This window comes from Streptomyces violens, assembly GCF_000717745.1.
Taxonomy (GTDB): Bacteria; Actinomycetota; Actinomycetes; order Streptomycetales; family Streptomycetaceae; genus Streptomyces; species Streptomyces violens.
Window position 1 is genome coordinate 1 of sequence record NZ_JOBH01000003.1, and the last position, 56,187, is coordinate 56,187.

50 protein-coding genes (1 of these 50 only partly in view) are annotated in these 56,187 nt (G+C 73.4%); 25 read left to right on the forward strand and 25 right to left on the reverse strand.

The window, feature by feature from the left end:
* Nucleotides 1–581: 581 nt before the first annotated feature.
* The 3 genes from IF04_RS38595 to IF04_RS39535 all read left to right on the forward strand — a co-directional run bounded on the left by IF04_RS38595 (nucleotide 582) and on the right by IF04_RS39535 (nucleotide 3,449).
* On the forward strand, nucleotides 582–2,000 hold the full coding sequence (locus IF04_RS38595) for a hypothetical protein (RefSeq protein ID WP_051830791.1): 1,419 nt from the start codon (nucleotides 582–584) through the stop codon (nucleotides 1,998–2,000).
* On the forward strand, nucleotides 1,997–2,974 hold the full coding sequence (locus IF04_RS39530) for a hypothetical protein (RefSeq protein WP_078599925.1): 978 nt from the start codon (nucleotides 1,997–1,999) through the stop codon (nucleotides 2,972–2,974). Before IF04_RS38595 ends, IF04_RS39530 begins: the two co-directional genes overlap by 4 nt.
* 301 nt (nucleotides 2,975–3,275) lie before the next feature.
* Nucleotides 3,276–3,449: a hypothetical protein gene (locus IF04_RS39535; RefSeq protein ID WP_245654306.1), complete on the forward strand. Its 174-nt coding sequence runs from the start codon at nucleotides 3,276–3,278 to the stop codon at nucleotides 3,447–3,449.
* Nucleotides 3,450–3,454: 5 nt separating this feature from the next.
* Here the strand turns inward: IF04_RS39535 and IF04_RS0106620 are convergent, their stop codons facing one another.
* The 3 genes from IF04_RS0106620 to IF04_RS0106630 all read right to left on the reverse strand — a co-directional run bounded on the left by IF04_RS0106620 (nucleotide 3,455) and on the right by IF04_RS0106630 (nucleotide 6,529).
* Entirely contained in the window at nucleotides 3,455–4,441 is a 987-nt protein-coding gene (locus IF04_RS0106620) for a PDR/VanB family oxidoreductase (RefSeq protein WP_030252328.1), read from the reverse strand.
* Nucleotides 4,438–5,535 (reverse strand): aromatic ring-hydroxylating dioxygenase subunit alpha, encoded by a 1,098-nt coding sequence (locus IF04_RS0106625; protein WP_030252331.1) that lies wholly within the window; start codon nucleotides 5,533–5,535, stop codon nucleotides 4,438–4,440. The genes IF04_RS0106620 and IF04_RS0106625 overlap by 4 nt, the downstream gene beginning before the upstream one ends.
* A 205-nt stretch (nucleotides 5,536–5,740) precedes the next feature.
* Entirely contained in the window at nucleotides 5,741–6,529 is a 789-nt protein-coding gene (locus IF04_RS0106630) for an IclR family transcriptional regulator (protein WP_030252333.1), read from the reverse strand.
* Between the two features lie 136 nt (nucleotides 6,530–6,665).
* On the opposite strand from IF04_RS0106630, the gene hemG reads away from it, so the two are divergent.
* On the forward strand, nucleotides 6,666–8,144 hold the full coding sequence (hemG, locus tag IF04_RS0106635; RefSeq protein WP_030252335.1) for a protoporphyrinogen oxidase: 1,479 nt from the start codon (nucleotides 6,666–6,668) through the stop codon (nucleotides 8,142–8,144).
* A gap of 2 nt (nucleotides 8,145–8,146) precedes the next feature.
* A complete protein-coding gene (gene hemQ, locus IF04_RS0106640) occupies nucleotides 8,147–8,887 on the forward strand; it encodes a hydrogen peroxide-dependent heme synthase (protein WP_030252339.1) in 741 nt (246 codons plus the stop codon).
* Between the two features lie 23 nt (nucleotides 8,888–8,910).
* On the opposite strand, the gene IF04_RS0106645 is transcribed toward hemQ, so the two are convergent.
* From IF04_RS0106645 to IF04_RS0106670, 6 genes are all read right to left on the reverse strand, one after another.
* Nucleotides 8,911–10,446, reverse strand: a complete 1,536-nt coding sequence (locus IF04_RS0106645; RefSeq protein WP_030252341.1) for an alpha/beta hydrolase — start codon at nucleotides 10,444–10,446, stop codon at nucleotides 8,911–8,913.
* Between the two features lie 184 nt (nucleotides 10,447–10,630).
* Nucleotides 10,631–11,419, reverse strand: coding sequence for a DUF4142 domain-containing protein (locus tag IF04_RS0106650; protein WP_051830792.1), 789 nt, complete (start codon nucleotides 11,417–11,419; stop codon nucleotides 10,631–10,633).
* 151 nt (nucleotides 11,420–11,570) lie between these two features.
* Entirely contained in the window at nucleotides 11,571–12,464 is an 894-nt protein-coding gene (locus tag IF04_RS0106655; protein ID WP_051830794.1) for a TIGR04222 domain-containing membrane protein, read from the reverse strand.
* 5 nt (nucleotides 12,465–12,469) lie between these two features.
* Nucleotides 12,470–13,957, reverse strand: a complete 1,488-nt coding sequence (locus tag IF04_RS0106660) for an MbnB/TglH/ChrH family RiPP precursor modification enzyme (protein ID WP_078599929.1) — start codon at nucleotides 13,955–13,957, stop codon at nucleotides 12,470–12,472.
* Between the two features lie 190 nt (nucleotides 13,958–14,147).
* Entirely contained in the window at nucleotides 14,148–14,801 is a 654-nt protein-coding gene (locus tag IF04_RS0106665; protein WP_030252351.1) for a LysE family translocator, read from the reverse strand.
* 65 nt (nucleotides 14,802–14,866) lie between these two features.
* The gene (locus IF04_RS0106670; RefSeq protein WP_030252353.1) at nucleotides 14,867–15,505 is read right to left on the reverse strand and encodes an NUDIX hydrolase; all 639 of its coding nucleotides are present in this window, start codon (nucleotides 15,503–15,505) and stop codon (nucleotides 14,867–14,869) included.
* Nucleotides 15,506–15,700: 195 nt separating this feature from the next.
* Here IF04_RS0106670 and IF04_RS0106675 point away from each other — a divergent pair, with 195 nt between their 5' ends.
* A complete protein-coding gene (locus tag IF04_RS0106675) occupies nucleotides 15,701–16,411 on the forward strand; it encodes a nuclease-related domain-containing protein (protein WP_157847609.1) in 711 nt (236 codons plus the stop codon).
* Between the two features lie 109 nt (nucleotides 16,412–16,520).
* Here IF04_RS0106675 and IF04_RS0106680 read toward each other — a convergent pair whose 3' ends face one another.
* Complete coding sequence (locus IF04_RS0106680) at nucleotides 16,521–17,288, reverse strand: aminoacyl-tRNA hydrolase (protein WP_037958587.1); 768 nt, start codon at nucleotides 17,286–17,288, stop codon at nucleotides 16,521–16,523.
* Between the two features lie 97 nt (nucleotides 17,289–17,385).
* Here IF04_RS0106680 and IF04_RS0106685 point away from each other — a divergent pair, with 97 nt between their 5' ends.
* The 4 genes from IF04_RS0106685 to IF04_RS39015 are packed head-to-tail and all read left to right on the forward strand — an operon-like array spanning nucleotide 17,386 to nucleotide 19,882.
* Nucleotides 17,386–18,063, forward strand: a complete 678-nt coding sequence (locus tag IF04_RS0106685) for an AIM24 family protein (RefSeq protein WP_030252359.1) — start codon at nucleotides 17,386–17,388, stop codon at nucleotides 18,061–18,063.
* Nucleotides 18,064–18,114: 51 nt separating this feature from the next.
* Complete coding sequence (locus tag IF04_RS0106690; protein WP_051830798.1) at nucleotides 18,115–19,011, forward strand: ABC transporter ATP-binding protein; 897 nt, start codon at nucleotides 18,115–18,117, stop codon at nucleotides 19,009–19,011.
* Nucleotides 19,008–19,676, forward strand: a complete 669-nt coding sequence (locus tag IF04_RS0106695) for a hypothetical protein (protein ID WP_030252363.1) — start codon at nucleotides 19,008–19,010, stop codon at nucleotides 19,674–19,676. Before IF04_RS0106690 ends, IF04_RS0106695 begins: the two co-directional genes overlap by 4 nt.
* A 47-nt stretch (nucleotides 19,677–19,723) precedes the next feature.
* Nucleotides 19,724–19,882 carry a hypothetical protein gene (locus tag IF04_RS39015; protein WP_169746114.1) on the forward strand — a complete coding sequence of 53 codons (159 nt, stop codon included), beginning with the start codon at nucleotides 19,724–19,726 and terminating at the stop codon, nucleotides 19,880–19,882.
* A 74-nt stretch (nucleotides 19,883–19,956) separates the two neighbouring features.
* Here the strand turns inward: IF04_RS39015 and IF04_RS0106705 are convergent, their stop codons facing one another.
* Nucleotides 19,957–21,318: an alkaline phosphatase PhoX gene (locus IF04_RS0106705; RefSeq protein WP_030252365.1), complete on the reverse strand. Its 1,362-nt coding sequence runs from the start codon at nucleotides 21,316–21,318 to the stop codon at nucleotides 19,957–19,959.
* Nucleotides 21,319–21,466: 148 nt separating this feature from the next.
* Nucleotides 21,467–22,591: a cell division protein ZapE gene (zapE, locus tag IF04_RS0106710; protein WP_030252367.1), complete on the reverse strand. Its 1,125-nt coding sequence runs from the start codon at nucleotides 22,589–22,591 to the stop codon at nucleotides 21,467–21,469.
* An 87-nt stretch (nucleotides 22,592–22,678) separates the two neighbouring features.
* Here zapE and IF04_RS0106715 point away from each other — a divergent pair, with 87 nt between their 5' ends.
* Nucleotides 22,679–23,545, forward strand: a complete 867-nt coding sequence (locus tag IF04_RS0106715; RefSeq protein WP_030252370.1) for a pyrimidine reductase family protein — start codon at nucleotides 22,679–22,681, stop codon at nucleotides 23,543–23,545.
* Between the two features lie 184 nt (nucleotides 23,546–23,729).
* Nucleotides 23,730–24,203: a hypothetical protein gene (locus IF04_RS0106720; RefSeq protein ID WP_030252373.1), complete on the forward strand. Its 474-nt coding sequence runs from the start codon at nucleotides 23,730–23,732 to the stop codon at nucleotides 24,201–24,203.
* Between the two features lie 18 nt (nucleotides 24,204–24,221).
* On the opposite strand, the gene IF04_RS0106725 is transcribed toward IF04_RS0106720, so the two are convergent.
* Both IF04_RS0106725 and IF04_RS0106730 read right to left on the reverse strand, forming a co-directional pair.
* The gene (locus tag IF04_RS0106725; protein ID WP_030252375.1) at nucleotides 24,222–24,908 is read right to left on the reverse strand and encodes an ABC transporter ATP-binding protein; all 687 of its coding nucleotides are present in this window, start codon (nucleotides 24,906–24,908) and stop codon (nucleotides 24,222–24,224) included.
* An 82-nt stretch (nucleotides 24,909–24,990) separates the two neighbouring features.
* Nucleotides 24,991–26,085: an ABC transporter permease gene (locus tag IF04_RS0106730; RefSeq protein WP_030252377.1), complete on the reverse strand. Its 1,095-nt coding sequence runs from the start codon at nucleotides 26,083–26,085 to the stop codon at nucleotides 24,991–24,993.
* 145 nt (nucleotides 26,086–26,230) lie between these two features.
* Between IF04_RS0106730 and IF04_RS0106735 the strand changes: the two genes are divergently transcribed.
* The 6 genes from IF04_RS0106735 to IF04_RS39540 all read left to right on the forward strand — a co-directional run bounded on the left by IF04_RS0106735 (nucleotide 26,231) and on the right by IF04_RS39540 (nucleotide 32,541).
* Nucleotides 26,231–27,541 (forward strand): sensor histidine kinase, encoded by a 1,311-nt coding sequence (locus IF04_RS0106735; RefSeq protein WP_051830801.1) that lies wholly within the window; start codon nucleotides 26,231–26,233, stop codon nucleotides 27,539–27,541.
* Between the two features lie 74 nt (nucleotides 27,542–27,615).
* Nucleotides 27,616–28,236: a response regulator gene (locus IF04_RS0106740; protein WP_030252381.1), complete on the forward strand. Its 621-nt coding sequence runs from the start codon at nucleotides 27,616–27,618 to the stop codon at nucleotides 28,234–28,236.
* A gap of 140 nt (nucleotides 28,237–28,376) precedes the next feature.
* Entirely contained in the window at nucleotides 28,377–29,774 is a 1,398-nt protein-coding gene (murC, locus tag IF04_RS0106745) for a UDP-N-acetylmuramate--L-alanine ligase (protein ID WP_030252384.1), read from the forward strand.
* A 30-nt stretch (nucleotides 29,775–29,804) separates the two neighbouring features.
* Nucleotides 29,805–30,215: a peptide-methionine (R)-S-oxide reductase MsrB gene (msrB, locus tag IF04_RS0106750; RefSeq protein WP_030252386.1), complete on the forward strand. Its 411-nt coding sequence runs from the start codon at nucleotides 29,805–29,807 to the stop codon at nucleotides 30,213–30,215.
* 134 nt (nucleotides 30,216–30,349) lie between these two features.
* Nucleotides 30,350–32,329: a tetratricopeptide repeat protein gene (locus tag IF04_RS35550; protein ID WP_245654307.1), complete on the forward strand. Its 1,980-nt coding sequence runs from the start codon at nucleotides 30,350–30,352 to the stop codon at nucleotides 32,327–32,329.
* Nucleotides 32,212–32,541 carry a tetratricopeptide repeat protein gene (locus IF04_RS39540; protein WP_245654333.1) on the forward strand — a complete coding sequence of 110 codons (330 nt, stop codon included), beginning with the start codon at nucleotides 32,212–32,214 and terminating at the stop codon, nucleotides 32,539–32,541. The genes IF04_RS35550 and IF04_RS39540 overlap by 118 nt, the downstream gene beginning before the upstream one ends.
* A gap of 78 nt (nucleotides 32,542–32,619) precedes the next feature.
* On the opposite strand, the gene IF04_RS0106760 is transcribed toward IF04_RS39540, so the two are convergent.
* Complete coding sequence (locus IF04_RS0106760) at nucleotides 32,620–34,464, reverse strand: hypothetical protein (protein WP_037958593.1); 1,845 nt, start codon at nucleotides 34,462–34,464, stop codon at nucleotides 32,620–32,622.
* A 61-nt stretch (nucleotides 34,465–34,525) separates the two neighbouring features.
* The gene (locus tag IF04_RS0106765) at nucleotides 34,526–35,599 is read right to left on the reverse strand and encodes an ATP-dependent DNA ligase (RefSeq protein ID WP_030252390.1); all 1,074 of its coding nucleotides are present in this window, start codon (nucleotides 35,597–35,599) and stop codon (nucleotides 34,526–34,528) included.
* 74 nt (nucleotides 35,600–35,673) lie between these two features.
* Between IF04_RS0106765 and ligD the strand changes: the two genes are divergently transcribed.
* The gene (ligD, locus tag IF04_RS0106770) at nucleotides 35,674–36,720 is read left to right on the forward strand and encodes a non-homologous end-joining DNA ligase (RefSeq protein ID WP_051830803.1); all 1,047 of its coding nucleotides are present in this window, start codon (nucleotides 35,674–35,676) and stop codon (nucleotides 36,718–36,720) included.
* 37 nt (nucleotides 36,721–36,757) lie between these two features.
* Here the strand turns inward: ligD and IF04_RS0106775 are convergent, their stop codons facing one another.
* Nucleotides 36,758–38,287, reverse strand: a complete 1,530-nt coding sequence (locus IF04_RS0106775) for a PucR family transcriptional regulator (RefSeq protein WP_245654308.1) — start codon at nucleotides 38,285–38,287, stop codon at nucleotides 36,758–36,760.
* Between the two features lie 161 nt (nucleotides 38,288–38,448).
* Between IF04_RS0106775 and IF04_RS0106780 the strand changes: the two genes are divergently transcribed.
* Nucleotides 38,449–39,897: a purine-cytosine permease family protein gene (locus IF04_RS0106780; RefSeq protein ID WP_030252398.1), complete on the forward strand. Its 1,449-nt coding sequence runs from the start codon at nucleotides 38,449–38,451 to the stop codon at nucleotides 39,895–39,897.
* Nucleotides 39,898–39,903: 6 nt separating this feature from the next.
* On the opposite strand, the gene treZ is transcribed toward IF04_RS0106780, so the two are convergent.
* Entirely contained in the window at nucleotides 39,904–41,673 is a 1,770-nt protein-coding gene (gene treZ / locus IF04_RS0106785; protein WP_030252401.1) for a malto-oligosyltrehalose trehalohydrolase, read from the reverse strand.
* A gap of 70 nt (nucleotides 41,674–41,743) precedes the next feature.
* Nucleotides 41,744–42,661 (reverse strand): GNAT family N-acetyltransferase, encoded by a 918-nt coding sequence (locus IF04_RS0106790; RefSeq protein WP_030252403.1) that lies wholly within the window; start codon nucleotides 42,659–42,661, stop codon nucleotides 41,744–41,746.
* A 254-nt stretch (nucleotides 42,662–42,915) separates the two neighbouring features.
* On the opposite strand from IF04_RS0106790, the gene IF04_RS0106795 reads away from it, so the two are divergent.
* Complete coding sequence (locus IF04_RS0106795; RefSeq protein WP_030252405.1) at nucleotides 42,916–43,461, forward strand: FHA domain-containing protein; 546 nt, start codon at nucleotides 42,916–42,918, stop codon at nucleotides 43,459–43,461.
* Here IF04_RS0106795 and treY read toward each other — a convergent pair.
* Nucleotides 43,448–45,997, reverse strand: a complete 2,550-nt coding sequence (gene treY / locus IF04_RS0106800) for a malto-oligosyltrehalose synthase (protein ID WP_030252407.1) — start codon at nucleotides 45,995–45,997, stop codon at nucleotides 43,448–43,450. The genes IF04_RS0106795 and treY overlap by 14 nt on opposite strands.
* A gap of 121 nt (nucleotides 45,998–46,118) precedes the next feature.
* Between treY and IF04_RS0106805 the strand changes: the two genes are divergently transcribed.
* Nucleotides 46,119–47,438, forward strand: coding sequence for an MFS transporter (locus tag IF04_RS0106805; protein WP_030252410.1), 1,320 nt, complete (start codon nucleotides 46,119–46,121; stop codon nucleotides 47,436–47,438).
* Here the strand turns inward: IF04_RS0106805 and glgX are convergent.
* Nucleotides 47,392–49,521, reverse strand: a complete 2,130-nt coding sequence (gene glgX / locus IF04_RS0106810; protein ID WP_030252412.1) for a glycogen debranching protein GlgX — start codon at nucleotides 49,519–49,521, stop codon at nucleotides 47,392–47,394. The genes IF04_RS0106805 and glgX overlap by 47 nt on opposite strands.
* Nucleotides 49,522–50,038: 517 nt before the next feature.
* On the opposite strand from glgX, the gene IF04_RS0106815 reads away from it, so the two are divergent.
* Nucleotides 50,039–51,277 carry an SAV2148 family HEPN domain-containing protein gene (locus tag IF04_RS0106815; protein WP_030252415.1) on the forward strand — a complete coding sequence of 413 codons (1,239 nt, stop codon included), beginning with the start codon at nucleotides 50,039–50,041 and terminating at the stop codon, nucleotides 51,275–51,277.
* 86 nt (nucleotides 51,278–51,363) lie between these two features.
* On the opposite strand, the gene IF04_RS0106820 is transcribed toward IF04_RS0106815, so the two are convergent.
* The gene (locus IF04_RS0106820) at nucleotides 51,364–52,128 is read right to left on the reverse strand and encodes an SDR family NAD(P)-dependent oxidoreductase (protein WP_030252417.1); all 765 of its coding nucleotides are present in this window, start codon (nucleotides 52,126–52,128) and stop codon (nucleotides 51,364–51,366) included.
* 162 nt (nucleotides 52,129–52,290) lie between these two features.
* On the opposite strand from IF04_RS0106820, the gene IF04_RS0106825 reads away from it, so the two are divergent.
* The gene (locus tag IF04_RS0106825) at nucleotides 52,291–53,001 is read left to right on the forward strand and encodes a 3'-5' exonuclease (protein ID WP_030252419.1); all 711 of its coding nucleotides are present in this window, start codon (nucleotides 52,291–52,293) and stop codon (nucleotides 52,999–53,001) included.
* Nucleotides 53,002–53,039: 38 nt separating this feature from the next.
* Here the strand turns inward: IF04_RS0106825 and IF04_RS0106830 are convergent, their stop codons facing one another.
* The 3 genes from IF04_RS0106830 to IF04_RS0106840 all read right to left on the reverse strand — a co-directional run bounded on the left by IF04_RS0106830 (nucleotide 53,040) and on the right by IF04_RS0106840 (nucleotide 55,273).
* Entirely contained in the window at nucleotides 53,040–53,387 is a 348-nt protein-coding gene (locus IF04_RS0106830; RefSeq protein WP_030252421.1) for a VOC family protein, read from the reverse strand.
* 46 nt (nucleotides 53,388–53,433) lie between these two features.
* Complete coding sequence (locus tag IF04_RS0106835; protein ID WP_078599931.1) at nucleotides 53,434–54,294, reverse strand: SAM-dependent methyltransferase; 861 nt, start codon at nucleotides 54,292–54,294, stop codon at nucleotides 53,434–53,436.
* A 70-nt stretch (nucleotides 54,295–54,364) separates the two neighbouring features.
* Nucleotides 54,365–55,273, reverse strand: a complete 909-nt coding sequence (locus tag IF04_RS0106840) for an aminoglycoside phosphotransferase family protein (RefSeq protein WP_051830805.1) — start codon at nucleotides 55,271–55,273, stop codon at nucleotides 54,365–54,367.
* Nucleotides 55,274–55,545: 272 nt separating this feature from the next.
* On the opposite strand from IF04_RS0106840, the gene IF04_RS0106845 reads away from it, so the two are divergent.
* A protein-coding gene (locus IF04_RS0106845) for a carbohydrate ABC transporter permease (protein ID WP_030252427.1) crosses the window boundary here: on the forward strand, nucleotides 55,546–56,187 show its 5' portion. 288 nt of this gene lie beyond the right edge of the window; only the first 642 of its 930 coding nucleotides appear in the window; the start codon lies at nucleotides 55,546–55,548; its stop codon lies off the right edge, out of view.

The following is a 56,187-nucleotide window of genomic DNA, read 5'->3' on the forward strand; positions in this document are numbered from 1 at the left end:
CAACGCCGAGGACATGAAGAACGCCAAGCTCCCCTGGGGCGACCCGGTGGAGGAGCAGCACCACTGGTACGAGGTCGGCCACTGGGTGAAGTCCTTCGTATGGGACGGCCTGATCGTCGACGGCGTCTGGGGCACCATCAAGGGCCTGGGGACGCTGGTGGGCTTCGGCGGCTGGGACGCGATGGGCCAGGCCTGGAAGGGCCTGGCACAGCTGGCCACCGGCCTGGCCATTTCCTCCATCCCCGGCGTCGGCGCGGCCTTCTGGACGCTGCCGGACGACAAGCTCCCCTCCTGGCTGCGGGATTCGCGCACCGCGATGAAGGAGACCGGCAAGGCCCTGGTGGCCTGGGACGAGTGGGGCAAGAACCCGGCCCGTGCGGCGGGTGCGGTGACGTTCAACGTCGTCACCACCGTCTTCACCGGCGGCGCGGGCGGTGCGGCGGCCGGTGCGGGCAAGGCCGGCGCGGTCGCCAAGGCGCTGTCCGTGGCCGGTAAGGCGGGCAAGGTCATCGACCCGATGACGTATGTCGCCAAGGGCGCGGGCGCCTCCGGAGGGCGCGACCAGGCTGCCGGACGGCAACGTGCGGCTCCCCGACGACGTGCCCGCGCTGCCGGAGAACGCCACCCGGCTGCCGACGAATCCGGGGGAGCCGGCCCGGTACTTCGACGGCGACGGCAACGTCCTCGACCAGCACGGCAACGTCCTGGACAGCATCGACAACGCGCCCAAGGAGGGCTCGCCGCACGTCGAGCCGCCCGCGGGCTCGGGCCTGCCCCGGGTGGATGCCGACAGTCCGGCCAAGGTCCCGGCCATGGCCGGTGCTGCCCACGCCGCCGACAACGCCGGCCACGTCCACCTGGGCAACAGCCTCGACACCCAACTCGGTGACACGGGCCGCCTCGCCGACGATGTCGGTACGCCGGGCGGTCATGTGGGCGACAACGCGCCGGGCCACCTCGGCGACACCCCGGGCAACGGCCTGCCGGGGCACCTCGGCGACACCCCCGGCGGCCTGCCCGGCCGCATCGGCGACACGCCCGGCGGCACGGCCGACCACCTCCCCGGCGGCCACGCCGACGACCTGGCACACGGCCCCTCGGCCAGCCACGAACCGCCCACGGGCGGCGGGCACACGGGCGGTCACGGCGACGGGCCGGGCACGGGCGGGCACGAGGGTCATCCCGGTTCGCACGGTGAAGGCCCGGTCGGCGGCCACGAGACGCCTGCGGGCGGACCCGGTGGCGAAGGCGGCCCCGGCGGCAGCGGACCGCACGGGCCCACGGGACCGCATGGGCCGGACGGTCCGGAAGGCTGGGAGCGCCACGCGGACGACTCCGGTCCGCTCGAGCGTGGCAGCGAGCTGGAACAGCAGGTCCGGGAACAGGTGCGGGGCACCGCGGTCAAGCACGGCGACGTGGAACGCATCCTGCAGAATCTGGCCGACGAGCCGGCGGGCCGGGAAATCGCCGACACCATCGCTTCGGGGCGTTTCAGGGACGCTCCCAATTTCTCGAGTGTGGTGTCCGCGCTGACCGGAAAGGGGGAAATCTCCGGCTGTCTCGAACAGATCCGGCTGGCCAACCGTCTGCACGAAAGCGGACTCACCGACATTTCGTTCGAGATCAAGCAGGGCGGGCACGAGATCAAGCCCGGTGTCTTCACCGAAGCGAAGACCGACCTCGACGTCATGGCGCGGGACGCGGATGGAAATGTCCATGGCTGGCAGTTCAAGGACATGACCGGAAAGGATTCGCCCGCCGATCCGGCGAAGGTCACCCGTAACATCTTCAAGAAGATCGGTCAGCTCACCGACTCGAAGGCGGACATGCAGACCTTCGTCGTCGAAACAAAGGCATCACGGGCCGAAATGGCCACTCAGATCGGACGATTCCAGAAGGGGTACGACTTCGATGGCGTGCAGTTCGTCATCCGCTCGCCGGACGGTATCCTCTTCGTCCCGCGTGACGGCGGGATGTTCATGCCGGAGGGAGCGCTGTGATCGCTAGTACGCCTGTGGCCCGCTGGGACTGGGGCCGCGACGACGAGTCGGCGGACGCCCTCCTGCTGTGCCTCCGTGATCTCCTGACCGCGTTTTCCGTATTGGCCGAGCACCGGTTCGCCAGCGGTGCACCGACCGTACGTGTTTCCGTCAAAGAGGCGGGAAAGACGAACACCTTCCTTTTCGAGGGCGAGTTCACCGCAGCGGGTATGCGAACCCCGGCCGAGACGGCCGAAGAGCTCGCCGGCGAGGTGCGGGCCGCCCTTCGCCCCGGTGCGGTCGGCGGGGTGTCGGCCGATGTCGCCTGCACGGGCACGGTGGCCGGGGCGGAGGGGGAAAACCGCCAGGAGAATCTGTTCCGGCTCGGCGCCCACGCGGCCGCGGATTTCGTAAGTGTGGAAATGACGACGTCCACGGATGTCTGGATGCCGTACGACCTCAAGGGCCGTTCTCAGCCCGCGGTGCACCAAGCCAACGCGCCACGCCTGGCCGCCGCCCTGCGCGACCTTGAGAAGGCGCTGGAGTCCGAGACCGAACCGGACGACCCGACCCACTTCGGCAAGCCGACCGAGACCGGTGTCGAGAACCGCCGCGAACCGGACGGGACCCCGTCCGATGTGTGGTCCCGCTTCGAAATCCCGTCCCGGACCGAGGTCTTCCGCCACGCACCCGCGTTCCGCCCCGGATACCGACGCACGGCGGACGGCGATGTGCAGTACGTTCCCATCCGGAGCGAGCACGGTGTACTGGGCTACCTCTGGGCCTCCGACGCGGACAACGCCGCGAGCTTCGAGCCCCGCGCCGCCGCCGACGAAGAGGGCCGCCGGGTGGGGCTGGCCTGGCTGGACCACCTGGCCGCCGCGTACGACCGGGGTCTGTCCCCCTCGCGGGCCCTCGTCGAGCTGACCGGCCCGGCGACGCCCCCGGCCACCCTGACCCTGACCTCACTGCGCGAACTCGCCCGGGAGGACTGAAGCTGCGAGGGGAAGAGCCGGCTGAGAAAGCGGTCCACGTGACGCGCATCGATATCGATGACCCCGAGGCCGAGGAGGGCCATCTGCTCCTGTATCTGGGGGAGTTGTTCACCGGTGAGGTCGAGGAGCGGGCGGGGTGGCGGGTATTCCATCGAGGAATTCATCGACCTGTACGGTGTGCTGATCCCGCACGGGAATGTGGAATCCAATCTCCACGCCGAGCCGTTCCTCAGCCTCGCCCCGGTACTCTCGATGCCCTTGACGCGGGGCCGACGGCCGAATCTCGTACTACAGCAGCCCGTTGGGCATTCTGCGGCGCCGCTTGGTCGGCCGGAATGCAGAGACGTGCGACGAGGCATTCACCCGCAATCTCCGCTGGGAGCCGGCCGATTACCTCGGCGGGAGCGGCCATGTGCGGATCACCGAGGCCGAGGCTGCCGCTTTCATCGAGCAGATGAGCCAGGGGTACGCGTAAGCGGGTCAGAGGGCGAGTCTCAGGCGCGGGCCGTGGCAGCGGGAGACGCAGATGAGCATGGTGTCGCCGGCTGACCGTTCCGCGTCCGTGAGGAGGTGGTCGCGGTGGTCCGGGGTGCCGGACAGTACCTCGGTCTCGCAGGTGCCGCAGGTGCCGGCGCGGCAGGAGGACAGGACCGGTACGCCGGCGTCCTCCACCGCTTCCAGGATCGAACGGCCGGGCGGTACGCGTACGGTGGGCCCGGAGTCGGCCAGCTCGACTTCGAAGGAGCGGCCCTCGGCGGGTGCCGGGCGGAAGCGCTCCACCCGTAGCGCGCCCTCCGGGAGGCCCGCCGCCTCGCATTGCTTTTCTGCCGCGGCGAGCAGCGCCTCGGGGCCGCAGGCGTACACGAGGGTGTGCGCGTGCGGACCGCCGTCCGTGGCCGGGTCCGCGGCCCGTAGGAAGCCCGCCAGGTCCAGGAGCCCGTACTCGTCCTCCGGGCGCAGCGTGACGCGCTCCCCGTGTGCGGCGAGCCGGTCGGCGTACGCCATCGAGGCGCGGGTCCGGCCGCCGTACAGCAGTCGCCAGTCCGTCCCGGCCTCCTGCGCGCGGGCGATCATCGGGAGCAGCGGGGTGATGCCGATGCCGCCGGCGAGGAAGAGACAGCGGGCGGGAGGGGCGGACGGCGGCTCGAAGGGGAAGTGGTTGCGGGGTGCGGAGGCGGTGATCTTGTCGCCTGTGGTGAGGTGATCGTGTATGTGTGCCGAGCCGCCCGTGCTCGCGGGTTCCCGCAGTACCGCGACTCGCCACTCGGCCTGTACGGCCGGGTCTCCGCACAAGGAGTACGAGCGGGCCAGCCCCGGCGCGAGGTGCAGGTCCAGGTGGGCGCCGGGGGACCAGGCGGGCAGCGCGCCACCGTCCGGGCGGCGCAGCGACAGTTCGCACACGCCGTCGGCGACGGTCCGCTTGCGCGCGATGACCAGGTCGAGGAGGTCGACGGAAGCGTCACTCATCGGGCCGCCACCGCTTCCGGCCCGCCCGACACCCCGCCCGCTGCCGGCTTCGCCGGCCCCGCGATCATCCGCTCCAGTACCCGCCGCGCCGCCAGCCCGCCCGCGTCGATGCCGACGCTCAACTCCTGTACCAGGCGGCCCTCTTCCTCCGCCGTGACCTTCTCCAGGATGTCCAGCGCCGTCACGTCCTGAAGGACGACGGTGCGATTGAACTCGTGCAGGAAGGTGCTCACGCCCTCGTCCTCGCGCGCGAAGTCCCGCGCCACCAGCCAGAAGTCGTACGTGGTGGTCTCGGTGGACGGGGTGATGGCGTACGCGATCTCGGTGTGGAAGGCGTCCGGGTCGCTGCCGTCGGCGCCCGGTACCGAGCCGACCGGCGCGATCCGGCTGTGCAGCAGATACAGACAGGGCGCGTGGTACTCGATGTCCTGCCAGCGGCTGACGCGGCCCTTCAGGCCCGTGGAGTCGGCGTAGAAGGGCGGGCACTCGGCGTCGTCCATGCGCCGGCTCACCCGGACGATGCCGCGCTCCTCGTCGGCCTCGGTGGTGATCGGGGTGGCGGCGACCTCCGGGGTGCCGATGTACCCGCCGTGCAGGAACGTCTCGTGGGAGAGGTCCAGGAGGTTGTCGACGAGCAGGCCGTAGCGGGCGTTGAGCGGTTCCATGCCGCGGACGACGGTCCACTCCGGGTCGGCGAGCCAGGGGGCGCGCGGTACGGCGGACACGTCCGCGCGCGCCGGGTCACCGATCCACACCCACACGAAGCCGTCCAGCTCGGCGAGGGGGTACGAGGCGACGCGCGCGGTGCGCGGCACGCGGGCCTGACCCGGTACGGAGACGCAGGTGCCGGCCCGGTCGTACGTGAAGCCGTGGTAGCCGCAGACCAGCCGGCCGTCCTTCAGCGTGCCTTCGGAGAGCGGGTAGCGGCGGTGGACGCAGCGGTCGGCGAGCGCGACGGCCGCGCCCTCGGGTGTGCGGTACAGCGCCAGCGGCTCGCCGCAGACCGCACGGGCGAGGACCTCCTCGCCGCCGACCTCGCTGCCGTACGCGGCGACGTACCACTGGTCGCGGGCGAACGCGGTGGGAACGGGCATGGCGCGGCCTCCTTGACGCACAGGGGACCCGGACGGCCCCGGGTGTCGCCACAGACTGGGCGGCGCCCCGGAGACCGGCAAGGGCCTCTTCCAGCAGCTGGAAACATGCGTGCACGGGGGTTGCGCGCCGCACCCCGGATACGCAAGGCGCCCTCGAAGGCCCGACACGCAAGGCGCCCTCAACGGCCGGATGCGCAAGGCGCGCTCAAAGAATCGGCAAGCTCCGCGAGATGCCCTGCGCGGCGACGCGTACCGCGGGCGCGAGCAGAGCCGCGCGCCCCTCGCTCACCGGGACGACGACCGACAGCGCGGCCACCGCCCGGCCGTCAGGACCCCGCACGGGCGCTGCCACGGACACCGCGTCCATCGTGATCTGCCGCTCGCTGACCGCCACTCCGGAGGTACGTACGTCCGCGAGGACCGACCGCAGCAGTGCCGGGTCGCCGATCGTGCGCTCGGTGAAGCGGCGCAGCGGCGCGGCACACACCTGGGCGACCACGGAGGGCAGCGCGTACGCCAGGAGCGCGAGGCCCACCCCGGTGGCGTGCAGCGGCCAGCGCGCCCCGACCCTCGTACGCACTCCGACCGCGGACCGCCCCGAGATCAGCTCGATGTAGACCGTCTCCAGGCCGTCCCGTACGGCGAGTTGGACGTTCTCGTGCGTCGCTTCGTAGAGGTCCTCCATGAAGGGCAGCGCGGCCTGCCGAAGCCCCACGCCGCGCCGCGCGAGCACCGCGATCTCCCACAGCCGCAGCCCGATCTCGTACCGGCCGTCCGCGCGGCGCTCCAGTGCGCCCCACTCCGTCAGCTTGCCGGCGAACCGGTGTGCGGTGGCCAGCGGGAGGCCGGCCCGGCGGGCCAGCGCGGTCAGGGTCAGGCTGCGGTGCGCGTCGTCGAAGGCGCCGAGCAGCGCGAGCACCCGGTCGGCCGCCGACCGCCCGGGCCCGCTCCCGGCGCTGGCCCCGGCTCCGGCCTGCGGATCGTGCAGCGCCATCGCGCCCCCACCTCCGCTAGCCCGGCCGCCCATCCGTACGCCCGGCCGCCCGTCCGTACGTGAAGCCGCGAGCATAGTGGAGCCGCGGACCGGCTCCCAGGGCCGGGCGCCGGGCGGGCTCTGAGAGAGTGGGGGCATGAGCACAGCGCACACCGGTACGGGCCAGGAGCCCGGTCGTACGGGCCACGCGCCCGGCCACGTCGTAGTGATCGGCGGCGGCATCTCGGGTCTGGCAGCCGCGCACCGCGCGCTCGACGGCGGCGCGCGAGTGACCGTACTGGAGGCGTCCGGGCGCCTCGGCGGCAAGCTGCGGGCCGGCGAGGTCGCGGGCGTCCCGGTCGACCTCGGTGCCGAATCCATGCTCGCCAGGCGCCCCGAGGCGGTCGAGCTCGCGCGGGCCGTCGGGCTCGGCGACCGGCTGCAGCCGCCGTCCACCGCGACCGCCTCCCTCTGGACCCGCGGCGCGCTGCGCCCGATGCCCAAGGGGCACGTCATGGGCGTGCCCGGTGACGCCGCGGTGCTCGCCGCCTCCGGTGTGCTCTCCGAGGCGGGCCTCGCGCGCATCGAGGAGGACGCCGAGCTGCCGCGCACCGAGGTCGGCGAGGACGTCGCGGTCGGCGAGTACGTCGCCGAGCGGCTGGGCCGGGAGGTCGTCGACCGGCTCGTCGAGCCGCTGCTGGGCGGCGTGTACGCGGGCGACGCGTACCGCATCTCCATGCGGGCCGCCGTGCCGCAGCTCTTCGAGGCGGCGCGGAACCACCGCTCCCTGACGGAGGGCGTACGGGCCATTCAGGCGCGCACCGCCGCCACCGTCCACCAGACGGGGCCCGCCGCCGCAGGACCGGTCTTCATGGGCATCGACGGTGGCATCGGCACGCTGCCGGGCGCGGTCGCCGACGCGGTACGGGCCAAGGGCGGCGAGATCCACCTGAACACGGCCGTGGACGCGGTACGGCGGACCGGTGACGGCGGCTGGGAGGTGCACGTCGAGGACCGGGTCCTGACGGCCGACGCGGTCGTACTGGCCTGCCCCGCGCCCGCCGCCGCCCGCATCCTCCGCCACGAGAGCCCCGCCGCCGCCACGGAGCTGGACGGCGTCGAGTACGCCTCCATGGCACTGGTCACCATGGCCTTCCGCCGCGCCGACGTCGAGGGGCAGCTCACCGGCAGCGGCTTCCTCGTCCCGCCGGTCGACGGCCACAAGATCAAGGCGGCCACGTTCGCGAGCAACAAGTGGGGCTGGATCGACGCCGCCGACCCGGACCTCTTCGTGCTGCGCACCTCGGTCGGGCGCCACGGGGACACCGCCGACCTGGCGCGCGAGGACGCCGAGCTGGTGGACCTCTCGCTGGCCGACCTGCGCGAAGCGGTCGGGCTGCCCGCCGCACCCGTAGAGGCGCGCGTCACCCGATGGGACGGCGGCCTGCCGCAGTACCCGGTCGGCCACCTGGAGCGGGTGGCCCGCATCCACGAGGCCGTGGGCCGGCTCCCCGGCCTCCGGGTGTGCGGCGCGCTCTACGAGGGCGTCGGCATCCCGGCCTGCATCGCCGGCGCCACGAAGGCCGCCGACGCGGTACTGGCCACCCTGACGCCGGGCATTCCGGCCGACGAGTGAGAATGGACGACATGACTGACGCCACCCCTGGGCCCGCGCCCGAGAAGACCCCGAACGCCGGCAAGAAGGCGAAGGACCTCAACGAGGTCATCCGCTACACCCTCTGGTCGGTGTTCAAGCTGCGTGCCGCCCTCCCGGAGGACCGCAGCGGTTACGCCGAAGAGGTCGACGAGCTGTTCGAGCAGCTCGCCGCCAAGGACGTGGTGGTCCGCGGCACGTACGACGTGTCCGGTATCCGCGCCGACGCCGACATCATGATCTGGTGGCACTCGGAGAGCTCGGACGCGCTCCAGGAGGCGTACAACCTCTTCCGCCGCACCAAGCTCGGCCGCGCCCTGGAGCCGGTCTGGTCGAACATGGCGCTGCACCGCCCCGCCGAGTTCAACAAGTCGCACATCCCGGCCTTCCTGGCCGACGAGCAGGCGCGCGACTACGTGAGCGTCTACCCGTTCGTGCGCTCGTACGACTGGTACCTCCTGCCCGACGAGGACCGCCGCCGGATGCTCGCGGACCACGGCAAGATGGCCCGCGGCTTCCCGGACGTGCGTGCCAACACCGTGCCGTCCTTCTCGCTCGGCGACTACGAGTGGATCCTCGCCTTCGAGGCCGACGAGCTGTACCGCATCGTCGACCTCATGCGGCACCTGCGCGGCTCCGAGGCGCGCCTGCACGTCCGCGAAGAGGTCCCGTTCTACACCGGCCGCCGCAAGCCGGTCTCGGAGCTGGTGGCCGGGCTGGCCTGACCGGCCACCGGGCCCGGCCGGGCTCACTCCTCGCCGGGCTCGGGCTCCTTGTGCGGCTTGCAGAACGCATCCCGCGCCGGGACCCGCCCGGTGAGCAGGTAGTCCTCGGTGTACTTGTTCACGCAGTCGTTCTCGCTGAAGGCGATCCCGTGCGTGCCGGCGTCGCGCTCGGTGACCAGCGTCGACCCCGCCAGCCTGCGGTGCAGCTCCTGCGCTCCCGCGTACGGCGTGGCGCCGTCCCGCTCCGCCGCGAGCAGCAGTACCGGGGGCAGCGCCCCGGGAGCCGTACGGACGTCCAGCGGGCGCTGCTGCATCGCGCGCGCCGGCCGGGGCCAGAACGCGCAGGGCAGGTTCATCCACGCGTTGTCCCAGGTCTCGAACGGCGCGACCTGGGACACGATCGTGTTGTCGCGGTCCCACGTCGCCCAGTCCCGGGGCCAGTCCGCGTCATTGCACTCCACGGCCGAGTAGACCGCGTCGCCGTTCTCCTTCGACGCCGCGTCCGCCGGGTCCGGCGCCGCCTGCGCGATCAGCGGCTTCGGATTGCCCTTGAGGTACTTGGACAGCGCGGCCGCCCGGATGGGCCAGTAGTGGTCGCTGTACCCCGCCATCAGGAAGGCGGACTGCAGCTGGGCCGGGCCGACCTTGCCGCCCGCCGGTTTCCGCCGCAGCTGTGCGGCCGCCCGGTAGTACGACTTGCCCACCGCCTCCGCCGTCGTGCCGAGGCGGTACCTCTTGTGGTGCTTGGCCACCCAGGTGCGCCAGTCGAGCCAGCGGCCCTCGAAGGCGATGTTCTGTTCGAGGTTGTTGCGGTACCAGATGTGGTCCGGGGCCGGGTTCACGACGCTGTCGAAGACCATGCGGCGCACGTGCCCTGGGTAGAGCGTCGCGTACACGGCCCCGAGGTACGTGCCGTACGACGCGCCCATGAAGGTCAGCTTCTTCTCGCCCAGCGCGGCGCGCAGCATCTCCAGGTCACGCGCGTTGTTCAGCGTGTTGTAGTGCTGCAGCGCCGGTCCGGCCCGGCGCGCGCAGCCCTCGGCGTACTCCCGTGCCTCCTTGAGCTTCTGCTGCTTGAAGCGCTCCGAGGGGTGCACCGGGCTGTCCGAGGGCGCCTTCGAGGACTGCTCGGGGTCCTCGCACGAGAGCGGCGCGGACCGCCCCACCCCGCGCGGCGCGTAGCCGACGAAGTCGTACGCCCTGGCCGTGCGGCGCCACTCGGGCAGCTCGCCGTACATGGGGAAGGCCATCGCGGAGCCTCCGGGGCCGCCGGGGTTGTAGAGCAGCGCACCCTGCCGCTCGCGCGCGGGGCCAGTGGCGCGCCGCCGGCTGACCGTGAGGTCGATCTGCTTGCCTTCGGGGTGCGCGTAGTCCAGGGGCACACGGACCTTGCCGCACTCCACGCCGGCCGGGAGGTGCTCCACGGGGGCGCAGCGGCCCCATGAGATCTTCTTCGGGGCGGGCGCGGGGAGCCCGGTCTCCGCGCCGTCCGCCGGAGCGGCCGCCAGGGTGCCCAGGACCAGTGACCCGATGGTGCCGAACAACGCTACTGACTTCACAAGCCGTCCCTTCGTGGGTCACCGTGCCGCCCCGAATGGCGTCACCGTGTGTGACAAAAGGGATACTTGAGCGGGGATTTGATGATGTAAAGCACCGGGCGCCGGTGTCGGAAGGGATGCCCCGGAAGAGACCGTACGGGGGCGCGGGGTGGCTGCCTCCGGGGCCGGCGCTCGGCCTCCGGGGTCAGCGCTCCTCGTCCTCCCCGTGGGACCGGCCCGCGCGTCCGGTGCCCTCAGGGCCGGGCGCCGAGGCGGCCGGCGGCAGCGAGAACGTCGCGGACGGGGTGGCGGGCTCGGGCGGTGCGGGCGGCGCCGACGGCGTGGGAGGTACGGGCGGCGGCGCGGCCGGGGACGTCGGCGAGCTCGACGCCTGGGTGTCCCGCGCGATGGCGTCGAAGTCCACGACGCCGGTGCGTTCGAGCACGGTGATGTGGTCGAGCACGGTCGTGTTGGCGTCGTCCGCCAGCTCGCGGACCAGCGAGTTGCGGGTGGTCGCGCGGACCTGCGCGACGACCGTGAAGACCTTGCCGTGCGCCAGCCGCAGGATGTTGGCGAACTTCCGGTCGTACTCGGTGCCGCGCGCGGCCTCCAGTTCGGAGAGCCAGCCCTGCTGCTGGTCGTTGGGCTGGTTGGGCAGGTCGACGCCGAGCTGCCCGGCCACCTGCCGTACGTGCCGGTCGAGTTCGGCGTGCCCGGTCACGAGGTGGTCGCCCGCGGTCCGTACGGCCTTCGTGGTACCGCGCTCCTGCGCCTGCTGCCCGGCCGGCAGCTCCCACAGCCCGGCCAGCCGTACCTTGGTCACGAAGTCGCGGTCGAGCGCGGAGAGCGGGCCGGCGCGGGTGGCCACGGTGCCCTCGTCGGGGTCGGTGCCGGCCGCCGACAGTCCGGCGAAGGACAGGATGGGGAAGAGCAGTGCGGCTGCCGTCGCGACGAGTGCGGCGACGACGAGACCGGTTCCGGTGACGGTTCGCATGGTGCCTCCTGGTGCGGCACCGCACGCTATTCGGGCCGGCCCGGCCCGCGCCCCCGTTCGGCGAACCCCGCTCAACGGGAGGCGCGTGTTGGTACGTTGGCGGGTTTCCGGGGCCGCTCGCGTGGGCAGGGGCGCGGTTTCAGAGGCCCGGTCAGCTTCCCGAGCCGCACCACGTCCCGCCACTGTCCCCGGCCGCGCTCCAGTCGGCTCCCGGGCCGGTCGAGGACACCGCGGCGGCCGCGGCGCTGCCGGCCGCCGCCCGCTGCGCCTCCAGCAGGTGATCGCGCAGCACCCGGTCCACCAGCACCGCCACGCCGCCGACGGCCACGGTGAGCGCGGCGGACCGGTCCGCCGGGCCGGCCACGGCCGCCCTGTTCGCCGTACGGAACTGCTTCAGAGCCCGCTTGCCGGCCTTCGTGATGCGGCGGCGCACGGCGCTCCGGCACAGCGTGCCGACGAAGATCCCCGCGAACACCGCGGGCGTCACCTTCAGTACGAACGGCATGTTCTGCGGGTACTGCGGAGCGCCGTCGTCCAGCGCGCCCGTCACCGACTGGAAGATGCCGAGGAAGAAGACGCACATGCACGCGCCGATCTGCAACCGGGCCAGCTGCCGCCAGCGCCGGCCCGCCTCCGGGCGGCGCAGCAGGCCGCGGTCGGCCAGCCGGTCACCGATCTGCTGGACGGCCGCGCTGCGCATGACCGTGGGGCGCAGCCGCGTCAGCGAGCCGCCGGGCGTGCGTGCGAGCGCTTCCAGTACCGCGGACTCGACCGGGTCGTGCGAGACGGCGGGGCGGCGCGCGGTGACCGTTCCGGGGCCGCCGATCGCCAGCCGGCCGTCGCCGTGCATCCCGGCGATCGCCGCGTCGGCGACCCGGCCGGGACCGCCGGCGAGGAAGGCGTTCTCCCAGAGGCCGTGCGAGTCCACGTCGACGAGCACGGTGGTCCGGGGGGACGGCGTGGCGCGGCGGGTGTGGACCGTACCGGCGATGAGCACCACTGAGGAAGCGGCGACGGCCCAGTACACCAACTGCGCGAAGGACAAAGTGATTACCTCCCACTCCGGGGTCTGTCGACATACTCCACCCGCGAGCCACCCGCCGGCACGCTCGGGGGCGCGCTCCGGCCGTCCGCGGTGCCGGCCGGGTCCGGACCGCCGTCCGCCGTGCCGTCCGGGTCCGGACCGCCGTTCCGGGGCCGGGGCAGCAGGCGGCCCGTCACCGTGCGCGCCAGCCGGGCCAGCCGGGCCGCGGGGCGGGCCGACGGCGGGGTGGGGCCCGAGCGCTCGCGCCACCACTGTGTCAGCTCCCGCCGCGCTGCGGGGTGCGCCGGCAGCCCGAGGGCGAGCAGATGGCCGGCGAAGTCCAGCGCGTCGCGGCGGTAGCCGCCCCGCATCGGCCGGGCCTGCGCGTAGTCCAGGAAGGCGCTGCTGTAGTCCGCTCCGAGTATGCCGGGCAGCTCCGGCGCGACGGCGGCGATCACGTCGGCGCGCTTGCCCGCCAGCGCGCGCCGCTGCACGCCCAGCCGCTCCCCGTCGAACCCCGCGGGGTCCGGCTCGCCCGCCACGAGGGCCGCGAGCAGCTCCTCCTGCGCCGTGGCGAGGCGGGCGCGGGCGGCTTCGGTGTCCTCGGTGTCCCTGGCCGCCGTGCCGCTCAGCGGCTCGGAGAGCGGCGGCGCGGGCCGCAGGGCGGTCGTTTCGACGACGGTCCGTACGGCGTCCAGTTCGGCGGCCAGCTCTTCCGTAGGGGGGAAGTTCTCGTCGCGTTCGAGGAGGACGCCGGGCGGGCCGACGCGGGCGCACAGCTCGGCCAGTACGTCCAGGACCGGCTGTGTCACGGGGTGGGCATGGCTGTCGTGCCACACCCCGTCCCGTTCGAATCCGCCCGCGACGTGGACGTAGGCGATCGCCTCCACGGGCAGTGCGTCCAGCGCGGCCGCCGGGTCCTCGCCCCGGTTGACGCGGTTGGTGTGCAGGTTCGCCACGTCGATCAGGAGCCGTACGCCGGTCCGCTCGACGAGCTCGGCGAGGAACTGCCCCTCGGTCAGCTCCTCGCCCGGCCAGTTGATCAGCGCCGCGATGTTCTCCAGCGCCAGCGGTACCGGCAGCGCGTCCTGTGCGATGCGTACGTTCTCGCACAGGACGTCCAGTGCGTCGTACGTCCGCGGTACGGGCAGCAGGTGCCCCGCCTCCATGCGCGGCCCGCCGGTCAGCTCGCCACCGGCCCGTACGAAGGCGATGTGCTCCGTGACGAGCGGCGCGGCGAGCGCTTCGGCGCGCTCGGCCAGCGCGGCCAGCCGCCCGGCGTCCGGCCGCTCGGCGCCGCCCAGCCCGAGGGAGACGCCGTGCGGCACGACTGTGGTGCCGCGGGCGCGCAGCGCTTCAAGGGCGGGCGGGAGATGGCCGGGGCAGATGTTCTCCGCGACGACCTCGACCCAGTCGATACCGGGCAGCCGGGCGATGCCGTCGGCGATCTCCGGCCGCCAGCCGATGCCGGTGCCCAGGCGGGGCCCTCGCTCAGTACGGCCTGGCTGCTCCATGGTTTCCCCCTCCACTCCCGACTCCGCGTATTCCGTACTCATCACCCCTCTGGGGAGGACGAACCGTCCCGGGGCCGGGTTCAGAGCCGGATCTGAGCTTTCCCTGCCTTTGTGCAGCGTACGGGGCCGTTGCGCGGCATACGGGGGCGTTGCGCGGCGCACGGGCGGGACCGGTGCCGCGGGCGACGCGTCAGCGGGCCGTTTCGGCGGCCACCGCGGCGCCGAGCCCGAGGAGGACGGTGCCGGTGAGCTGTTCGAGGCGGCGGCGGACGCGCGGCCTGCGGAAGACGGCCCGCGCGCGGTGCACGGCGAGGGTGACGCAGCCGAGCCAGACGACGCCCAGTACGGCGTGGACGGCGACGAGCATCAGGGTGGTCGCCACGACCGGCGCGCCGTGCGGGATGAACTGCGGCAGCAGCGACATGTACACCACGCCGACCTTCGGATTGAGCACATTCGTCAGCAGCCCGGTGCGGAACGCCCGCCACGGGGTCTGCGGCTCCTCCGAAGTCGCCGCGCCGTCCGCCGGGGTGCTCTCGGCGGGCCCCGTCCTGGCGGTGCGCCGCGCGCTGCGCAGCGCCTGGAAGCCGAGCCACATCAGGTACGCGGCGCCCGCGATCCGCAGCGCGTCGTACGCCACCTGGGACGCCGACAGCATCGCCGTCAGCCCGGCCGCGCCCGCCAGCCCCCACACGAAGCAGCCCGCCGCGATACCGAGCGCGGAACACAGCGCGGCGCGCCGTCCCGAGCCGAGTGCCGTGCGCAGCACGATCGCGAAGTCCGGGCCGGGGGAGACGGTCAGCAGTGCGGCGACGACGGTGAAACCGAGGAGTGAGGTGAACACGTAAGAAAAGGTACGTGCTCGGTGCTGCCCCACCGGCCGCGGGGCGGTGCACCGCCCTCTCCGGCTCACCGCCGGGTGAACTCCGGCTGTGTCACCGTGTCGACCCGGGTCGCGCGCCCGAGGAGGGCCACCTCCCGGAACTGCCACAGCAGCGCACCGGTCGGCGCGTGGATCACCATCCCCGGGCGCAGCGGCATCTGGAGCAGCGGCCCGCCGTCCGGAGCCGTGACCCACCGCGGCAGGTCCGGCTCCCGCAGCCGGCGCAGCGGTACGTGGTGCACCGACTGGACCTCCCCCGGGGCCGGCCGCGGCAGCGCCGGTCCGCGCGGGACGACGACCAGCGGCGTGATGACGAACCCGGAGTCGGTACGGAAGTCGTCCAGATACCCGGCGATCTCCTCGGGGCCCGCGTCGACCGAGGTCTCCTCGGCCAGCTCCCGCAGCGCGGCCGCCTCCGTCGACTCGCCCTCGTCCAGGCGGCCGCCGGGAAGCGCCCACTGCCCGGCGTTGCGGGCGCGCGGCGCCCGCTTGATCACCAGGACGTGCGGCTCGTCGCGGTAAGGGAGCACCGTGAGGCACACGGCGGCGCGGCGCACGCCCTCGGGCACGGCGATCTCGCGCCGTTCGAAGGCCGCGAGGTTGGCGCGCAGGGCGGCTTCGAGCCGGGACGGATCCGCGAGGTCCGCTTCCTTCAACGTCGACATCGGCATCATCACGATGTACCACGACCGGACATCCGTTCCCACCCCTTCGTGGACTTTCACCGGGTCCTTCTGCGTACCTTCACTCGCTCTTGCCCGTGCCGCGGCCTCCTGGTCCCATGGGGGAGGGGCGGGGCCGGCGTCGCGGCGGTCCCGCCGGAGGCGAGTCCCGCGAGGGGTGCGCGAGGGGTGATGTCCGTGGAACTGACGCCGGACGACCCCGACCGGCTGTTCCTGCCGCCGGACGACGACCTCGCACCCAACCGCCCCGGGGAGGTGCTCCGCACCCACCTGGCCGCGCACCCCCTGGACGGGCCCGCGCTCCTCGCCGCGCGGCTGCTGGGCCGGCGGCCCGTACAGGACGAGTGGCGGCGCCGGCTCGCCGCGGAGTGCGCGGTGGGCGCGGAGCTGGAGCGGCTGGGCCGCGGCGGCTGGTACGTACTGCACTCCCTGTCCCTGCCGCCCGGCAGCGAGATCAGCCACCTCCTCATCGGACCGGGCGGCGTCTTCTGCGTCGCCACGGAGCCCGTACGTGCCGCGCGCGTACGGGCCGACACCACCGACATACGCCCGGGCCGCGGCCGCCGCCCACAGCCCTACGTCCGCCGGACCCGCCAGCGCGCCGACCGCGCGACCTACGCCCTGACCCGAGCCTGCGGCTTCCCGGTCCCCGCCCACCCCGTACTCGTCCTCATCGGACCCCGCCACATCGAACAGCTGCCGCCGGAGCAACCCGGCCCGGAGCCCGTCGGCGACGCGACCACGAAGGCCGACGATCCGGCCGTACGCCTCCTGGCCGGAGCCCAAGCGGTCACCGCCCTCGGCGCCCTGGGCGGCGTACTGACCCCCACCACCGCCAACCGCATCCACACCATCGCCCGCAACCGGCGCACTTGGCAGGGGGTGTGAGGCGGGGTCGTGCGCTCACGGGGCAGCCGGCTCCGTGGCACGGGCCGGCGGTCTCCTTACGGAGGTGCAGTACGGCGCGACCTCCGCTCCGGACGCGGAAGCAGCCCTCCTACGGCCGTCGTACGGGCCGGAGAGGGCAGAAACGACTGCCGCCTTCGGCCACCACCGTGTTCCCCGGGGCGATTTCCGTGAAGCCCGCGTCCCGGACGACGGGGAGGCCGCTGCGTATCAGCTCCGCCCAGCGGTCCGGCTCGGCCGTGCGCACCGACAGCGGGAAGCCGGCCGCCTGCCAGGCCGCCCGCTCGGGGCCGGACAGCTCCCACCACGCGAGCTGCGCGCCGTGGCCCGCCTGGGCCATCGACTTGCCCGCCGACATCTTCAGCTCGGGGCTCAGCCACAGCACCGGCCCCTCCGTGTCGGGCGCGCCCGGCGGCTCCGGGGCGTCCAGCTCCGTACCCGAGACCTGGAGCTTGGCCAGCTCCTTGGGCCAGCCGTCCAGCGGCACCGGCGGGAAGACCCGCACCTCGGCGGAGTCGCCGGTGACCGTGATGCCCGGCAGCTCCGCCGCACGCCGCCACTCCGCGCCGCGCGCCCGCCGCACGACCTTGCGGATGCGAGCGTCCTGCCAGTCCCGCACGGCAGCGGCCCACTCGCCGTCGCCCAGCGCGCGCTCGTCCGAGAGCAGTACGAGGACCGCCCGCGCGGCCGTCTCCAGCGCGTCCGTACGCGCCGGCGGTGCGGCCTTCTCCAGCCGGACGACCAGCGGCAGTACGAACTGCGGTGCCGCGTCGCGGTCGGTCTCCTCCCGGCGCGGAGTGGCGGAAGGCGTCTCGTGGTGCGTCACGGCCGGGGTCTCTGAGGTCTCGGTGCTGCTCACGGATTCAGTCTGCCAGCAGGCACTGACAATCCCCGCTGCGGAGCCGTCCCCCGGGCCTCCTTGGCGGAGGGAGGAGTTCCGGGCGATCATCCTCACCATGCAGAGCGAACTCTTCTCGTCCGAGAACTTGGTCACCCCGGCGACCGCCCCCGGCATGACCCTGCAGAACACCAAGTCGATCAAGTACGCGGTGGACGGCGAGTGCTACGCGCGCCAGGGCTCGATGGTCGCCTTCCGCGGCAACCTGCAGTTCGAGAAGCAGGGCCAGGGGGTGGGCAAGTTCCTCAAGCGCGCGGTCACGGGCGAGGGGCTGGCTCTGATGGCAGTGCGCGGCCAGGGGGAGGTGTGGTTCGCGCACGAAGCCCAGAACTGCTTCATCGTCGACCTCGCCCCCGGGGACAGCATCACCCTCAACGGCCGCAACATCCTGTGCTTCGACGCCACGCTGTCCTACGAGATAAAGGTCGTGAAGGGCGCCGGAATGACCGGCGGCGGGCTCTTCAACTCCGTATTCAGCGGGCACGGCCAGCTCGGCGTGATGTGCGAGGGCAACCCGATCGTCATCCCCGTCAGCCCACAGCTCCCGGTCTTCGTGGACACCGACGCGGTGGTCGGCTGGAGCGCCGCGCTGAAGACCTCGCTGCACCGCTCCCAGAGCGTCGGGTCGATGATCCGCGGCGGCTCGGGCGAGGCCGTCCAGCTGCGCCTGGACGGCGAGGGGTTCGTGGTCGTCCGGCCCAGCGAGGCGAAGCCCGCCCAGTCCTCGAACGGCTGAGGCACGGGGAGGGGCACTGAGGCGGACACCGGTACGAAGGCGGACACCGGAATGAAGCTGCACAAGGTGGGGCGGCGCTACGGGCTGCGCGGCCCCTGGGTGCTGCGCGACGTCGACCTCGAAGTGCCGCGCGCGTCCCTGCTGCGCATCGAGGGCACGAACGGCAGTGGCAAGTCCACGCTGCTCCGCCTCTTCGCCGGGATCGACGCACCGAGTACGGGCCGCGTCACAGGACGCCCGCGCGCCGCGTACGTACCGGAGCGCTTCCCCGCAGCGCTGCCCTTCACGGCCCTGGAGTACCTCGGCCACCTCGGGTGTGTCCACGGGCTGCGCGGTGCCGCGCCGGCCCGCCGGGCCACCGAGTGGCTGGAGCGCTTCGGGGCGGCGGGGCACGCCCGTACGCCGCTCGCCGAGCTCTCCAAGGGCACCAGCCAGAAGGTCGCCGTCGTCCAGGCGCTGCTCGCCGAGCCCGAACTGCTCGTCCTGGACGAGGCGTGGACCGGCCTGGACGGCACGGCGCGCGGGACGCTCGACCGCGCCGTGGCCGAGCGCGTCGCGGCCGGCGGCACCGTCGTGTTCGTCGACCACGACCCGGCGCGCCTGGCCGGAGCCGCGGACGCCTGCTACCGGCTCGTGGACGCGGGCCTGCGCCCGTATGACGCGCATCCGTATGCGGCGCGCGCCACCCCGGGGCCATGCGTCACCGTGGTGGCGCAGGGCCCGCCCGGGGCCGTCCCGCCGCCCGGCCTTCCGGGCGCACCCGTCACCGTGCCCGGCCCGGACGGCACGACCCGGCTCACCGTCCCCGCCGCGCACTCGGACACGCTGCTGCACGCCCTCCTCACGGCCCGTCCGCCCTGGCACATCCACGCCGTGGCCCCCGAGAGCGCCCACTCAGCCGACCCAGCCCACCCCGCCCAGACCGCACCGAGGCCCGATACCCCGTGATCCCGCTGCTCCGCTATCAGTTCGCGCTGCTCATCGGCTCGCACCGCTGGCTGCCGCCCGCCCTCCTGTACGCCGCCTTCGTGGCGATCGGCATCCGGGCCGGGGATCCGGTGCTCGACGGGTACGGGTACGCCGCCGCCCCGCTGCTGCCCGTGGCCGTATGGCTCGTACGGGCCTGCGTGACCGGCGAACCGCCCGCGGCACGGGCCTGCACCGCGGCGGCCGCGGGGCCCGGCCGCGCGCACCTGGCGGCCGTCCTGACCGCCGCGCTGGCCACGACGGTCCTCGGGGCGCTCGGTACGGGCTTCGTCGCGCTGGTCTCCGACCCGCACAGCGCCGATCACCGCACCGTCGTACCGATGGGGCCCGCGGCCCTCGCCGGGGCGCTCACGGCGCTCTCCTGCGTCCTGCTGGGCACGGCAGCCGGCGCGCTGGCCAACCGGCCGGTGCTGCGCAGTGCGGGATGGGCGGTCCCCACGGGTGCGCTGGCCGCCCTGCTGCTGCTCGTGACCGCGGCCTCACCCGCGAACGCCGCGGTCAGCGGCCTGGTCACCGGCTCGGCCCACGGCACGGTGACCATTCCCTGGCTGCCGCTGGGCGCGGCCGCGCTGATCGCCGCCGCGGCTGTCACGGCGGCCTGTACGCTCAGCTCCCGGCGTACCTGAGCCGGCTCCCGGCGTACCCGAGCGGCAACGCCAGTAGGCTCGGGACCATGCCGCCCGCCACCCAGCACCCCGCGCCCGAAGACGCACCGCTCGCCGAGTGCGTCCTGTGCCGTGAGCCGACCGAGTACCCGGAGAGCACTCCGGGCATCGTCCTGTGCCCGGTCTGCGAGTGGCAGGAAGCCCAACGCACCGCCTGTTCGGGCTAGCGGATCAGCCCGTACAGGCGGTGCGCGCGCTCAGCCTCGAAGGGCCGCTCGGCCCCGAAGGGCGGTGATCACGGTCAGAACGGTCCCGTCACCGCGAACGTCGTCCCCGGCGTGTAGCAGTTCACGTACATCGTGCGCCCGTCCGGCGCGAAGGTGACGCCCGCGAACTCGCCCCACTCCGGCTCCTCCGGCGTCCCGATGTTCTGCCGGCCGCGCGCCATCGGGTACACCTCGCCCTTCCGCGTCAGTCCGAAGACGTGCTGCGCGCCCTCTCCGTCCTCGCACACCATCAGGCCGCCGCTGGGCGCCAGGCAGATGTTGTCGGGGGACTCGCCGGGCAGCTGCAGATCGCTGTCCGGACCGAAGACGACCACCAGCGTCAGACAGCGCGCCTTCGGGTCGTACTTCCACACCTGCCCGTAGTGGTCGTCGGCCGAGCCCTCCTCCCGGTGCGCGAAGCTGGACACGAAGTACACACAGGAGCCGCCCCAGTAGCAGCCCTCCAGCTTCTGGGCGTGCGTGATGCCCTTCGTACCGAAGTCCTGGAAGCGGATGGGCGTCTGCTTCGCGAGCGGGTCCGGGACGTCCACCCACTCGATGCGCTCGAACGTCGCGCCCGTCTCCTTGATGGCGGAGAGGTCCTTCACCCCCGGTACGCGCATCGCCTGCAGGCGGCCGCCCGCGCGCAGCGAACCGGTGCCGCCCAGCGGCTTGTTCGGGTGGAAGCGGTAGAAGAGCCCGAACGGCTTCTCGAAGGCGTCCTCGGTCTCGTAGACCGTGCCGTCCCGGGGGTCGACCGCGATCGCCTCGTGCTGGAAGCGGCCCATGTCCGTGAGGGGCACGGCCCCGGTGCGCCGCGGGTCGTACGGGTCGACCTCGAAGATGAAGCCGTGGTCCTTGGTGTAGCCCTGCTCGCCCGCCTTGAACTCGGTCTCCTCGCAGGTCAGCCAGGTGTTCCAGGGGGTGGGGCCGCCCGCGCAGTTGGTGGAGGTACCGGCTATGGCGACGCGCTCGGAGACCACCTCGTTGTGCGCGTCGACCTCGATGGCCGTACAGCCGCCCTCGGCCTTCGGGTCGTAGGTGATGCCGGGCACGGTGGGCACGGCGGAGCGGGACTTCTGGCGGTTCTCGTGGTTGCGCACCAGGTGGGTGTGGCCCCGGCGGCCGCGGAAGGCCGCCATGCCGTCGCAGTTGCTCGGTACCTTGCCCTCACCGGAGAGCAGCGGGGAGCCCTCCCGGGACAGCACCTTGTAGCGGAAGCCCTTCGGGAGGTCGAGCAGGCCGTCCGGGTCGGGAACCAGCGGTCCGTAACCGCTCCGGCCCGTCGACTGGGCGACAGCGGTACCGGCGAAGATCTCCGAGACGGCGCCGGAGAAGGCGATTCCCGCCCCCACCGCGCCGGTTCTTGCAAGGATCTGACGTCGTGTTGTGGACATGAAGCAACTCCCTGCTGGCGGACAGGTGATGTGACCGCATGTGTGTACCACGTCACAAGGCCGCCGGGAACCACGCGCGTAGAGTGTCGTGGACCACCCCTGAAGGGCCTAGAGCCCGCCTCCGGGCCGCGCTCCGGCCATCCGGGGGCTACTGCTCCGTCAGCTGCTTCGCGTCCCGGGCGAGCGCCGTCAGCCGGGATATCGCGCGGAAGTACTTCTTGCGGTAGCCGCCCTTGAGCATCTCCTCGCTGAACAGCTCGTCGAACGGCTTGCCGGACGCCAGTACCGGCACCTCGCGGTCGTAGAGCCGGTCGGCCAGTACTACGAGGCGCAGCGCCGTGGACTGGTCCGGTACCGCCTGTACGTCCGTGAGGCAGACCGCCCGGATGTCGTCGCACATCGCGCCGTACCGGCTCGGGTGCACCTTGGAGAGGTGGTCCAGCAGCCCGGGGAAGTCGTCGAGCGAGGCGCCGGGCGTGGCGTACGCGACCCGGGTGACGGTGTCGTCGTCGAACGGCGCAGGCGCCTCGGGCAGCCCGCGGTGGCGGTAGTCCTCGCCATCGATGCGCAACGGCCGGAAGTGCGCGCTCAGGCCCTGGATCTCGCGCAGGAAGTCGGCGGCGGCGAAGCGGCCCTCACCGAGCTTGCCCGGCAGCGTGTTCGACGTGGCCGCCAGCGCCACGCCGTGCTCGACCAGCTTGGCCAGCAGGGAGGAGACCAGCACGGTGTCACCGGGGTCGTCCAGCTCGAACTCGTCGATGCACAGCAGGCGGTGGCCACTGAGGGTGCGCACCGTCTCCTGGAAGCCGAGCGCGCCGACCAGGTTGGTCAGCTCCACGAAGGTGCCGAACGCCTTGAGCTCCGGTGCGGCCGGCGTGGCGTGCCACAGGGACGCCAGCAGGTGGGTCTTGCCGACGCCGTAGCCGCCGTCCAGATAGACGCCGCGCGGGCCCTGGGGCGCAGCGGGCTTCTTCGAGAACCAGCGCCGCTTGCCCCCCGAGGAGCTCGCGCCGCCCCCGATGCTCGCCGCGAAGGAGCTGAGCACCTGTACCGCCTCGGCCTGGCTGGGCTGCGCCGGGTCCGGGATGTACGTCTCGAAGCGCGCGCTCTGGAAGCGCGGCGGCGGCACCATCTCGGCGACCAGCCGGTCGGCGGGGACATGCGGGGCGCGCGCGGTGAGCGCGGCCGGGGCCGCGTCGTCCGAGGGGCCGACGGCGGCCTGGCCGGTTATCGGAGCGGGCTGCGAGGGCGACGAGGGCGTGGAAGGTGACACAGCGCTCAAGGGTAGTCGCTGCACGGCACGCGCCGGGCCGCTGAGCGAGGCATGTCACACGGCCGTCTCCGTGCCACACTGCGGCCTATGCGACGTCTGTTCCCTTCTCCCGCCCAGTCCGTGCCGTCCGGAAGCGCATCGTCCCAAGGAACCGCCGGCGAAGCGGTGTCGTCGCCGCCGGACGGGTACCGGGAGTGGATGGAAGACCGGGAATGGACCTTGGACGAGCTGGCGGAGGCGTACGCGTATCCGGACGCGGCGGGCGCGGCAGCGGCCGGCACGGAGGCGTCGCACGGTTGGCTGCGGGCCAACATGGTGTCCTCGGTGGACGGCGCCGCGCACCATGAGGGCCGCTCGCAGCCCCTCTCGAGCGACGCCGACATGCGGATCTTCGGAGTGCTGCGCGGGCTGGCCGACGCGGTGATCGCCGGCGCCGAGACGGTGCGCCAGGAGGGGTACCGGCCGGCCAAGGCGCGCGAGGCGTTCGCCGCGCGCCGGGCGGCGGCCGGGCAGGGGCCCGCGCCGGCCATCGCCGTGGTGAGCGCGAGCCTGGACCTGGACTTCTCGCTGCCCCTCTTCACACAGCCGCTGGTGCCCACGGTCCTGCTGACCGGTGCGGCCGCCGACGAGGGCCGGGTGAAGGCCGCACGGGCGGCCGGCGCCCAGGTGGTCTTCGCCGGGGAGGGCACGGGGGTGGACCCCGCACGGGTGACCGGCGCGCTCGCGGGCCTGGGGCTGACCCGGCTGCTGACGGAGGGCGGGCCGCGGCTGCTCGGCCAGTTCGCCGCGGCGGGCGCGCTGGACGAGCTGTGCCTGTCGCTGGCGCCGCTGGTGACGGTGGGGGACGCGCCGCGGATCATGAACGCACCCGGCCTGGCGGTACCGGAACGGTTCCGGCTGGCGTCCGTACTGGAGGACGACGGATTCCTGTTCACCCGGTACAGCCGCCCATGAACCGTTTCACCCCAGCTCCCGGGCGTTCGGCGGAATTTCCCGTTCCGCTTAGCTTCCATTGGGCACACTGAAGGAACGAAGGCCCCGTTCTGGGACGGGGCAGGATGGTTTCTGTCGGACCACCGCTCCGTGGCGGTCCATGAAGCGGAGAAGAAGGGCGCCCGTCGTGTTCACGAGCGTATTGATGATCGAGAAGCCTCTGTCGCCCGCCGACGTGGAGTTCGTCACCACGCTGCACGGCGACGACGAGGTCTCCTTCGTCGTCCTCATGCAGCCGCGTGGCGAGCAGGACGTGCTGCTGCGGGCCATCGACGACGTCGCCCTCGGCGAGTTCGACGAGGCGGTGCGGGAGGGCGACGAGCCCGAGGGAGCGCAGGCGGAGCCGCCTGCGGAGCGGGCCCTGTCGCACACCCTGCAGCAGCTGCGGAACATGGGCGCCGAGGCCATCGGACAGGTGGTCGAGGATCATCCGCTGGACCTGTTGCGGTCGGTCGTCGACCAGACGGGCGCGGACGAGGTGATCGTGCTGACCGCCCCGCACTTCGTCGAGGAGTTCTTCCACCGCGACTGGGCGTCCCGCGCCCGCCACAAGGTCGGCGTGCCCGTACTGAAGCTGTTCGCGCACGCGCCCGGAGAGCCGGCGGGGGAGGCGGGCTAGGAGCCCTCGGAGCCGCTCTCAGGCGCCCGCCGGCGCCCCGGCGCCGACCCGCCCGTCCCGTACTTCCACGACCGCGTCCACCGCGCCCAGGTGCGACCGGTCGTGCGTGACGAGGACGGTCGCCGTGGCCCGCTGGTGGGTCAGCGTGGTCAGCAGGTCCAGGACGGCCGCGCCGCGCTCCTGGTCCAGCGCGCTCGTCGGCTCGTCGACCAGCAGGACGGCCGGGTCGTTCATCAGCGCCCGCGCGATGTTGATCCGCTGCCGCTGGCCGCCCGACAACTGGTGCGGCCGGCGGTCCGCCCGGTCGGCGAGCCCCACGGCGGCCAGCAGCTCCTTCGCCCGCGGCGCGGCCTTACGGGGCGAGCGCCCGTCCAGATGGGCCATCGCCTGCAACTGCTCGGCGGCGGTCAGCGAGGGCAGCAGGTTGGGCTGCTGGAAGACCATGCCGACCTTGTCGCGGCGGAGCGCGGTCAGCCGCGCCCGGCTCATCCCGGTGGTGCCGACGCCGTCGATCGTGACGGTGCCGCGGTCCGGAGTGATCAGGGTGGCGGCCACCGCCAGCAGGCTGGACTTCCCCGACCCCGAGGGGCCGAGTACCGCGGTCATGGTGCCGGCGGGCACGTGCAGCGACACCGTGTCCAGCGCGGTCAGCCGGTTGCCGCCGTCGGGGTAAGTGAGGGTCACATCGGTCAGATCGAGGCTCATCGGGCGCTCCACGGGGCGGTCGGTGCATTACGGGGACGGCGGCGGTGGCGCGTCATCGGGCGCTGCGTCACGGGGCGCTGCGTCATCGGGCGCTGCCCAGGGCCGTCAGCGGGTCCACGGAGGTGATGCGGCGGATGGACAGCGCGGCGCCCACCGCCCCCAGCGCGATCATGATCAGCGCGGGGACCAGCACGGTGGCGGGCTCCAGCACGAAGGGCACGGTGCCGCCGACCGCCGCGCCCACCCCCGCGGCGAGTGCGGTGCCCAGCCCCGTACCGAGGACCAGCAGGACGACGGCCTGGCCGAGCGCGTCCTTCAGGAGGTACCGCGTAGAGGCGCCGAGCGCCTTCAGTACGGCCACGTCGCCGCTGCGCTGAATCGTCCACACGGTGAAGAACGCGCCGATGACCAGCGCCGAGATGGCGAAGAGGAAGCCGCGCATCAGTTGCAGCGAGCCGTTCTCGGCGGTGAAGGACCCGATCGCCCGCAGGGCGTCGGCGGAGCTCACCGTCTTCGTGCCGAGCTTCTCGTCGGCGGCCGTGAGAGCGCCGGCTCCGGCGCCCTCGGCGGTCAGCGCGAGGACGGTAGAGCCGCCCGTACCGCGCGCTGCGGCCGGACCGCCGCCCACCCGCTGCCAGTCGTCCAGCGAGGTCCACACGACGGGCGTGTGGCTGTACATCGCCTCGCCCGACACAGCGGCGACCCGCAGCCGCTGCCCGGCCAGCGTGAAGCGGTCCCCGGCCCGTACTCCCAGCTCGTCGGCGGCCTCCTCGGAGAGCACGGCGGCGCCGTCCGCGATCGCCCGTGATTCCGGTGCCAGTCCGGAGCCGGGGCGCACCCCGAAGGCGGACAGCGCCGCGTTCCGCGCCCCGGACTCGGCCTTCGTGGTGGCGATGCCCAGCGGCTCCGCCCGGTCCACCCCGGGCACCCCGGCCCAGCGCTCCGCGGTCTCCGCACTGAGGTGCGAGTCGGTGAACGACACGTCGTCGCCCTGCGCCGGCGCGGAGAAGACGAGGTGGTCGGCGGGGAGCGAGGTGACCGCCGAGGTGTTCTCGCGGCCGAGGCCCGCCGTCAGGCCGGACAGTAGCCCCACCAGCACGGTGATCAGCACGATGACGGTCCCCATCAGGGCGAACCGCCCCTTGGCGAACCTCAGGTCCCTCCAGGCGACGAACACGGCCTCGGAGCTCCTTTGCGCACGGTGCCGGGCCCGGTGCCCGGCGGCTGCTCCCAACCTCGCCGCAACGGGGTGCGCCGGGCATCGCGCCGGGGACGGCTTCCCCGGTATCGAAAGGGCGCCGCCCCGATCAATCTTTCGGTTGATGCCGCTGTACGGGGCTCCGCATAGCCTTGAAGCTGTCGTGAACCCGCACTCCCTCACCCCCGTCCTCCGGGTGCTGCGCCTGTGCCTGCACCTGATGGTCGCCGCACTGCTGGCCCTCGCCGCGATCCGGGCGGCCGCCGAGCACGCGCCCGACACGCCGGCCGTCATCGGAGCGGCCGTCGTGCTCGCCTTCGTGTACGCACTGGGGCCCGTCCTCCCGAAGGTGTCCGCGGCCCCCGTGGCCGCCGCCCTCTGGCTCGCCGCCGTACTGGTCGTATGGGCCCTGCTGGTGCTGCTCACCCCGGACGGCGTCTGGCTCGCCTTCCCGCTCTTCTTCGTGCAGCTCCATCTGCTGCCCCTGAGGTGGGCGCTGCCCCTCGTTGCGGTCACCACCGCCGTGGCCGTCGGCGGCTTCGGGTGGCACGCCCGTACGCTCACCGTCGGTACGGTCCTCGGGCCCGCACTCGGGGCGGCCGTCGCGGTCGCCGTCGTCCTCGGATACCAGGCGCTGTACCGGGAGAGCGAGCAGCGGCGCCGCCTCATCGAGGAGCTGACCGAGGCCCGCAGCGACCTGGCCGCCGCCGAACGCACCGCCGGCGTCCTGGCCGAGCGCGAACGCCTCGCCCGCGAGATCCACGACACCCTCGCCCAGGGCCTGTCCAGCATCCAGCTGCTGCTGCGGGCCGCGGAGCGGGCTCTGCCCGACCGCCCCGAGGGCGCGCTCGGCCACGTACGGCACGCCCGAGAGGCCGCCGTCGACAACCTCGCCGAGGCCCGCCGCTTCGTACGCGCCCTCAGCCCGCCCGGTCTGGAACACGGCTCACTGCCCGCCGCCCTCGAACGGCTGTGTGCCACTACGGCGCGTACCAGCGGCCTCGCCGTGCACTGCCACGTGTCCGGTACGCCCGCGGAGCTGCCCACCCCGCAGGAGGTCGCCCTGCTGCGCATCGCCCAGTCCGCGCTGGCCAACACGGTGCAGCACGCCGCGGCGAGCCGGGCCGAGCTGACCCTCAGCTACATGGGCACCGAGGTCGCCCTCGATGTCGTCGACGACGGCACCGGATTCCGGCCGTCCGAGGTCCCGGCCCCGGGCACGGACACCACCGGCTCCGGCTTCGGCCTCGCCGCGATGCGCGCCCGGGCCCGCGCCCTGCACGGCACCCTCGTGGTCGAATCGGCACCGGGGGAGGGCACGGCGGTAGCGGTCACCCTGCCCACCGCTGCCACCGCCCCCGGGGCCGCGACCCCCACCGCTGCCACCGCCCCTGAGGCCGCGACCCCCACCCGACTTCCGGAACAGGCCCCGTGACCGACACCCCGCAGACCGGCGACCGCGCCCCCGAGGACGACGCTTCCGAGCACGACGCCCCCGAAGGCGGCCGCATCCGGCTCCTCCTGGCCGACGACCACCCCGTAGTACGCGCCGGGCTGCGCGCCGTACTGGAGACCGAGCCGGACTTCGAGGTCGTCGCCGACGTGCCCACGGCGGAGGAGTCCGTGGCGCTCGCGGCGCGGCCCGGTATCGACGTGGTTCTCATGGACCTCCAGTTCGGCGGCGAGATGCGCGGCCCGCAGGCCACCGCCGAGATCACCGCCCGGGCCGGCGCGCCCCGCGTGCTGGTGCTCACCACGTACGACACCGACGCCGACATCCTCGCGGCCATCGAGGCAGGCGCCACCGGCTACCTCCTGAAGGACGCGCCGCCCGAAGAGCTGGCCGCCGCGGTCCGCACCGCCGCCGCCGGGAAGTCCGCGCTCGCGCCGGCCGTCGCGCTGCGCCTGATGGACCGGATGCGCACACCCGCCACCGCCCTCTCGCGCCGCGAGACCGAGGTGCTCCAGCTGGTCGCCGACGGCCTGTCCAACGCGCAGATCAGCAAGCGGCTCTTCCTCAGCCAGGCGACCGTGAAGTCCCACCTCGTGCACATTTACACCAAGCTCGAGGTCGATTCCCGTACGTCGGCGGTCGCGGCGGCGACGGCGCAAGGACTGATCCGGCGCTGAGGCGGTGCGCCGACGCGGTGCGGGGCGGCCGGGCGACCGGCCGTGGCCGGGGTTGTCAGAGCAAGGTGCAAGAATCACCTCGAACCGCTACTGATTCATATCGCTGCACACCGCTGTACACCGACCAGGGAGACGTCACGATGGCACCCGGCATCCCCGCCGCGATGGACCGACCGCACTTCATCGGCATCGGCGGCGCCGGCATGTCCGGCATCGCGAAGATCCTGGCGCAGCGCGGCGCCGCCGTCGCGGGCAGCGACTCCAAGGAGTCGGCGACCGTGCTGGCCCTGCGCGAGGCCGGCGCCACGGTCCACATCGGCCACGCCGCCGAGCATCTCGCCGCCGACGCCACCAGCGTCGTCGTCTCCTCCGCCATCCGAGCAGACAACCCCGAGCTGGCCGCCGCCGCCGAGCGCGGCATCCCGGTCGTGCACCGCTCCGACGCCCTCGCCGCCCTGATGGACGGCGCGCGCCCGATCGCCGTCGCCGGCACGCACGGCAAGACGACCACCACGTCCATGCTGGCCGTCGCCCTCACCACCCTCGGCCTGGAGCCCTCGTACGCCATCGGCGGCGACCTCGACGCGCCCGGCTCCAACGCCCACCACGGCACCGGCGACATCTTCGTGGCCGAGGCGGACGAGAGCGACCGCAGCTTCCACAAGTACACGCCCGACGTCGCGATCATCCTCAACGTCGAGCTGGACCACCACGCGAACTACGCCTCGATGGACGAGATCTACGAGTCCTTCGAGACCTTCGTGGGCAAGGTGCGCCCCGGCGGCACCCTCGTGATCTCCGCGGACCACGCCGGTGCACGCGAGCTGACCACCCGCGTCCGCGGCCGCGCCGACCTGACGGTCGTCACGTACGGCGAGGCGGACGACGCCGACCTGCGCGTCCTGGACATCACCCCGCGTGGCCTGACCAGCGAGGTCACCGCACAGCTCCCCACCGGCGAGCAGCTGGCCTTCACGGTCTCGGTCCCCGGCCGGCACTACGCGCTGAACGCCACGGCTGCCCTGGCCGCCGGCGCGGCCCTCGGCATCGCGCCCGCCGACCTCGCCGCGGCGCTCCCCTCGTACACCGGCGTCAAGCGCCGCCTCCAGCTCAAGGGCGAGGCCAAGGGCGTCCAGGTCATCGACTCGTACGCACACCACCCGACGGAGATGACCGCCGACCTCGAAGCGATCCGGGGCGCCGCCGCCGACTCCCGCGTCCTTGTCGTCTTCCAGCCGCACCTCTTCTCCCGCACCCAGGAGCTGGGCAGGGAGATGGGCCAGGCGCTCGCCCTCGCCGACGTCTCCGTGGTCCTCGACATCTACCCGGCCCGCGAGGACCCGATCCCGGGCGTGACCAGCGACCTGATCATCAAGGCCGCCGAGGCCGCCGGCGCGACGGTCACCGCCGAGCACGACAAGTCCGCGGTCCCCGACGTCATCGCAGGAATGGCGGGCCCCGGCGACCTTGTTCTCACCATGGGAGCGGGCGACGTGACCGAGCTGGGCCCCGACATCCTCGCCCGCCTCGACGCCTGACCCAGTACGCCGGCCCGAAGGAGCGAGACCATGGCCTACGAGATCGACAAGCCCGACGAGCAGTGGCGCGCCGAGCTGACCCCCGCGGAGTACCACGTCCTCCGCGAGGCCGGCACCGAGCCCGCCTTCGTCGGTGAGTACACCGACACCAAGACCTCCGGCGTCTACTCCTGCCGCGCCTGCGGCGCCGAACTCTTCCGCTCGGACACGAAGTTCGCCAGCCACTGCGGCTGGCCGTCCTTCTACGACCCCAAGGACACCGACGCCGTCGAGCTGATCGAGGACCGCTCCCACGGCATGGTCCGCACGGAGGTCCGCTGCTCCCGCTGCGGCTCCCACCTCGGTCACGTCTTCGAGGGCGAGGGCTACCCCACCCCCACCGACCAGCGCTACTGCATCAACTCCATCTCCCTGCGCCTGACCCCGGACGACGAGGGCTGAGCGTCCCGCCGGCCTGCTCCGGGCCGGACGCCGTTGCCTCATGACGCTCATGGCCGCCCCCGCCGTTCGCTACGGTTGATCTCGACTTGGCGGGGACGGCGGCCGTAAGGGCGCCGTGAGCAGGGGAGTTGCGGATGGTGGACCCCATATCGCTGGCGGCGGTCACGGCGATGCTGGGAGCGGTCGGCACGGGTATGGCCAACGAGGCCGGGAAGCGCGCGCTCGAATCGGTCGGCGGCCTCGCCCGGCGGATCGCGGGGCGCGAGGTCGCTGCGCCGGCGACGCCGGGCGACTGGGACGGCCTGGCCCGCCTCCTCCACGAGGGTGCGCTGCGCGACCCCGGAAACGCCGCGCGGCTCGCCGAAGTGCAGGCCCTCGTCCGTGACGCGCTCCCCGAAGCGCGTGCTCGGGCGGTGCCGCAACTGCCGCCCTCGCTGCGGTACTTCACCGACCGGGACAGCCAGAAGCGGAGCATGGGGCGCGAGCTGGCCCGGCAGTACGCCGGGCGCCCGCGCCGCGTCCTGCTGTTCGGCCCGGAAGGCATGGGGACGAGCGCGCTCGCCCGTCAATGGGGGTGGCAGGCGACCGCGGACGGGCACTTCCCGGACGGGCAGGTGTACGTCGACCTCGGTGGTGACGGCGTTACGGGTGGCCTCGACCCGGCCGTCGCGGTCCGCCACGTCCTCCGCGAACTGGGGCTGGCCGAGCCGGAGATACCGCCGGGGCGGGCGGAGTGTGTCGCCCTGTTCCGCCGCCTCGTGGCCGGTCTGCGGCTGCTGCTGGTACTGGACCACACCCACTCCGCGGCGCAGGCCGGGCCGCTGTTCACCGCCGCGCCCGGGGTCTTCACGATCGTTGTCGCGCAGCACCGTCTGGCCGGGCTGGACGCCGTGCCGATCGAGGTCGACCCGCTGCGCAAGAAGGACGCCGTCGCGCTGTTGACCGATCTCGTAGGGGAGCGGGCCGTCAAGTCGGCGTCCCGGTCCGCGCTGTCGTCGGTACTCGCCCGCTGCGGCGGCTCACCGTACGCGCTGCGGGCGATGGCCCCGCGGCTGGCCCGTGGCCAGGAGGGGGAGCCGGGAGTGTCCGGAGACGAGGGCAGGCACGAGGCGGGGAGCTCCGCCGGAGGGGCGCGGAGCTCCGCTCACGCCCCCGTGGCCCCGGTCATCGACGACCTTTACCAAGAGCTCGCGCCCGCTCCGGCCCGGCTCTACCGGCTGGCGGCCGTGTGGCCGTGGGCCGCGTTCGGGGCCGGGCAGGCCGCGGCGGCCGCGGACGTCGAGGAGGCGGAGGCGGGCCGGCTGCTGGAGGCACTGGCGGACCAGGGGCTGCTGGAGCGTACCGATGCGGGGCGCTACCGCTACCGTCCGGCCGTCCGCCGCCACGCCGAGCAGGCGGCCCACAGAGAGGCGGGCGTCGCGGCGTACGCACAGGCCGTCGGGCGCACGGTGGAGTGGGCGCTGCGTTTCGCCGTACGCGCCGACCTGGCCGCGCTGCCGCAGCGCTGGCACGTCGGCCCGCTCTACGCCGACGGCCGGCTGACACCGGGCCCGTACGCGGGCCCCGGGGAGGCGGTCGCCGCGCTCGGCGGCGAGCTGGGCAACCTCGTACAGGCCGTGCTGGCCGCCGAGGAGTTCCGGCTCGGCGACACGGCCTGCCAGCTCTGCGAGGCGCTGTGGGCGTACCAGCTCAAGGCCGGCCGGCACGAGGAGCTGCTGCCCGCGCTGCGGGCCGGGGTCCGGGTCGCCGACGCGGTGAGCCCCGGTTCGCGGATGGCCGCCCGTATGCACACGCAGCTCGCGCTGGCCTTCGTGGAGCTGCGGCGCTTCGAGGAGGCGGAGACGGAGCTGACGGCCGCCGCCGACGCCGAGCGCGCACAGGGGCATCTGCGCGGCCGGGCGCCGCTGCGGAGACGCTGGGGCTGGTACGGCTGGCGCAGTGGCGGTACGAGGAGGCGCTGGAGCTGTTCGCCGAGGCGGACGGGTACGTGGCGGAGATCGGGCCGGGGGAGGAGGGGCGTGCGGATGTACCGCGCGCCCGCGCACTCCTCCAGCGCCACCGCGGGCGCGCACTTCGCGGGCTGGGCCAGTGGGCCGAGGCCGAGGAGCTGCTGACGCGCGCGCTGGGCTTCTTCCGGGACAGCGGGGAGGCGTACAACGCCGCGCGGACGCTGACCGACCTGGCCGAGACGTACCACCTCGCCGGGCGCCCGGCGGACGCCCTGCCGCTGATCGACGAGGCCGTCGCCGCGCTGGCGGACGAGCAGGCGCAGTACCACCTCGGCCACCTACGGGCGCTGCGCGAGCGGTGCGTGGAGGGTGCGTAACGGCTGTTACGGAGGCCGCGATGGACGCCGCTACGGGGGCAGCGACGGAAGCCGCTACAGGGGCCGCGACGGACACCGCTACGGAGCGGGGTCTTCGCGGCTGACCCGCACCCGGTAGGCCGTCCGACCCGCCCATACGGTCAGCCGCCCCGCAGGCTCGGACGGCCCGTCGTCCGGCAGCCCGTCCACCCCCTTGCCGCCCGCCAGCCAGGCGTACAGCGCCGAGGCGTACGCGGCCGGGTCGGCGCCCGGCAGGCCACCGGTCGTACTCCGGTCCGCGGTCAGCCGCAGCAGGTCGCCGTCGCGGGTGCGGACGGTACAGCTCCCGGGCCCGGTGACGTACGTGGCCAGCCGGCAGTACGGGTGGCGCTCCAGGACCTCCGCCGCCCAGGAGGCGGGCGGGCCGAGCCGGGGGTCGTCCGCCGCGCCGTACCGGAAGATCACGTCGGCCAGGGAGAGGCTGCCGGGATCGAGCGTGTCCTCGTGCACGGCTACGTGCGCCTGCAGCCCGTCAGGGCCCCCGCCCGGGCCCTCGCCGCCCGCGTCCGCCGTTCCGCCCCGTAGGTCGGCCCGGCGGTCCACCGTCACCTCGCCCGGCCCCAGGAGCCGCGTCAGGACGCGCAACGGAGCGGTGCGCAGCGGCGGTTCGTACGGGGGCAGCGGCAGCGGGTCGAGCAGCGCGGGCTCCGGCGGCTCGGGCAGGCCCATGAGCCCGTAGAAGGCGCGGCGGAGCAGCCGTGCCGACGCGCCCGGTGCCGAGGTCGTGAGCGCGGCGGGACCGGGCAGCGGCCGGTGCCCGGCCAGCGCGGCGTCCAGTTGGGGGCGCAGCGGCGCATACGGGTCCAGCCGCGGCGCGCGCCGTACGAAGTCGGCGACGGGGGAGTCCGCCGCGAGGCCCGCCGGCGAGTCCGCGCCGACGAGCACCGGCGTGCCGTGCGCGGCCGCGTAGTACGAGACGGAGCCGTAGTCGCCGATCACCAGGTCCGCGGCGAGCAGCGCCTGCTGCCAGCCCGTCAGCGGGTCGACGAGCGTCAGCCCGGCGCGCCGGGCCCGGTCGAGCCAGGCGCGTATCTGGCCGGGGCCGTGGCCGTGCCAGATGTTCGGGTGCAGCACGGCGGCGGTGCGGTACTCGTCGGCGGGGAGTTCGGCCGTCAGCCGGGCGAGCAGGGCAGGCAGGACGTCGTCGCCGCCGTCCCCGAAGAGCGCTTCCGGGTTCCACGTCGAATTCAGCAGGACGAGCCGCTGGCCCGGTGCGACGCCGAGCGCGCGGCGGAAGCGGTCGCGGTACGGGCGGGCCGCCAGCATCCGGTCGAAGCAGGGATCACCGGCCAGTACGGCCGTGTCCGCGGCCTGCGGGCAGGCGGCACGGAGCCGCCGGAGCTGCTCGGGGTGGGAGAGCACCATCGCATCCGCTATCGGGGCGCCGTCCGCGAGTGTCCATTCCGGACCGAAACCGAACACCGGTGGTTCGGATGCCGACGACCGCTGACCGGGCACGTCCCCGCGCTCCCCGCCGTCCGGCGTTTGGCGTTTGGCGTTTGGCGTTTCGAGTCTTTTATTGTATCCGGCACCGTGCGACAGGACGGCCAACTTCCCGGAAAGTTCCGCCAGTTGACCGCCGAAGCTGGCCGTGACGGCGAGGTCGACCGGCGTCTGCAGCGCCTGCTCCCACGGCAGTACCGGTACGCCGGTCTCCGCCAGCAGCTCCGGCACGCCTGCCTGGAACGGCGACGAACCCGTACACGTGGCGAGCAGCTGCACCCGTAGGTCGTCGCGGAACAGTGGCAGCACGTCCAGCAGCCGGGTCGCCGAGGTCACGTTGTGGACGACCAGTAGCACCTTCCGGCAGTGCCCCCGAGTGGTCCAGCGCGCCGCGTCCGCCCCGACCGGTACCCGTATCCAGCCCGGCTCGACGCGCCCCACAACAACCCCCGCACTTCTCGTACCCCTCGTGCTCCTCGAACCCCCTCACCCTAACGGCGCTTCAGTCCACCCTTCGGGTCAGCACCCTCCCCAGGTCGTACCGCACGGGCTCCTCCAGTTGTGCGTACGTGCAGCTCTCCGGGGTGCGGTCCGGGCGCCACCGCCGGAACTGGGCGGTGTGCCGGAAGCGCTGCCCGTTCTCCATGTGGTCGTACGCCACCTCCAGCACCCGCTCCGGGCGCAGCGGCACCCAGGACAGGTCCTTCTTGCCGCTCCAGCGGCTGGGCGCGCCGGGCAGCCGGGCGGACTCGTGCGCCTCCTCCTCCGTCCAGTGCGCCCAGGGATGGCCCGCCGCCGACTCCATGCGCAGCGGCTCCAGCTCGGCCACCAGCTCCTCGCGCCGCTTCATGGAGAACGCGGCGCAGACGCCCACGTGCTGCAGCGTGCCGGCCGCGTCGTACAGGCCGAGCAGCAGCGAGCCGACCACCGGGCCGCTCTTGTGGAAGCGGAAGCCGGCGAGCACGCAGTCCGCCGTGCGCTCGTGCTTGATCTTGACCATGACCCGCTCGTTCGGGCGGTACGGCATGTCCAGCGGCTTGGCGATCACACCGTCCAGGCCGGCGCCCTCGTACTCCGTGAACCACTCGGCGGCGAGCGCGGCATCCGTGGTGGCGGGCGCGAGGTGCACCGGGGCCTCGGCGCCCCGCAGCGCCTCGGTGAGCCGGGCGCGCCGCTCCTTCTGGGGCGCGTGGAGCAGCGCTTCGTTGTCCAGCGCCAGCAGGTCGAACGCGACGAAGCCGGCCGGGGTCCGCTCGGCGAGCAGATCGACCCGGGACTTGGCGGGGTGGATCCGCTCGGTGAGCGCGTCGAAGTCCAGCCGGTCGCCGCGCGCGATCACGATCTCGCCGTCCAGTACGCAGCGCGCGGGCACATTGAGGCGCAGCGCCTCGACCAGCTCGGGGAAGTAGCGGGTGAGCGGTTTGCCGGTGCGGCTGCCGAGCTCGATCTCGTCGCCGTCCCGGTAGACGATGGCCCGGAAGCCGTCCCATTTGGCCTCGTACTGCATGCCGGACGGGATCTTCGCCGCCGGCTTGGCCAGCATGGGCTTCACGGGCGGCATCACCGGGAGATCCATGTCTCGATTGTGCGCGTACGTCCCTTGTGTCGCCCGACGAGCGGGACCGGCGCGACCGTCCTACCGTGGCGGCCATGGGAGGTACAGGCAGTACAGGAAGTGCCAAAGGTGCGGGCGGTGCGGCAGTGGAGATCGAGGCCGGCGGCCGTACCGTACGGCTGTCCCACCCGGACAAGGTGTACTTCCCGGAGCGCGGCTATACGAAGCGGGACCTGGCGCAGTACTACCTGGCCGTCGCCGACGGCATCACCCGGGCGCTGCACGACCGGCCGACGACCCTGGAGCGGTATCCGGACGGGGTCACCGGCGAGTCGTTCTTCCAGAAGCGCGCCCCGAAGAACCGCCCCGACTGGCTGCCGACCGCCCACATCACCTTCCCCAGCGGCCGCTCGGCCGACGAGATCTGCCCCACGGAGCCCGCTGCCGTCCTCTGGGCGGCGAACCTGGGCTGCGTGACCTTCCACCCCTGGCCGGTCCGTCGCGGCCGGCCCGACCACCCCGACGAGCTGCGCATCGACCTCGACCCGCAGCCGGGCACCGGCTACGCGGACGCCGTACGGGCCGCCCACGCGCTGCACGCCCTCCTGGACGAGCTGGGCCTTCGGGGCTGGCCGAAGACCTCCGGGGGCCGCGGCCTGCACGTCTACGTACCGATCGCGCCGCGCTGGACGTTCACCGAGGTGCGGCGCGCGGCCATCACCGTGGGCCGCGAGCTGGCCCGCCGGATGCCGGACCAGGTGACGACGGCCTGGTGGAAGGAGGAGCGCGGCGCCCGCATCTTCGTGGACTACAACCAGATGGCGCGCGACCGCACCATCGCCTCCGCCTATTCGGTACGGCCGAACCCGCGTGCCACGGTGTCCGCGCCGCTGCGCTGGGAGGAGCTGGACGACGCCGAGCCGGCCGACTTCGACCTGGCCACGATGCCGGCCCGCTACGCGGAACGGGGCGATGTGCACGCCGATATGGCCGAGGAGAGCTTCGGGCTGGAGTCCGTGTTCGAGCTGGCCGACCGCGCCGAGCACGACGGCCTCGGTGATCTGCCCTATCCCCCCGACCACCCGAAGATGCCGGGCGAACCCACCCGAGTCCAGCCGAGCCGCGCCCGCCACAAGGACTGACGCCCGCCACCCGTACGCCGCCCCGGGCGCCCAGGTGTCACACCCGCCCGCCGCGCCGGATCCGGGTCGCCAGCCACAGGTCGAAGCGGTCGTCCGCGTCGTCCAGGCGGCGGCCGGTGAGGGTCATGGCCTTGTCGAGGCGGTTGCGGACGGTGTGGCGGTGGACGCCGAGGCGGCGGCTGGTGGTGTCCCAGGAGCCGCCGGTCTCCAGCCAGGCGGCCAGCGTGGCGATCAGCTCCTCACCGCTGTCGGCGAGGTCCAGGGGGCTCAGCACGGCGTCCGCGTAGCCGAGGAGGGTGCGCCGGTCGCCGAGCTCCAGGAGCAGCCGGCTGGCCTGGCTCTCGCGGGCCTCGACCGGTGTGCCCGAGGTCCGGCTCAGGCCCAGCAGCCCGGCTGCCTGCCGCAGGGACGCCCGTACGGCCTCGGGGGCGGCCGGCGGGCCGAGACCGGCGGGGCAGCCCGGCACGAAGCGGCCGAGCACCTCGCGTACGTCCAGCTCCTCGGCGACCACCGCCTCGACCAGGCCGCCCTCGGCGACCCGCACCAGTCCGCCCGGTACGGCGAGGGCGAGGTCGGCGGCCGCCTCCTGAGCGGTCTCCGGGGGCGCCTCGACCACGACGCCGCGCACCCGGTCCGTGGCCAGCCCCACCGAGGCGAGGATGTCCTGGGCGCGCCCCGCGGCCCGTTCCTGGCCGGCCGCCGGCTCGGCGAGCAGCTCCGAGAGGAGCGCGGAGCGCCGCCGCCGCTCCGGCTCGTCCATCAGGTGGCGCCGCTCCAGCTCCAGGGAGAGCAGGGAGACCAGTCCGGGGACGACGGCGCGGGCCGCGGCGTCGGGACCGCCGCTCAGGAGGAGCAGGCCGCGCAGCCGGCGGGCGCCCAGCGGCTGCACTTCCAGTTGCTGCCCGCCGGCCGTACTGGCCGCGCTGCCGCGCAGCCCCCGGGAGGCCACCCGGTCGATCAGGTCGCGCGCGCTGTCCAGTACGGGCTCGACGTCCGCCCCGCCCGAGGCGAGCAGCCGCCCCAGGGGGTCGAGGACCGCGGCCCCTACCCCGGTGGCCGCCGTCCACTCCTCCAGCATCGGGCGCAGCCCGTTGTCCGTGGCCGCCGCGGTCAGCCGCCGCTGAGTCGCGAAGGCCCGCTGCAGTACCTGCCGCTCCTCGTGGGCGCGCGCCTCGAAGACGGCCTTCGTGACGGCGATGAACGGCACCTCGTCCGGGACGGTGAGCAGCGGCAGGCCGGCCTCCTGCGCCGCGTCCACCAGGGGCTGCGGAGCCTCCTGGTACGGGAGGCCGTGCCCGAGGCCGAGGGCCAGGGCCGCCGCGCCGCCGGCCGCCACGTCGGCGACGTACGCGCGGCAGGCGGCGGGCTCCATCGGCAGCAGCAGCCCGATGGTCATCAGCAGCTCGCCGCCCTGCAGCCACTCTCCGGGATGCAGCAGGTCGGAGACGGTGGCGGCGTCGATGGTGCGGTCGAGCAGCCCGGGCGCGGGGTCGCCGGTGACCGAGAGGTTCAGGTCCGGGCGCGCCAGGAGGTCGGTGAGGTACAGCGGCATAGACATAGTGTCCATCACATATCTATCGGATGGACGATCGGGCGATCGAAGCAGCTCCGAACGGGCCCGTAGGTTCACACCACCGCGCTCACCCCCGGGCCGCACCACCCCCGCAGGCCCATCGTCCCCGTACTACGGCCGCCCAAGCCGATCAACGCACCACCCGAGGAGGACCCATGGCTGCCGCCCCCAGGGTCATCGAACAACGATCGATCGACTATGTGCCCGTGCGCGAGCGCCACGGCAAGGTCTGGCACCAGGGGCCGTTCTGGTTCACCGGGAACTTCGTGCTCACCACGATGGTCACCGGCTTCCTCGGCCCCGAGCTGGGTCTGAGCCTGGGCATGTCCGTGCTGGCCGTGATTCTCGGTGCCTGTTTCGGCACCTTCTTCATGGCGTTCCACGCCAACCAGGGCCCGCGTATGGGCCTGCCGCAGATGATCCAGTCGCGCGCCCAGTTCGGCACCCGCGGCGCCATCGTGCCGTTCGCCGCCGTCGTCTTCGTGTACGTCGGCTTCAACGTCTTCAACGTGGTGCTGGCCACAGAGGGGCTGCAGACGGTCCTGCCCGGTGGCACGACCCTCTGGTACGCCCTGATCATCGCCCTCGCGATCGTTCTCGCGGTCGTCGGCCACGATCTGCTGCACCTTGTCCAGCGCTGGCTGACGTACGTACTGATCGCCGTCTTCGGCGTGCTCACCATCGGGGCGTTCGTCCAGCTGGACCCGGGTACCGCGCACGCCGCGGCGTCCGGTGGCGGCTCGACCTGGACCTCCTTCCTGGTCGTCTTCTCCGCCGCGGCCGGCTACCAGATCAGCTACGCGATCTACGTCTCCGACTACTCCCGCTACCTGCCGAAGGACGTCCCGGCCCGCAAGGTCATCTGGTGGACCTACGCCGGCGCGGCCGGCTCCGCCGTCTGGCTGATGTCGCTCGGCGCGCTGCTGGCCTCCGCGCTGCCCGACCCGGGCGCGATCACCGGCCTCCGCCAGGTCGGCAACGACATCCTGCCCGGCTTCGGCACCTTCGCCGTGGTGGTCTCCTCCGTCGCCCTGATCGGCATCACGGCCGTCAACGCGTACGGCGCGATGCTCACCACCACCAGCGCCGTGGACGCCTTCCGTACGGTCAAGCCGACCGTCCGGCTGCGGGTCGCCGGCATCGCCGCCGTCGGGGTCGTCATCTTCATCGTCGCGATGCTGCTGCCGAAGGACTACCTGCACAGCTTCAACACCTTCGTGCTGATGATGCTGTACTTCCTGGTGCCGTGGACCGCGGTCAACCTGGTGGACTTCTACTGCGTGCGGCGCGGCCACTACGCGGTCACCGCGATCTTCGACTCGAACGGCGGCATCTACGGCCGCTGGTCCTGGCGCGGCATCGTCTCGTACGCCGTCGGCTTCGTCACGATGATCCCGTTCTTCGCGACCCAGGCCTTCGAGGGCCCGGTCGCCAAGGCCCTGGGCGGCGCGGACCTGTCCTTCGTGCCCGGCCTGCTCATCGGCGGCGGCCTGTACTACCTGCTCAACCGCAACCTCGACCTGGCCGCCGAGCAGGCCGCGGTCGAGGCGAGCGAGCGCGAGCTGGACGGCGAGCCGGAGGACCGCGAGCCGGCCGTCGCGTAGCGGCCGTCAGGACCTGAGCACCGCCACCGCGGCGGGCTCCAGCCGCAGCAGGCCGTCCGCGCCCCGTTCCGGGGGCGCAGGGCGGCCTGTGAGCGTCTGTGCGCCCTCGCACGGCAGCGGGACCGCGGCGGTACGGGAAGGGTGCAGATTCACCGCGAGGTGCACGCTCCCCGGGCCTTCAGGCGTCAGCCGGTCCAGCCGCAGCCACCGCTCCTCCTCGTCGTACGCCACGCGCGTACGGGTCAGGTCCGGGTCCGTGAGGGCCGGGACGTCGCGGCGGAGTGCGAGGAGCGTGCGGTACCAGTCGAGCAGCGCGCTGTGCGGCGCGCGCCCTGGCTCACTCCAGTCCAGGCAGGAACGCTCCCGGGTGGCCGGGTCCTGCGGGTCGGGGATCTCCTCGGCCTGCCAGCCGTGCGCGGCGAACTCCCGGCGCCGCCCGTTGCGCACCGCCTCCGCCAGCTCCGGATCGGTGTGGTCGGTGAAGAACTGCCAGGGCGTGCCCGCGCCCCACTCCTCGCCCATGAAGAGCATCGGGGTGTACGGGGCGCACAGCACGAGGGCCGCGGCGCATGCCTGAAGGCCGGGGGAAAGCTGCTCCGAGAGGCGGTCGCCGAGCGCACGGTTCCCGATCTGGTCGTGCGTCTGCGTGTAACCGAGCAATCGGTGTGCGGGGGTGGCACGTATGTCGAGCAGCGCGCCGTGCCTGCGCTCCCGGAAGCTGGAGTACGTATCGGCATGGAAGAAGCCGCTGGTCAGAGTCGTCGCGAGGGCCGCCATCGGAGCCCGCGCGAAGTCGGCGTAGTAGCCCTGGGACTCGCCGGTGAGCGCCGCGTGCAGGGCGTGGTGGAAGTCGTCGTTCCACTGGGCGTGCAGGCCATGGCCCCCGTAGGGGCGCGGCGCCGTGGTCCGCGGGTCGTTGAGATCGGACTCGGCAATCAGGAACAGCGGGCGGCGCAGCTGCGCGCCGAGCGCGTCCACCGCCTCCGACAGCTCGGCGAGGAAGTGCCGGGCCCGGGTGTCGTGCAGCGCGTGCACGGCATCCAGGCGCAGCCCGTCGATCCGGTAGTCGCGCAGCCAGGACAGCGCGCTCCCTATGAAGTACGCACGGACCTCGTCCGACCCCGGGGCATCGAGGTTGACGGCGGCGCCCCAGGGCGTGTGGTGGGTGTCGGTGAAGTACGGCCCGAAGGCGGGCAGGTGGTTGCCGTACGGACCGAGGTGGTTGTGCACGACGTCCAGGACGACGCCGAGCCCGAGGCCGTGCGCGGCGTCCACGAAGCGTTTCAGCCCGTCCGGGCCCCCGTACGGCTCGTGCACCGCCCACGGGGCGATGCCCTCGTACCCCCAGCCGTGCGTGCCCGGGAACGGGCAGACCGGCATCACCTCGATGTGCGTGATGCCGAGCTCCTTCAGATGCGGCAGCCGCTCGACGGCCGCATCGAACGTGCCCCCGGGGGTGAACGTCCCGATGTGCAGCTCGTAGAGGACCGCGCCGGGCAGCCCGCGGCCCGGCCAGTCGTGCCGCCAGGCGTACCGGGCGTGGTCCACGACCGCGGCCGGGCCGCCGGGGCCGTCCGGCAGCCGGGCCGCGCGCGGGTCGGGCAGCGGCTCACCGCCGTCCAGCCGGAAGGCGTACCGGTCCCCGTGGCCGGCCGGGACGTCGGCCTGCCACCAGCCGGGGCGCGCGGAGCCGGGGCCGGGCTCCATGGGGACGGTCCGTCCCTCCCGTACGAGCTCCACCCGGCCGGCGTCCGGTGCCCACACCTCGAAGAGCACGTGGCCTCTCCCTCCTCGTCACACCACCGCGACGCGCCCCCGTGGGCACCGACGCGCCTGCGTGCTGCGCCTACCCGTCGAAGAAAGCACGCTCCTGGGTGACGGGGTACCCCGCCTTGGCGAATGCCGCCGCCATTGGGGTGTTGTGCTGGTCCGTCTCGGCGACGATCCGGTCCGCGCCGAGCGCGGCCAGATGGCGCGTGCAGTCGGCCAGCAGGTCGTACGCGTAGCCGTGGCCGCGCTGCGCGGGGACGACCCCGATGAAGCCCACGACGGGCGACGTGTGGTTGCGCGCCGGGACGTGCAGCCCGACGACCTCCCCCTCGGGCGTGTACGCCACCCGCCACCAGTCGCGCGGCGACGGGCACCAGTGGAAGAACTCCAGCTCCTCCCGGGCGGCCTGCTCCACGCCGCCGGCGGCGACGGCCCGCCGCGCGTGCGCGTCCAGCGAACCGCGCTCCACCTGGCGCAGCACGTCCAGGATCACCTCGTCGTCCGGCTCCGGCCGGAAGACCAGCCGCCCCGGGTCCGCGGGCACGCCGCACTCGGGGGTCCAGCCGTACCGGAAGCGCTCGACCATCGGGCGCAGCCCGGCGGCCCGTACGACGTCCATCCGGGCCTCGGCGGCGGCCCGCACGTCGCGCTGCGCGCGCCAGCCGGGCGGCAGCATCAGGACGTACTCACCCGGCAATGATGCGGCGCGCAGCAGCTCGGCCGCCGCGGCGGCCTCGCCGGGCGCGAAGTCCAGCCGGTCCAGGGCGATCGGGCGGGTGTCGTCCGGGCCGGCCCACCACGCGGCGCGTGCCACGACGACGCCGTCGCGGAGCGCGACCCACGTCCAGTCGGGGCGGTACTCGCCGCCGGCCGCGAGCGTGGCGTACGGCCGGCCGAAGCGGTCGTGGCCCAGGAGCGGGGCCGTGGGGTCGTGCAGGGTGTGGAAGAGCTGCGCGTCGCCTTCGGTGAGCGCGCGGATGACCAGGTCGGTCATGGGTGTACGAGTCCTCTCGGGAGGCACGCTCCCGGCGCCCGTCAGCGTGTGCGGCGGGCGGCGCCGGAGCGCGCGAACAGATCGATGGCCGTGCCGTACATGCCGTCCCGCCTCCTTCCGCCTCACCGGCCCGCCTGTCGCGGGCCCTTCACGTGCCCGCACACTAACCGCCCCTCCGTGCGCGGCGCGAGCGAATTTCCGGTGCCCCGGGTGCTGCCTGGACAGAAGGCCGGAACTCGCCGGACAATCGGGCCATGACATCGCTCGAATTCCCGGCGCGACCGGCCCGCTTGTCGGATGCCGAGCGGGATCGCGCGCTGGCGCTGCTGCGCGAGGGCGCGGCCGACGGGCGGCTGTCCCAGGACACCTTTCTGCGCCGCCTGGAGCTGGTGCTCACCGCACGGCACCGCAGCGAACTGGACCGGGCTACCGGTGACTTGGCCACGCGTGGCCGCTTCGAGGGCGCCGTGCTGCGCGCGGTGGGCAGGGCGTCCGCCTTCCACCTCATGGTCCGCAGGGCGTGGCGCACGGAGCGCCTCCCCAAGCTGCTGCTGCCGGACCCCGGACCGTTCCCGCTCCAGATAGGCCGCGCGCCGGGTGCGGGCCTGCGCCTGAACGACGACACGGTCTCGCGTTCCCATGCCCAGCTCCGCACCTCCGGCGATGTCTGGCTGCTGCGCGATCTCGGCTCCATGAACGGCACGTTCGTCAACGGGCGTCGCGTCCTCGGTGAGGTCGCCGTCCACCCCGGTGATCACGTCACCTTCGGCAGCGTGGCCTACGTGCTCACGGGGCGCTGAGCACCAGAAGGGCCACCGGCCACCGGTCCAGTAGGTCGGCCAGCGGGACCGCGGGGCCTTCGAAGTCGCGGCCGGTGAGCAGGTCCCGCCAGACCGCGGACGCGCCGGGGAGCTGCAGGGCGGCCGTGTGCCAGCCACCGGTCTCGGCGAGGCGGAGCGAGAGCCGGGTGGCCACGGTCACGGCGCGGTCGGCGCGGGCGAAGGCCACGCAGTGGCCGTCCGGGTCGCCGACGGCGTGCAGCGGCCGGTACGAGCCCTGCGGGCCGAACCACTCCGGGTGCGCCCGGCGCAGCCGCAGCGCCGCCGCGGTCAGCCGCAGCTTCTCGGCGGAGAGCCCCGGCGTGCCGTACGGGTCGCCGGCCGGGCCGCCGCTGCCGTCCCCGCCGCTGTCCACGTCGGCCAGGAACTCCGGTGAGAAGCGCGCGGGGGCGCGGTTGTCCGGGTCGACGAGCGCCAAGTACTCGTGCTCCGTGCCCTGGTAGATGTCGGGGACGCCCGGCATCGTGAGGTGCAGCAGCGCGGCGCCGAGCACGTTGGCGCGGATGAAGGGGGCCAGCTCGTCGGCGAACGCGGCCAGTTCGGCGGCGGCCGCGGGGCTGCACGGACCCGCCTGGAGGAATTCCGTGACCGACTCCTCGTACCAAGTGTTCTGTTCGGTCCACGTGGTGTGCAGCCCGGCCTCCCGCACGGCCTTCAGGACGGCCGGCGCGAGCCGCTCGAAGGGGATGCCGCCGCCCATCGGCCCCGGGGCGACCGCTGCCCCGCAGGAGGGGACGTCCGCCGCGCCAGGAAGGGGCGCGGTGGTGCCGGCCAGTCCGAACGCCGTCTGCCAGGCCGTCCACGCCATCTGCGGATCGGGTTCGAGGCCGTCCATGGTGCGGGCCGAGCGAGCGTTGAGCCGGGTCAGCACCTCGCGCCAGCCTTCGGGGCACTCGCTGACGGCGGCGAGGCGGGCCCGGACGTCGGCGCTGCGCTTGGTGTCGTGGGTGGACAGCACCGTTCCGGACGCCGGCCAGGTCGCCTGGAGACGGGCGCAGAAGGCGTGGAACGCCGCCACCGTGACCGCGGGGCAGCCGGGATCGCCGCCGACCTCACAGGCGGACAGCAGCGGCGCGTACCGGTAGAACGCGCGGTCCTCCACCGACTTGGCGTGCAGCGCGGAGGCGGTCTGCGCGAAGCGGGCGGCGAAGTCGTCGTGGTCGGCGCTGTCGTCCCCGGAGCCGTCCCGCAGGCGGCCCAGCGCGAGGTCGCGCACGAGCGCCACGGAGCGAGCCTCCTCGCGCACTTCGAAGGCGGCGGCCGCGCCCTCGGCGGCCGTCGCCAGCATCGCGGCGTCCCGTTCCGCGCACCACGGGTCGTGCGCGTACGGGCGGTACACCGGGAGCCGGACGAGCAGCTCGTGCAGGGCGCGGCGCAGGGCCCACGGGGCGTGGTCGCCGTGGTGCGGCGCGCGCTCACTGATGCGCGCCGCCGTACGCACCAAGCGGTCGACCTCCGCCGACAGCTCGTGGGTGACGACTTCGTACGCGGCCTGCCGTACCGTTTCCTCCCAGTCGCCGCCGCGGTCGGCCAGTGGGGCGACGGCGTCGCGGTAGACCCCGAAGAGCCGGTCGGTGCCCTCCGGGCACACGAAGAGCCCGTCGATGTGGCGCAGCGCGTCGTAGCCCGTGGTGCCCGCGCAGGCCCAGCTCTCCGGGAGCCGTTCGTCGCCGGTGAGGATCTTCTCGACCACCGTCCAGCGCCCGCCCGTGGCCTGCCGCAGCCGCGCCAGATAGCCGGCGGGGTCCGCGAGCCCGTCCGGGTGGTCGATGCGCAGCCCGTCGATCACGCCGTCCTCGAGGAGCCGCAGCACCGTGGCGTGCGTCGCACGGAAGACCTCGGGGTCCTCGACGCGGACCGCGATCAGCTCGGAGATGGTGAAGAAACGCCGGTAGTTCAGCTCGGTGCGGGCCAGCCGCCACCAGGAGAGCCGGTACCACTGCGCATCGAGGAGCTGCGGGAGCGGCAGCCGCTCCGTACCGGGACGGATGGGGAACGCGTGTTCGTGATAGCGCAGCACGTCCCCCTCGACGCGCATCCGGGGCAGCTCGTCGGCCAGCCGCCCGCCCAGTACGGGCATCAGCAGCCGCCCGCCGTGCCCGCCCTCCCAGTCGATGTCGAACCAGCGGGCGTACGGGGAGGCGGGCCCGTCCCGCAGAACGGACCACAGCGGCCCGTTCAAGGAGGCGGGGGCCGGCCGGGCCATGTGGTTGGGCACCAGGTCCACCACAAGCCGCAGACCGTGTGCCGCGGCCGTCCGGGACAGCGCGCGCAGCCCCTCCTCGCCGCCCAGCTCGGCGCGCACCACGGAGTGGTCCACCACGTCGTAGCCGTGCGTCGACCCGGGGACGGCGCCGAGCACGGGGGACAGGTGCAGGTGCGAGACGCCCAGGGCCGCGAGGTACGGCACGGCCTTCTCGGCCGCGGCGAACGGGAAGCCGGGCTGGAGCTGCAGCCGGTAGGTGGCGGTGGGCGGCGCGCTGAATTCGGGCGTCATGGGGACACACGTACCCGCACGGTGCCTTGTTGCTTCATCCGATCGGGCGGGGTGTGCCCCGGTTTTCGTTCGTACGTCCTGCCCATACGGGCCAGGCCGCCGTCTCGATAGTGTCGGCCGAATGACCGCTGTACTGGCCACCTACCGCACCGTGCTCGCCACGACCGGCCCGGTACTGCCCGCCGTCTCCTTCCTCGGCCGGCTGCCCACCGCGATGTGCCAGCTCGGTAGCGTCCTGCTCGTCACCGAGACCAGCGGCAGCCTGGCGACGGCCGGTGTGGCCGGCGGCGCGCTGGCCGCGGGGCAGACCGTGGCGGGGCCGCTCATCGGCCGGCTCGCCGACCGGCACGGCCAGCGCCCGGTGGTGCTGACGGCCTGCTGGGCCAACGCGCTCGCCGTCACCGCCCTCGTACTCGCCGCGCTGGCCCACATGGCGACGCTCCCGCTGGCCCTCCTGGGGCTGCTCGCCGGGCTGACCGTGCCCCAGGTGGGGCCGCTCGCCCGGACCCGGCTGGTCGCCCTGGTAAGGCGGTCCGGGGCCGACGAGCGCACGGTGAACGCCGCGCTCTCCTGGGAGGGCACGCTGGACGAGGTGTCCTTCGTGCTGGGCCCGGCGCTGGTGGGCGTGGCCGCGGCGGTCGCGCACCCGGCCGTCGCGCTGGCCCTCGCGGCGCTGCTCCTCGCGACGTGCGGCTCGGCGTTCGCGCTGCACCGGACGGCGGGGGTGACGGCGCCGGAGGTCCGTACGGTCCGTACCGGGCGGGGCCGGCGACACGCCGAAGCGCGAGAACGCCGCAGGACGGCCCGGCGAGACCGCCCCCGCATCCCGGCGGGCGCACACGCGCTGCGGGTCTCCATGGCCCTCCAGGGCGCCATGTTCGGCGCCTCGCAGGCCGGCATCACCGCGCTCACCGAGCGGCTCGGCGCTCCCGGCCACGCGGGCCTGGTCTACGCGGCGATGGGCGTGATGAGCGCCGTGGCCGGGCTGTCGCTCGTCCTCGTGCCCGCCCGGATCGGCCTGCCGGCCCGCTGGCGGGCCGCCGCGGTGGGCCTGACCGTGCTCTCCGTACCGCTGCTGTTCGTCGGCTCCCTGGGCGCGCTGTACGCGGTGGTCGTGGTGCTCGGCGTGGCCTTCGCGCCGCACCTCATCACGATCTTCGCGCTCACCGAACGGCTGGTGCCCGCGCGCCGGATGGCCGAGTCGATGGCCTTCCTGACCAGCTCGGTCGTCGGCGGGCAGGCGCTCGCGCTGGCCCTTTCGGGGCGGCTGGCCGAGTCGTACGGCCCGTCCGCCGCCTTCGCCGTCGCGGTCGCCGCCGCCGTCCTCGTCCTGTGCCTGGCGCTGACCGTCCGGTTCCGCACGCGGCCGGAGAGCGCGGACGCACCGCTCTCCGTCAGGCCGGCCGCTGAAGCACCATCAGGCTCCGCGCCACCAGGGTGAGCGTGTCGCCGGCCCGCACCTTCGGGCCGCCCTCGGCGACCTTCTCCGGGCGCGCGGTGTCCACCACGGCCTGCCACTGCCGCCCGTGGTCCATCGGCACGGTGAACTCCTTCTCCTCGCCGTGCGCGTTGAACAGCAGCAGGAACGAGTCGTCGGAGATCCGCTCGCCGCGCTTGCCCGGCTCGGAGATCGCGCTCCCGTTGAGGAACACCGCCAGCGACTTGGCGTGCGCGGCCTGCCAGTCCCGCTGCCGCATCTCCTCGCCCTCGGCCGTGAACCACGAGATGTCCGAGAGCTCGTCGTGCGTGCCCTCCATGGGGCGGCCGTGAAAGAAGCGGCGCCGCCGGAACACCGGGTGGTCACGCCGCAGCCACACCATCTTGCGCACGAACTCCAGCAGCCCCAGCGCCTCCTGGTCCTGCCCGTCCTCGCCCTCCTTGGGCCAGCGCACCCACGCCAGCTCGTTGTCCTGGCAGTAGGCGTTGTTGTTGCCCTGCTGGGTGCGCCCGAACTCGTCACCGTGGCTGAGCATCGGCACGCCCTGGGAAAGCATCAGGGTGGCGATGAAGTTGCGGATCTGCCGGCCCCGCAGCTCCAGCACTTCCGGGTCGTCCGTCTCGCCCTCGGCGCCGCAGTTCCAGGAGCGGTTGAAGCTCTCGCCGTCCCGGTTGTCCTCGCCGTTGGCCTCGTTGTGCTTCTCGTTGTACGAGACCAGGTCGTGCAGCGTGAAGCCGTCGTGGCAGGTCACGAAGTTGACGGAGGCGAGCGGCCGGCGCCCGTCGCCCTGGTACAGGTCGGACGAACCGGTCAGCCGGGACCCGAACTCCGCGAGCGTACGGGGCTCGCCGCGCCACAGGTCGCGCACGGTGTCGCGGTACTTGCCGTTCCACTCGGTCCACAGCGGCGGGAAGTTGCCCACCTGGTAGCCGCCCTCGCCGACGTCCCACGGCTCCGCGATCAGCTTCACCTGGCTGACCACCGGGTCCTGCTGCACCAGGTCGAAGAACGACGACAGCCGGTCCACCTCGTGGAACTGCCGGGCCAGCGTGGCCGCGAGGTCGAAGCGGAAGCCGTCCACCCGCATCTCGGTCACCCAGTAGCGCAGCGAGTCCATGATCAGCTGGAGCACGTGCGGGCTGCGCATCAGGAGGCTGTTGCCCGTCCCCGTGGTGTCCATGTAGTACCGCGGGTCGTCGGTCAGCCGGTAGTACGAGACGTTGTCCAGCCCCCTGAAGGACAGCGTCGGCCCCATGTGGTTGCCCTCGGCCGTGTGGTTGTAGACCACGTCGAGGATGACCTCGATGCCCGCCTGGTGCAGCGCGCGCACCGCCGACTTGAACTCCAGCACCTGCTGGCCGCGGTCGCCCCAGGAGGCGTACGCGTTGTGCGGCGCAAAGAAGCCGATCGTGTTGTAGCCCCAGTAGTTCGCCAGACCCTCGTCCGCCAGCCGGTGGTCGTTGACGAACTGGTGTACGGGCATCAGCTCCAGTGCCGTGACCCCGAGATCCCGGAGGTGGTCGATGATCACGGGGTGCGCCAGCGCCGCATACGTACCCCGCAGCTCCTGCGGCAGCTCCGGGTGCAGCATCGTCAGACCCTTGACGTGCGCCTCGTACATCACCGTTTCGTGGTAGTCCGTACGCGGGGGCCGGTCGTCGCCCCAGTCGAAGTACGGATTGACGACGACCGACGCCATCGTGTGCGGCGCCGAGTCCAGGTCGTTGCGGCTCTCCGGCTTGCCGAAGTGGTAGCCGTAGACCGCCTCGTCCCAGTCGATGGTGCCGCTGACCGCCCGGGCGTACGGGTCGAGCAGCAATTTCGCCGAATTGCAGCGCAGACCCTTGGCCGGCTCGTACGGGCCGTGCGCCCGGAAGCCGTACCGCTGCCCGGGCATGATGCCGGGCAGATACGCGTGACGGACGAACGCGTCGGACTCGCGGAGCTCTACCGCCGTTTCCGAACCGTCGTCGTGCAGCAGACACAGCTCGATACGTTGTGCCGCCTCGGAGAACACCGCGAAATTGGTGCCCGCACCGTCGTACGTGGCACCTAGCGGATACGCCTGTCCCGGCCAGACCTGCATACGTCGACTCTTCCACTTCCTAGAGGGGCGCCGCGACGGACTCACGACCGCGGACCAAACCGGAATTCTTCCCCGATGACCGAGGAACAGTGGGATGTTCGCGAGATCTTCGCCGAAAGGCAGGCAACCTGCCGCGAAACAGGGTCCTCCGACCGGGGGAACGGTCAGGTGTCCGACCGCGGATCACCATGTATGACGACATGGCGCGCCGTAAGGGGCCTCATGGGCGTGTCGCGACTCCCGAGCAATCACTTTCGGCCTCGTTCCCGAGTGCCTCCGGAGTCGCCCGAGACCCCTGACGAGGGGCGTGACGAGGGGAGAGTGCGCCGGGACTCCCGGGCGGCGCCCGGTGACCCCGCTATGACTCCGCTCACGCCCGCCTCCCGTTTCCGGACACAACGGGCACAGCGAATAAGGGGAGTTGGTGGAAGAGTCGGCGCATCGGGCTGCACCCCCTCCCGCACCCGCAGTAGGGTGCCTTGATCGTTGGCACGGGGGTTCGGAAGGCGGTGTACAGGTGAGCTCGGGCGGGTTGGAGTTGCCTCCTGGTGACGATGGTCATGAGGGCGGCTCCATCGACGCACCGCCCGGTGCGGTGTCCCTCGCACGTCCCATGGAGATCGGGGCGGAACTGGAGTGGGGCGCCGATGCCTGGAGCGAGGTCCGCACCCGCGCCAGACGCGCCGGGCGTGCGTACATCTGGCTGAATCTGGTCGAACAACGGCTGCGTGCCGTTGTCGCGGCCGTGCTGCGCCCCATCTACGAGCCGGTGCACGGTGACGAGTGGGTGGTCGCGGCCGCCGGGCCCGCCGGGCAGGAGTGGGTGCACCGCGCGGTCGCCGTACGGGAGGTCAGCCGCCGCAAGGGGTACCTCCTGGACCCCGCCGACGACAACATCCTCAGCTTCCTCACCCTCCCGCAGCTCCGCGAGCTGATGGTCCAGCACTGGCCCTGCTTCGAGCCGTACTTCGACGACCGGCGCGACGTCGAGCTGGGCCTGGACGAGCTGGAGGTGGCCCGGAACATCGTCTCCCGCAACCGCGCGCTCTCCGAGACGGTGCTCGCCCAGGCCGAACGCGCCTCCGCGCGCCTCCTGGAGATACTGGGCTCCGGCATCGGCACCCGTACGGCCGGGCGGCTGCCCATCGACGCGGTCGAGGACCTGGTCGGCGACCGTTACGCCGATGTCGTCGGCGTCCACTCCGACCGGGTGCGCCTGCAGCGCCAGCTGCCCGCCGAGGACCTCTTCGGGGGCGCGCGGCGGCTCGACGCGGTCGGGATAGGGCTGAACCTCCTCGTACAGAACTACTCGGGCCGCCGGCTGGTCCGGCTCGCCGAGTCCGGCTGCCGGGTACGGCTGCTCTTCCTCAACCCGGCCAGCAGCGCGGTGCGCCGCCGCGAGCGGGAGCTGGGCCTGAAGAAGGGCGAGATGAGCCGCTCGATCGAGAGCAACATCATGCACATGCGGCGGGTGCGGGCCCGGCTGCGTGACCCGGGCGCGTTCGAGATCCAGGTCTTCGACGAGACGCCGCGCTTCACGGCGTACCTCGTGGACGGCGACGGCCCGGACGGCCTGGCCGTCGTCCAGTCCTACCTGCGCAAGAGCCGGGGCATGGAGGTGCCGGTCCTGGTGCTGCGCGGCGGCGGCCGGGAGGTCGTGCGCCACGAGGACGGCCGGGAGAGCGACCACGGGCTCTTCGAGGTGTACCGCGAGGAATTCGAGAGCGTGTGGGCGGACGCGCGGCCGGTGTCGTGAGCCGGGGCGGCCCCGCGGGCCCCGGGGGCCGTCGACGGGGCCTTCGGCCGGTGGCGGGGTCGGCGGCGGGGCCTGTGGCCGTCGGCTCAGGGCGTGCCCGTGATGCCGCCGTCGACGCGCAGCTCGATGCCGTTGACGTAGTCGGCCAGGGGGCTCGCGAGATACAGCACCGCGCCCGCGATGTCCTCCGCGCGCCCCAGCCGGCCGACGGGATTGGGCGCGTACAGGGTCGCCGCGTCCGCTGAGGTCTCGCCGCGCTCTTCGAACATCCGGTGCATCGAGGGCGTGGCGATCACACCCGGGCTGACGCAGTTCGCGGTGATCCCCGTGCCGGCGAGGTGCCCGGCCAGGCTGGTCGTCATGTTCACCACCGCGGCCTTGGCGGCGGAGTACTCGACCATGTTCGGCAGCGGCGTCCGCACCGCCCGGGTGCCGATGTTGATCACCCGGCCCCAGCCGTGCGCGCGGAGCGAGGGCAGCAGCGCCTGCGTCACCCGCGCCGCCGAGAACACGTTCCCCTCGAACGCGGACTGCCAGTCCTCCGGCCGTACGGAGTCCCAGTCGTGCTCGGCGAACGGCCCGGCGTTGTTGACCAGGATGTGCACCCCGAAGTCCCGCGCCGCGGCGGCCACCCGCTCCGCGCCGCCCGGCTCACCGAGGTCGCCGAGCACCACGTCCACGCGTACGCCGTGGTCCGCCGCCCGGCGCGCGACCTCCGCGGCGGCGTCCGCGTTCCGCCCGTGCACCAGCACGTCACAGCCCTCGGCCGCCAGCATTTCGGCGACCGCGGCCCCGATGCCGCCGCTGCTCCCCGTCACCAACGCACGCCGTCCGGCCAGTTGCAGATCCATGCCGGGACCCTAAGGGAGGGGCGGGCCGGGCGGTGCGGAAGGCGGGAGCCGGCGGCGTTGTCAGTGGTGCGTGGGAGAGTAAAGGCACACGAGATCGCGGCCGTGCGGGACGCGGCGGACGGTCGCGTGCGACACGGGGGACGCACCACTGAAGGAGGCCGCATGAGCTGGCACAAGGAACCGCTGGTCGGCTTCGACCTGGAGACCACGGGCACCGACGTCGAGACCGACCGGGTCGTCACCGCGGCCGTCATCCGGCTCGACGCGGCGGGGCGGGCGGCACCGGCGCTGAGCTGGGTCCTCGACCCCGGCGTGCCGATACCGTCCGAAGCGGCGGCCATCCACGGCTTTTCGACCGATGTCGTACGGCTCCGCGGCCGCCCGGCCGTGGAGGGACTGGCGGAGATCACGGACGCGCTCGAAGCGGCGCTGCGGGCGGGGACACCGCTGGTGGTGATGAACGCCCGGTACGACCTCTCGCTGCTGGATCGCGAGTGCCGCCGGCACGGCATACCGTCGCTGTCCGACCGGCTCGGCGCGGGCCCGGCCCCGGTCGTCGACCCGCTCGTCCTCGACAAGCATCTCGACACGTACCGGAAGGGTAAGCGCACCCTCCAGGCGCTGTGCGGGCACTACGGCGTGGCGCTGGACGCGGCGCACGAAGCGGGCGCCGACGCCGTGGCCGCGGTCGAAGTGGCCCGCCGCATAGGCGCGAAGCACCCGGAGGTGGCCGGCCTGACGCTGCCGGCCCTGCATGCCCTGCAGCGCAAGGCAGCCGCCGACCAGGCCGCGTCCTTCCAGCGCTACTTGCGCCGCACGGCCGACCCGGCGGCCCATGTGGAGCCGGCCTGGCCGCTGATACCGCACGGGTGACAACGTGCGCGTGACGCCCCTGAGGGGGAGAGCGGGCGTCAGCGGTGCGCCAGTACGTTGATCACCCGGCCGTTGGGGTCGCGGACGAAGAAGCGCCGTACGCCCCACTCCTCGTCCTGCAGCGGATGGACGATCTCGGCGCCGCTCTCCTGCATGGCTGCATAGGCCGCGTCCACGTCGTCCACTTCCACACTCATGTCGGGGACGACGGGTGCCGTCCGGTCGTGCGTCATCAGGCTGACCTGGGAGGCCGGGTTGGAGGGGGAGGCGAGCGTCGTGATCCAGCCGAGGTTCATGACCTCTTCGAAGCCCAGGAGACCGTAGAAATCGCGGCTTTCGTCCACCGCTTGGGACTGGATGTTGGGCACGACACGGCGAATGGCCATCGGTGTCTCCAAGTGATGTCTCCGAGTGAGAGGACGGAAAGACACCTTAGGGGCGCGGGGCGGGCCCGACCGGGACGAGAGTGAGGTAGGCGATGCCGAGGAGGTCGCGGTAGCCGGACAGCCAGGAGGCGCGGTGGGCGTCGGCCCGTTCGCGGGTCTCGGGGGCGAGCGGGTGATCGGGGTGGGTGGCCAGCCACTCCTCGACGTCGCAGCGGTAGCCGGACTCGAACGCCTCCCACTCGTCGCCGTTCGCCGTCTCCACCCAGGCCGGGCGGAAGCCCTCCTCGACGGCGAGGTCGACGAGTTCGGCCAGGCTCAGGTGCTCCTCGGCAGTGGCTCCGGGCCACATCCGGGTCAGCTCCGCCGCGGCCGGCGGGCGCTGCCAGAAGCCCTCGCCGTACAGCACGCGGCCGCCGGGGGCGACGAGGCGGCGCAGCTCACGCAGTACGGTGCGGAAGTTGTGCGGGGACTCGGGACCGGCCACGGCATGGCCGGCGCCGAGGCAGAGTACGAGGTCGGCGGGGCCGCGGGTGGTGCCGTGCCCGGACTCCTCGGCGAACTCCACGCGGTCGGTGAGCCCGCGGGCCGCGGCGTTGGCGCGGCCCCTGGCCAGGTCGTCGGCGTTGACGTCGATGCCGAGCCCGGTGGCGCCGGGTGTCGCGTCGAGCACCCGCAGCATGAACTCGCCCCAGCCGCAGCCGAGGTCGAGCACGGTGGCCGGGCGCCCGGCGGCGAGCCGTTGCACCATCCGCTCCGCCCGCTCCTCGGACAGCGGCCCGTGGAAGGCGAGCCGGGTCAGCCGCGGCGGCCCTACCGTCTCAGCGGCCTGGGGCGTCTCGGCGGCCTGTGTCGGCTGTGGGGCACGCGCTGCGTCGGCGGTGGGTGTGGTGTCGCTGGTGTCGGGCATGGGGCGGGACGTTAGCCCGCGGGGGCCCGCGGGCGACAGCGAATATCGGGCGGCACCGCCCACCAGATCCTCAGAACGGATACCACCGCACCGCCGCGTCCCCCTCCCGCAAGGAGGCGATCCGGCGGCGGAATTCCTTCAGCGCCGCGGGGTTGCCCGGGGCGTGCTGGGAGACCCAGGCGCAGCTGGCCGTCTCGCGGGAGCCGCGGAGCACGGCGCAGCCCTCCCAGTCCCGCACGTCCCAGCCGTAGGCCCGTACGAAGATGTCGTACGCTTCGGCGCCCAGGCCGTACCGGTCGCGGCTGAGCGCCATGACCACCAGGTCGTGCTCCCGCAGGTCGCGCGAGAAGGTCTCCAGGTCGACCAGGACCGGGCCGTCCGGGCCGACATGGACGTTCCGCGGGATCGCGTCGCCGTGGATGGGGCCGCGCGGCAGGTGCGGCTCCAGGGCCGAGGCCGCGGCGGCGAACGCGTCCCGGCGGCCGCGCAGATACTCCGCGTCCTCCCGCGACACCGCGTCCCCCGCCAGCCGCAGCCAGCGCTCCACGCCGCCCAGCAGCTCCCGCCGGGGCAGCGCGAACGGCGGCTCGGGCAGCGCGTGCACCCGCCGCAGCAGCTCGGCGAGGTCACCGGGCCCCGCGGGCCGTACCGCCTCGGGCAGCCGCTCCCAGAACGTCACTGGGTGGCCGTCCACCAGCCGGGCCGCCGGCTCTGCCGCGCGCACCGCCGGTACGCCCGTCTCCGCCAGCCAGCCGGCCACCCGCAGCTCCCGCTCGGCCCGCTCCAGCAGCTCGGCGCTGCGGCCCACCCGGATCACGGGGCCGGTGTCGCCGAGCGCGAAGACCGCGTTCTCGCCGAGCGCGAGCAGCTTGGCGTCCGCCGCGGCGTCCGGCCGCCCGGCCGCGGCCAGGACGTCCCGTGCGCGCGCTTCCGTGAAGGGCGTACCCGTCGCGGAATCTCCGCCACTCGCCTCGGTCATGCTGCTGCCTCCTGCGCTCCGTGAGCGGTGTCGCTGACGCTCCGCTGTTCCGACCAGTCGCTCTGTCGCTCCGGTGTTTCGATCACCCACAGTCTCTCAGGAGGGTCTGACAACCAGCTCGTACACGTCGCGCACACTGCCTTGACGGCGTCCCCCGCTGTCACGACGATGACGACGGCTGTCCGCGCGTACGGGCGCGCGCGGCCGTTCCGTACCGGATGTACCGGACCAGCCGGACACATCGGACCGAGCCGCGCCAAGGAGTCCCTGCCGTGACCCTCATGACCGCGGCGAAGCGGTCGTCCGGCCCACGGGCCGGTGCCGGACCGCGCCGTGATCACGGCGTCTGGTTCCTCGTGCTGCCCGCGCTGATACCGATCCTCGTGCTGAGCGTCGGACCGCTCCTCTACGGTGTCGCGCTGGCCTTCACCGACGCGCAGTCCGGGCGTACCGAACCCACCCAGTGGGTGGGGCTGCTCAACTTCGCCGATCTGTTCCGGGACACGCTCTTCTGGGACTCCTTCCGCATCGGGCTGGTCTGGGCGCTGGGCGTCACCGTCCCGCAGTTCTTCCTGGCGCTCGGCCTCGCCCTGCTGCTCAACGAGAAGCTGCGGCTGCGCTGGCTGGCACGGGCGCTGGCCATCGTGCCGTGGGCGATGCCCGAGGTCGTGGTCGGCATCATGTGGCGGCTCGTGTACCACCCGGACGCGGGCGTGCTCAATGAGACGCTGCGCAGTTTCGGGCTCGGCGAAGGCCGCGACTGGCTGAGCGGTCTTGCGACCGCGCTGCCCGCCGTCATCGTCGTCGGCATCTGGTCGGGCCTGCCGCAGACCACCATGCCGCTGCTGGCCGGCCTGCAGAACGTGCCGCGCGAGCTGCACGAGGCGGCGGCCATGGACGGCGCGGGCGCCTGG

Bases quoted from the DNA above. Each gene is read 5' to 3' on its own strand.
- IF04_RS0106620 (WP_030252328.1), bottom strand. From the start codon at position 4,441: ATGAGTGACGCTTCCGTCGACCTCCTCGACCTGGTCATCGCGCGCAAG.
- IF04_RS0106625 (WP_030252331.1), bottom strand. From the start codon at position 5,535: ATGCCCGTTCCCACCGCGTTCGCCCGCGACCAGTGGTACGTCGCCGCG.
- IF04_RS0106630 (WP_030252333.1), bottom strand. From the start codon at position 6,529: ATGGCGCTGCACGATCCGCAGGCCGGAGCCGGGGCCAGCGCCGGGAGC.
- hemG (WP_030252335.1), top strand. From the start codon at position 6,666: ATGAGCACAGCGCACACCGGTACGGGCCAGGAGCCCGGTCGTACGGGC.
- hemQ (WP_030252339.1), top strand. From the start codon at position 8,147: ATGGACGACATGACTGACGCCACCCCTGGGCCCGCGCCCGAGAAGACC.
- IF04_RS0106650 (WP_051830792.1), bottom strand. From the start codon at position 11,419: ATGCGAACCGTCACCGGAACCGGTCTCGTCGTCGCCGCACTCGTCGCG.
- IF04_RS0106660 (WP_078599929.1), bottom strand. From the start codon at position 13,957: ATGGAGCAGCCAGGCCGTACTGAGCGAGGGCCCCGCCTGGGCACCGGC.
- IF04_RS0106670 (WP_030252353.1), bottom strand. From the start codon at position 15,505: ATGTCGACGTTGAAGGAAGCGGACCTCGCGGATCCGTCCCGGCTCGAA.
- IF04_RS0106685 (WP_030252359.1), top strand. From the start codon at position 17,386: ATGCAGAGCGAACTCTTCTCGTCCGAGAACTTGGTCACCCCGGCGACC.
- IF04_RS0106690 (WP_051830798.1), top strand. From the start codon at position 18,115: ATGAAGCTGCACAAGGTGGGGCGGCGCTACGGGCTGCGCGGCCCCTGG.
- IF04_RS39015 (WP_169746114.1), top strand. From the start codon at position 19,724: ATGCCGCCCGCCACCCAGCACCCCGCGCCCGAAGACGCACCGCTCGCC.
- IF04_RS0106705 (WP_030252365.1), bottom strand. From the start codon at position 21,318: ATGTCCACAACACGACGTCAGATCCTTGCAAGAACCGGCGCGGTGGGG.
- IF04_RS0106715 (WP_030252370.1), top strand. From the start codon at position 22,679: ATGCGACGTCTGTTCCCTTCTCCCGCCCAGTCCGTGCCGTCCGGAAGC.
- IF04_RS0106720 (WP_030252373.1), top strand. From the start codon at position 23,730: ATGATCGAGAAGCCTCTGTCGCCCGCCGACGTGGAGTTCGTCACCACG.
- IF04_RS0106725 (WP_030252375.1), bottom strand. From the start codon at position 24,908: ATGAGCCTCGATCTGACCGATGTGACCCTCACTTACCCCGACGGCGGC.
- IF04_RS0106735 (WP_051830801.1), top strand. From the start codon at position 26,231: ATGCCGCTGTACGGGGCTCCGCATAGCCTTGAAGCTGTCGTGAACCCG.
- murC (WP_030252384.1), top strand. From the start codon at position 28,377: ATGGCACCCGGCATCCCCGCCGCGATGGACCGACCGCACTTCATCGGC.
- msrB (WP_030252386.1), top strand. From the start codon at position 29,805: ATGGCCTACGAGATCGACAAGCCCGACGAGCAGTGGCGCGCCGAGCTG.
- IF04_RS35550 (WP_245654307.1), top strand. From the start codon at position 30,350: ATGGTGGACCCCATATCGCTGGCGGCGGTCACGGCGATGCTGGGAGCG.
- IF04_RS0106765 (WP_030252390.1), bottom strand. From the start codon at position 35,599: ATGGATCTCCCGGTGATGCCGCCCGTGAAGCCCATGCTGGCCAAGCCG.
- ligD (WP_051830803.1), top strand. From the start codon at position 35,674: ATGGGAGGTACAGGCAGTACAGGAAGTGCCAAAGGTGCGGGCGGTGCG.
- IF04_RS0106775 (WP_245654308.1), bottom strand. From the start codon at position 38,287: ATGGACACTATGTCTATGCCGCTGTACCTCACCGACCTCCTGGCGCGC.
- IF04_RS0106780 (WP_030252398.1), top strand. From the start codon at position 38,449: ATGGCTGCCGCCCCCAGGGTCATCGAACAACGATCGATCGACTATGTG.
- IF04_RS0106790 (WP_030252403.1), bottom strand. From the start codon at position 42,661: ATGACCGACCTGGTCATCCGCGCGCTCACCGAAGGCGACGCGCAGCTC.
- IF04_RS0106795 (WP_030252405.1), top strand. From the start codon at position 42,916: ATGACATCGCTCGAATTCCCGGCGCGACCGGCCCGCTTGTCGGATGCC.
- treY (WP_030252407.1), bottom strand. From the start codon at position 45,997: ATGACGCCCGAATTCAGCGCGCCGCCCACCGCCACCTACCGGCTGCAG.
- IF04_RS0106805 (WP_030252410.1), top strand. From the start codon at position 46,119: ATGACCGCTGTACTGGCCACCTACCGCACCGTGCTCGCCACGACCGGC.
- glgX (WP_030252412.1), bottom strand. From the start codon at position 49,521: ATGCAGGTCTGGCCGGGACAGGCGTATCCGCTAGGTGCCACGTACGAC.
- IF04_RS0106820 (WP_030252417.1), bottom strand. From the start codon at position 52,128: ATGGATCTGCAACTGGCCGGACGGCGTGCGTTGGTGACGGGGAGCAGC.
- IF04_RS0106825 (WP_030252419.1), top strand. From the start codon at position 52,291: ATGAGCTGGCACAAGGAACCGCTGGTCGGCTTCGACCTGGAGACCACG.
- IF04_RS0106830 (WP_030252421.1), bottom strand. From the start codon at position 53,387: ATGGCCATTCGCCGTGTCGTGCCCAACATCCAGTCCCAAGCGGTGGAC.
- IF04_RS0106835 (WP_078599931.1), bottom strand. From the start codon at position 54,294: ATGCCCGACACCAGCGACACCACACCCACCGCCGACGCAGCGCGTGCC.
- IF04_RS0106840 (WP_051830805.1), bottom strand. From the start codon at position 55,273: ATGACCGAGGCGAGTGGCGGAGATTCCGCGACGGGTACGCCCTTCACG.